The organism is Corynebacterium macginleyi (genome assembly GCF_003688935.1).
GTDB lineage: Bacteria > Actinomycetota > Actinomycetes > Mycobacteriales > Mycobacteriaceae > Corynebacterium > Corynebacterium macginleyi.
On record NZ_REGE01000002.1, the window covers coordinates 173,015 to 230,685 of the forward strand.

54 protein-coding genes (2 of these 54 running past the window's edge) are annotated in these 57,671 nt (G+C 57.5%); 16 read left to right on the top strand and 38 right to left on the bottom strand.

Annotated elements, in window-relative coordinates:
* Positions 1-2,259, top strand: the 3' portion of a protein-coding gene (hrpA, locus tag D9V82_RS02565; protein WP_121910827.1) for an ATP-dependent RNA helicase HrpA. It extends 1,644 nt beyond the left edge of the window; 2,259 of the gene's 3,903 nt are visible here — the last part of the coding sequence; the start codon falls outside the window, past its left edge; its stop codon occupies positions 2,257-2,259.
* A 216-nt stretch (positions 2,260-2,475) separates the two neighbouring features.
* On the opposite strand, the gene nrdR is transcribed toward hrpA, so the two are convergent.
* Both nrdR and D9V82_RS02575 read right to left on the bottom strand, forming a co-directional pair.
* Entirely contained in the window at positions 2,476-2,934 is a 459-nt protein-coding gene (gene nrdR, locus D9V82_RS02570) for a transcriptional regulator NrdR (protein WP_121910828.1), read from the bottom strand.
* A gap of 208 nt (positions 2,935-3,142) precedes the next feature.
* Complete coding sequence (locus D9V82_RS02575; RefSeq protein WP_121910829.1) at positions 3,143-3,547, bottom strand: hypothetical protein; 405 nt, start codon at positions 3,545-3,547, stop codon at positions 3,143-3,145.
* Between the two features lie 249 nt (positions 3,548-3,796).
* Between D9V82_RS02575 and lexA the strand changes: the two genes are divergently transcribed.
* Positions 3,797-4,507 carry a transcriptional repressor LexA gene (gene lexA, locus D9V82_RS02580; RefSeq protein ID WP_121910830.1) on the top strand — a complete coding sequence of 237 codons (711 nt, stop codon included), beginning with the start codon at positions 3,797-3,799 and terminating at the stop codon, positions 4,505-4,507.
* Between the two features lie 486 nt (positions 4,508-4,993).
* The gene (locus D9V82_RS02585; protein WP_121910831.1) at positions 4,994-5,776 is read left to right on the top strand and encodes a DeoR/GlpR family DNA-binding transcription regulator; all 783 of its coding nucleotides are present in this window, start codon (positions 4,994-4,996) and stop codon (positions 5,774-5,776) included.
* 79 nt (positions 5,777-5,855) lie between these two features.
* On the opposite strand, the gene ptsP is transcribed toward D9V82_RS02585, so the two are convergent.
* On the bottom strand, positions 5,856-7,544 hold the full coding sequence (ptsP, locus tag D9V82_RS02590; protein ID WP_121910832.1) for a phosphoenolpyruvate--protein phosphotransferase: 1,689 nt from the start codon (positions 7,542-7,544) through the stop codon (positions 5,856-5,858).
* Positions 7,545-7,754: 210 nt separating this feature from the next.
* On the opposite strand from ptsP, the gene D9V82_RS02595 reads away from it, so the two are divergent.
* Genes D9V82_RS02595 through D9V82_RS02605 form a run of 3 tightly spaced genes read left to right on the top strand, consistent with a single transcriptional unit; the run spans position 7,755 to position 11,163 of the window.
* The gene (locus tag D9V82_RS02595; protein WP_121910833.1) at positions 7,755-8,717 is read left to right on the top strand and encodes a 1-phosphofructokinase family hexose kinase; all 963 of its coding nucleotides are present in this window, start codon (positions 7,755-7,757) and stop codon (positions 8,715-8,717) included.
* Positions 8,718-8,735: 18 nt separating this feature from the next.
* Complete coding sequence (locus tag D9V82_RS02600; RefSeq protein WP_121910834.1) at positions 8,736-10,838, top strand: PTS fructose transporter subunit IIABC; 2,103 nt, start codon at positions 8,736-8,738, stop codon at positions 10,836-10,838.
* Between the two features lie 55 nt (positions 10,839-10,893).
* The gene (locus D9V82_RS02605) at positions 10,894-11,163 is read left to right on the top strand and encodes an HPr family phosphocarrier protein (RefSeq protein ID WP_121910835.1); all 270 of its coding nucleotides are present in this window, start codon (positions 10,894-10,896) and stop codon (positions 11,161-11,163) included.
* Between the two features lie 312 nt (positions 11,164-11,475).
* Here D9V82_RS02605 and D9V82_RS02610 read toward each other — a convergent pair whose 3' ends face one another.
* The 3 genes from D9V82_RS02610 to hflX form a co-directional block, all read right to left on the bottom strand.
* Positions 11,476-12,492: an HNH endonuclease signature motif containing protein gene (locus D9V82_RS02610; RefSeq protein ID WP_167449714.1), complete on the bottom strand. Its 1,017-nt coding sequence runs from the start codon at positions 12,490-12,492 to the stop codon at positions 11,476-11,478.
* A gap of 126 nt (positions 12,493-12,618) precedes the next feature.
* The gene (locus D9V82_RS02615; RefSeq protein ID WP_121910836.1) at positions 12,619-13,899 is read right to left on the bottom strand and encodes a uracil-xanthine permease family protein; all 1,281 of its coding nucleotides are present in this window, start codon (positions 13,897-13,899) and stop codon (positions 12,619-12,621) included.
* 32 nt (positions 13,900-13,931) lie between these two features.
* Positions 13,932-15,440: a GTPase HflX gene (gene hflX, locus D9V82_RS02620; protein ID WP_121910837.1), complete on the bottom strand. Its 1,509-nt coding sequence runs from the start codon at positions 15,438-15,440 to the stop codon at positions 13,932-13,934.
* Positions 15,441-15,515: 75 nt separating this feature from the next.
* On the opposite strand from hflX, the gene D9V82_RS02625 reads away from it, so the two are divergent.
* Together D9V82_RS02625 and D9V82_RS02630 are read left to right on the top strand one after the other, a co-directional pair.
* Positions 15,516-16,325 carry a hypothetical protein gene (locus D9V82_RS02625; protein ID WP_121910838.1) on the top strand — a complete coding sequence of 270 codons (810 nt, stop codon included), beginning with the start codon at positions 15,516-15,518 and terminating at the stop codon, positions 16,323-16,325.
* Between the two features lie 11 nt (positions 16,326-16,336).
* On the top strand, positions 16,337-16,885 hold the full coding sequence (locus tag D9V82_RS02630) for a hypothetical protein (protein WP_121910839.1): 549 nt from the start codon (positions 16,337-16,339) through the stop codon (positions 16,883-16,885).
* Between the two features lie 6 nt (positions 16,886-16,891).
* Here D9V82_RS02630 and dapF read toward each other — a convergent pair whose 3' ends face one another.
* From dapF to D9V82_RS02645, 3 genes are read right to left on the bottom strand one after another with little or no spacing between them, the layout of a single operon-like run.
* On the bottom strand, positions 16,892-17,737 hold the full coding sequence (gene dapF, locus D9V82_RS02635) for a diaminopimelate epimerase (protein WP_121910840.1): 846 nt from the start codon (positions 17,735-17,737) through the stop codon (positions 16,892-16,894).
* A gap of 21 nt (positions 17,738-17,758) precedes the next feature.
* The gene (gene miaA / locus D9V82_RS02640; protein ID WP_121910841.1) at positions 17,759-18,655 is read right to left on the bottom strand and encodes a tRNA (adenosine(37)-N6)-dimethylallyltransferase MiaA; all 897 of its coding nucleotides are present in this window, start codon (positions 18,653-18,655) and stop codon (positions 17,759-17,761) included.
* A complete protein-coding gene (locus D9V82_RS02645; RefSeq protein ID WP_121910842.1) occupies positions 18,637-19,257 on the bottom strand; it encodes a hypothetical protein in 621 nt (206 codons plus the stop codon). The genes miaA and D9V82_RS02645 overlap by 19 nt, the downstream gene beginning before the upstream one ends.
* A 135-nt stretch (positions 19,258-19,392) precedes the next feature.
* Between D9V82_RS02645 and D9V82_RS02650 the strand changes: the two genes are divergently transcribed.
* Both D9V82_RS02650 and D9V82_RS02655 read left to right on the top strand, forming a co-directional pair.
* Positions 19,393-20,697, top strand: coding sequence for a DUF349 domain-containing protein (locus D9V82_RS02650; protein WP_121910843.1), 1,305 nt, complete (start codon positions 19,393-19,395; stop codon positions 20,695-20,697).
* Positions 20,697-21,797, top strand: a complete 1,101-nt coding sequence (locus tag D9V82_RS02655) for a GNAT family N-acetyltransferase (RefSeq protein WP_121910844.1) — start codon at positions 20,697-20,699, stop codon at positions 21,795-21,797. The genes D9V82_RS02650 and D9V82_RS02655 overlap by 1 nt, the downstream gene beginning before the upstream one ends.
* On the opposite strand, the gene D9V82_RS02660 is transcribed toward D9V82_RS02655, so the two are convergent.
* From D9V82_RS02660 to D9V82_RS02680, 5 genes are all read right to left on the bottom strand, one after another.
* On the bottom strand, positions 21,794-22,420 hold the full coding sequence (locus D9V82_RS02660; RefSeq protein WP_121910845.1) for an Rv2732c family membrane protein: 627 nt from the start codon (positions 22,418-22,420) through the stop codon (positions 21,794-21,796). The two genes, D9V82_RS02655 and D9V82_RS02660, sit on opposite strands and share 4 nt — an antisense overlap.
* 6 nt (positions 22,421-22,426) lie before the next feature.
* Positions 22,427-23,971, bottom strand: coding sequence for a tRNA (N6-isopentenyl adenosine(37)-C2)-methylthiotransferase MiaB (gene miaB, locus D9V82_RS02665; protein ID WP_121910846.1), 1,545 nt, complete (start codon positions 23,969-23,971; stop codon positions 22,427-22,429).
* A 161-nt stretch (positions 23,972-24,132) separates the two neighbouring features.
* On the bottom strand, positions 24,133-24,732 hold the full coding sequence (gene recX / locus D9V82_RS02670) for a recombination regulator RecX (protein WP_121910847.1): 600 nt from the start codon (positions 24,730-24,732) through the stop codon (positions 24,133-24,135).
* A 39-nt stretch (positions 24,733-24,771) separates the two neighbouring features.
* Entirely contained in the window at positions 24,772-25,908 is a 1,137-nt protein-coding gene (recA, locus tag D9V82_RS02675) for a recombinase RecA (protein ID WP_121910848.1), read from the bottom strand.
* A gap of 181 nt (positions 25,909-26,089) precedes the next feature.
* The gene (locus D9V82_RS02680) at positions 26,090-26,305 is read right to left on the bottom strand and encodes a DUF3046 domain-containing protein (RefSeq protein WP_121910965.1); all 216 of its coding nucleotides are present in this window, start codon (positions 26,303-26,305) and stop codon (positions 26,090-26,092) included.
* A gap of 130 nt (positions 26,306-26,435) precedes the next feature.
* On the opposite strand from D9V82_RS02680, the gene D9V82_RS02685 reads away from it, so the two are divergent.
* The 3 genes from D9V82_RS02685 to D9V82_RS02695 all read left to right on the top strand — a co-directional run bounded on the left by D9V82_RS02685 (position 26,436) and on the right by D9V82_RS02695 (position 28,330).
* Entirely contained in the window at positions 26,436-26,999 is a 564-nt protein-coding gene (locus D9V82_RS02685) for a biotin transporter BioY (protein WP_121910849.1), read from the top strand.
* A complete protein-coding gene (locus D9V82_RS02690; protein WP_121910850.1) occupies positions 26,999-27,691 on the top strand; it encodes an energy-coupling factor ABC transporter ATP-binding protein in 693 nt (230 codons plus the stop codon). Before D9V82_RS02685 ends, D9V82_RS02690 begins: the two co-directional genes overlap by 1 nt.
* Positions 27,692-27,772: 81 nt before the next feature.
* Positions 27,773-28,330, top strand: a complete 558-nt coding sequence (locus D9V82_RS02695) for an energy-coupling factor transporter transmembrane component T family protein (protein WP_121910966.1) — start codon at positions 27,773-27,775, stop codon at positions 28,328-28,330.
* A 112-nt stretch (positions 28,331-28,442) separates the two neighbouring features.
* Here the strand turns inward: D9V82_RS02695 and D9V82_RS02700 are convergent, their stop codons facing one another.
* The 4 genes from D9V82_RS02700 to pgsA form a co-directional block, all read right to left on the bottom strand.
* A complete protein-coding gene (locus D9V82_RS02700) occupies positions 28,443-29,300 on the bottom strand; it encodes a PspA/IM30 family protein (RefSeq protein ID WP_121910851.1) in 858 nt (285 codons plus the stop codon).
* Positions 29,301-29,434: 134 nt separating this feature from the next.
* Positions 29,435-29,812 (bottom strand): helix-turn-helix domain-containing protein, encoded by a 378-nt coding sequence (locus D9V82_RS02705; protein WP_121910852.1) that lies wholly within the window; start codon positions 29,810-29,812, stop codon positions 29,435-29,437.
* 8 nt (positions 29,813-29,820) lie between these two features.
* Positions 29,821-30,336 (bottom strand): CinA family protein, encoded by a 516-nt coding sequence (locus D9V82_RS02710; RefSeq protein ID WP_121910853.1) that lies wholly within the window; start codon positions 30,334-30,336, stop codon positions 29,821-29,823.
* A gap of 5 nt (positions 30,337-30,341) precedes the next feature.
* A complete protein-coding gene (gene pgsA, locus D9V82_RS02715; protein WP_121910967.1) occupies positions 30,342-30,926 on the bottom strand; it encodes a CDP-diacylglycerol--glycerol-3-phosphate 3-phosphatidyltransferase in 585 nt (194 codons plus the stop codon).
* 58 nt (positions 30,927-30,984) lie between these two features.
* On the opposite strand from pgsA, the gene D9V82_RS02720 reads away from it, so the two are divergent.
* Positions 30,985-31,275, top strand: coding sequence for a YciI family protein (locus tag D9V82_RS02720; protein WP_121910854.1), 291 nt, complete (start codon positions 30,985-30,987; stop codon positions 31,273-31,275).
* Between the two features lie 6 nt (positions 31,276-31,281).
* Here D9V82_RS02720 and D9V82_RS02725 read toward each other — a convergent pair whose 3' ends face one another.
* The 7 genes from D9V82_RS02725 to dapB all read right to left on the bottom strand — a co-directional run bounded on the left by D9V82_RS02725 (position 31,282) and on the right by dapB (position 41,350).
* The gene (locus tag D9V82_RS02725; protein ID WP_121910855.1) at positions 31,282-32,403 is read right to left on the bottom strand and encodes a TerC family protein; all 1,122 of its coding nucleotides are present in this window, start codon (positions 32,401-32,403) and stop codon (positions 31,282-31,284) included.
* Positions 32,404-32,571: 168 nt separating this feature from the next.
* Entirely contained in the window at positions 32,572-35,775 is a 3,204-nt protein-coding gene (locus D9V82_RS02730; protein ID WP_121910856.1) for an FtsK/SpoIIIE family DNA translocase, read from the bottom strand.
* A gap of 272 nt (positions 35,776-36,047) precedes the next feature.
* Positions 36,048-36,686 (bottom strand): TIGR03085 family metal-binding protein, encoded by a 639-nt coding sequence (locus D9V82_RS02735; protein WP_121910857.1) that lies wholly within the window; start codon positions 36,684-36,686, stop codon positions 36,048-36,050.
* Between the two features lie 62 nt (positions 36,687-36,748).
* Positions 36,749-38,887 (bottom strand): ribonuclease J, encoded by a 2,139-nt coding sequence (locus tag D9V82_RS02740; RefSeq protein ID WP_167449716.1) that lies wholly within the window; start codon positions 38,885-38,887, stop codon positions 36,749-36,751.
* 2 nt (positions 38,888-38,889) lie between these two features.
* Entirely contained in the window at positions 38,890-39,798 is a 909-nt protein-coding gene (dapA, locus tag D9V82_RS02745; protein WP_121910858.1) for a 4-hydroxy-tetrahydrodipicolinate synthase, read from the bottom strand.
* Between the two features lie 54 nt (positions 39,799-39,852).
* Positions 39,853-40,599 carry an FAD-dependent thymidylate synthase gene (gene thyX / locus D9V82_RS02750; RefSeq protein ID WP_121910859.1) on the bottom strand — a complete coding sequence of 249 codons (747 nt, stop codon included), beginning with the start codon at positions 40,597-40,599 and terminating at the stop codon, positions 39,853-39,855.
* Positions 40,600-40,603: 4 nt separating this feature from the next.
* Positions 40,604-41,350, bottom strand: a complete 747-nt coding sequence (dapB, locus tag D9V82_RS02755; RefSeq protein ID WP_121910860.1) for a 4-hydroxy-tetrahydrodipicolinate reductase — start codon at positions 41,348-41,350, stop codon at positions 40,604-40,606.
* A 439-nt stretch (positions 41,351-41,789) separates the two neighbouring features.
* Between dapB and D9V82_RS02760 the strand changes: the two genes are divergently transcribed.
* On the top strand, positions 41,790-42,521 hold the full coding sequence (locus tag D9V82_RS02760; protein ID WP_121910861.1) for an AMIN-like domain-containing (lipo)protein: 732 nt from the start codon (positions 41,790-41,792) through the stop codon (positions 42,519-42,521).
* Between the two features lie 86 nt (positions 42,522-42,607).
* Here the strand turns inward: D9V82_RS02760 and D9V82_RS02765 are convergent, their stop codons facing one another.
* The 4 genes from D9V82_RS02765 to D9V82_RS02780 form a co-directional block, all read right to left on the bottom strand.
* Positions 42,608-44,854: a polyribonucleotide nucleotidyltransferase gene (locus tag D9V82_RS02765; protein ID WP_121910862.1), complete on the bottom strand. Its 2,247-nt coding sequence runs from the start codon at positions 44,852-44,854 to the stop codon at positions 42,608-42,610.
* 212 nt (positions 44,855-45,066) lie between these two features.
* A complete protein-coding gene (gene rpsO, locus D9V82_RS02770; RefSeq protein ID WP_121910863.1) occupies positions 45,067-45,336 on the bottom strand; it encodes a 30S ribosomal protein S15 in 270 nt (89 codons plus the stop codon).
* A 149-nt stretch (positions 45,337-45,485) separates the two neighbouring features.
* Entirely contained in the window at positions 45,486-46,427 is a 942-nt protein-coding gene (locus D9V82_RS02775) for a nucleoside hydrolase (RefSeq protein WP_121910864.1), read from the bottom strand.
* A complete protein-coding gene (locus tag D9V82_RS02780) occupies positions 46,428-47,450 on the bottom strand; it encodes a bifunctional riboflavin kinase/FAD synthetase (protein WP_121910865.1) in 1,023 nt (340 codons plus the stop codon). It lies immediately after the preceding gene.
* A 23-nt stretch (positions 47,451-47,473) separates the two neighbouring features.
* On the opposite strand from D9V82_RS02780, the gene truB reads away from it, so the two are divergent.
* Complete coding sequence (gene truB, locus D9V82_RS02785) at positions 47,474-48,367, top strand: tRNA pseudouridine(55) synthase TruB (protein ID WP_121910866.1); 894 nt, start codon at positions 47,474-47,476, stop codon at positions 48,365-48,367.
* 45 nt (positions 48,368-48,412) lie between these two features.
* On the opposite strand, the gene D9V82_RS02790 is transcribed toward truB, so the two are convergent.
* The 9 genes from D9V82_RS02790 to rimP form a co-directional block, all read right to left on the bottom strand.
* Positions 48,413-49,087: a 4'-phosphopantetheinyl transferase family protein gene (locus D9V82_RS02790; protein ID WP_121910867.1), complete on the bottom strand. Its 675-nt coding sequence runs from the start codon at positions 49,085-49,087 to the stop codon at positions 48,413-48,415.
* The gene (locus tag D9V82_RS02795; protein ID WP_121910868.1) at positions 49,087-49,893 is read right to left on the bottom strand and encodes a metallophosphoesterase family protein; all 807 of its coding nucleotides are present in this window, start codon (positions 49,891-49,893) and stop codon (positions 49,087-49,089) included. Before D9V82_RS02795 ends, D9V82_RS02790 begins: the two co-directional genes overlap by 1 nt.
* 98 nt (positions 49,894-49,991) lie before the next feature.
* Complete coding sequence (locus D9V82_RS02800) at positions 49,992-51,302, bottom strand: MATE family efflux transporter (RefSeq protein ID WP_121910869.1); 1,311 nt, start codon at positions 51,300-51,302, stop codon at positions 49,992-49,994.
* Entirely contained in the window at positions 51,292-52,260 is a 969-nt protein-coding gene (locus D9V82_RS02805) for a DHH family phosphoesterase (RefSeq protein WP_121910870.1), read from the bottom strand. The genes D9V82_RS02800 and D9V82_RS02805 overlap by 11 nt, the downstream gene beginning before the upstream one ends.
* Positions 52,261-52,704: a 30S ribosome-binding factor RbfA gene (gene rbfA / locus D9V82_RS02810; RefSeq protein ID WP_121910871.1), complete on the bottom strand. Its 444-nt coding sequence runs from the start codon at positions 52,702-52,704 to the stop codon at positions 52,261-52,263.
* 218 nt (positions 52,705-52,922) lie between these two features.
* Positions 52,923-55,817, bottom strand: a complete 2,895-nt coding sequence (infB, locus tag D9V82_RS02815; protein WP_121910872.1) for a translation initiation factor IF-2 — start codon at positions 55,815-55,817, stop codon at positions 52,923-52,925.
* Between the two features lie 108 nt (positions 55,818-55,925).
* A complete protein-coding gene (locus D9V82_RS02820) occupies positions 55,926-56,273 on the bottom strand; it encodes a YlxR family protein (protein ID WP_121910873.1) in 348 nt (115 codons plus the stop codon).
* Between the two features lie 84 nt (positions 56,274-56,357).
* Positions 56,358-57,374, bottom strand: coding sequence for a transcription termination factor NusA (gene nusA, locus D9V82_RS02825; protein ID WP_121910874.1), 1,017 nt, complete (start codon positions 57,372-57,374; stop codon positions 56,358-56,360).
* A 23-nt stretch (positions 57,375-57,397) separates the two neighbouring features.
* Positions 57,398-57,671 carry the 3' portion of a ribosome maturation factor RimP gene (rimP, locus tag D9V82_RS02830; protein WP_121910875.1) on the bottom strand. It continues 266 nt past the right edge of the window, so the window shows 274 of its 540 coding nt (coding positions 267-540); its start codon lies beyond the right edge, outside the window; it ends in the stop codon at positions 57,398-57,400.

The following is a 57,671-nucleotide window of genomic DNA, read 5'->3' on the forward strand; positions in this document are numbered from 1 at the left end:
GCGCGCTTTAAGGACAAGACCTCGGACTTTTTGTCCATACTCAAGTTGTGGGATTACATCCAACAGACCCGCACTGAGCAATCGGGCAACAAGTTCCGCAAGCGCATGAAACAAGAGTTTCTCCACTATATGCGCATCCGCGAGTGGTTCGACTTGGTCCGCCAACTCAAAGACGTTTCTCAGCAGCTGGGTTGGCACTACCAACAAGGCACCGAGCGCCGGTCCGACGATATTCACATTGCGTTGCTGTCCGGCCTGCTTTCTAATATTGGTTCCCGCGACGGCAATTCCAAGGAATTCCACGGCGCACGCAATACCCACTTCCTCGTCTTTCCGGGTTCCGCCCTCGCCCGAAAACCGCCGGAATTCCTCATGGCGGCAGAGCTTGTTGAAACCTCTCGGCTCTGGGCCCGAGACGTTGCTGCCATCGATCCGGCGTGGGTAGAAAAGCTCGGCGCCGAACTGCTCAAACACAACTATTCCGATCCCACGTGGTCCCGCAAGCGTGCGGCCGCCACCGCGCGCCAAAAGTCCACGCTCTACGGCGTGCCCATCGTTGCAGATCGCATCGTGCCATATCACCGCGTAGATCCTGTCGCTGCGCGGAATATGTTCATCCGCAATGCGCTCATCGCTGGCGAGTGGAATGCACACCACGATTTCCTCAAAGCAAACGCCAAGGCCCTTGATGAGGCAGCCGAATATGAAGAAAAGGCTCGCCGCCGCGGGCTCATAGTGGATGAGGAGACACTTTTTGATTTCTATGACCAGCGCATTCCGAACAAGGTCACAACTGGCCGCCATTTTGATTCCTGGTGGAAGAAAAAGCGCCGGCAAGAACCCGACCTCCTGAACTTCGATCCGGCCACGCTTATCGATGACTCCCACGATGTCACCGAAGTCTCTTTCCCAAATCATTGGCGCAAGGGATCCATCAATTACGATCTGAGCTATAAATTCGAACCCGGTGATCCCCTCGACGGCGTCACAGTTATGGTTCCAGTTCCCATGCTTGCCGGACTCGATACCGAAGGGTTCGATTGGCTTGTTCCCGGGCTGCGATTCGAGCTCGTCAACGAGCTTATTCGCTCCCTTCCCAAGGCCCTGCGGCGCACCGTCGTCCCTGCCCCGGAATTTGCCGAACGTGCGATGGAATACCTCATTCCCTTCGAAGGAGCTCTCACTCAACAGCTTGCCGAAGTCTTGCGCGAACTCGGCGGCCATGGCATCAATGCGTCTGACTTCCAACCAGAAAAGTTGCCGGATCATTTGCGGATGAACTACGCGGCCATCGACAAGCGTGGCACCATCATCGATTCCGATAGGGACCTTACCGCCCTGCGCGAGCGCCAGGCAGGCCACATTACCTCGTCCGTATCCCAGGCAGGCCGCACCGCTGAATCCACCGCAGTCAGCGAATGGACCGATGATACCCTCGGCATCGTTGACGAGACCGTTACCACCACCGTCGACGGACACGAAGTGACCGCCTACCCAGCGCTGGTGGCCACCAAAGCCGGCGTTGAGCTTAAGGTGCACCCAACCAGGGCGGCTGCCGATGCCGCCATGGTCACCACCACCCTCACGCTTTTGATGCGCGAAATTCCCGTCTCGACCGCGCACATGGTAAAGGGCTTGCCTTTGCGGCAGCGCGTCGCTGTTGATAGATATCCCCATGGCGGTGCCGATGGTCTGGTCAATGACGCACGCGTCGCGGCAATCCGTGACCTCATGCTCGAAGCTGGCGGCCCAGTACGCTCCCCAGCGGCTTTTACTGAACTTAAGGATTCCGTGAAACCACAGGTCCCCGGCCGCGTACGCCAATCAATTGTCTCTATCGCACCCGGCTTGGCTGAGTACTCCAGCCTCCGCGCCGAGATTTCTCATTGGGACGGGCCTGCCATCGACGATATGGAAAAACAACTTGCATTCCTTCTTCCACCTAATGCCGTCACGGTTCACGGATCCGCGCACCTGCGGCACCTTCCCCGCTATATCCAGGCAATGCGCATCCGCCTGGAAAACCTGTCGCTCGACGCAGACCGCGATGCAGACCGCCAAGCCGAAATCGATAATGCCAAGGCCTATCTAGCAAACCGCCTGCGCAACCTCCCCGCGGGCCGCGAGAAAACGCGCGGGGTCAAAGAAATTCACTGGATGATCGAGGAATTGCGGGTCTCCCTATTTGCCCAACGCCTCGGCACGGCGCACGCAGTATCCCTGCGACGCATCCAAAAAGCAGTGGATAAGCTGCGCTGAACAGCGCAGTACCGGGATTCCCGCCACCGGCGGGGACTTCCACTTTCCCCACGGGCCAGCGAGCCGCAGATAAGAAATCTGTTCTCTCGGCCTTCGACGGCGCGGAAATTGGGCAACCCAAGGAAATCATACGTCTAAAATTCCAATTAAAACTGGTCCGAAATTCTGCTAACTCGGGAGCGAGACGGCTTGGAAACCGCGCTCAAATCCCGCAGCTTAAAGACCGCTGCGATCGCGCCGACGCATTAAACGAATCTCGGATTCAAAGTCATCCGCGCTTTCGAAGGATTTATACACCGAGGCAAAGCGCAGATATGCGACCTCGTCCAGGTCACGCAGTGGCTCAAGGATCGCTAGCCCAATTTCATTGGCGTTAACCTGGGAAGACCCATGCCCCCGGACGGTTTCCTCTACCTCTTGCGCCAACTTCTTAAGAGCATCATCACTAACATCACGGCCCTGGCAGGCGCGCCTGACACCCCGAATGAGCTTATCCCTGCTAAATGGTTCTGCGAGGCCGTTTCTTTTGACGACCAAAAGTACGGCCTTTTCTACCGTGGTAAAGCGGCCCTTACAGGAAGCACACTCGCGGCGACGCCGTATGGATGCGCCTGCATCAACCACGCGCGAGTCTATAACGCGGGATTGTTGATTATGGCAAAACGGGCAGTACACACTAGTCCTTTCGCTAATTTAGCTCCTCGGCTTAGTTTACCTACCGTGGCTGAGCAGAAAACCTGACGCCAATACTGCAGACCCCACCCTTCTTATACCCACCCCGTTGGGCAAACGGGCTTGATTGATGCCTGGGAGCATAAGGCGGTGACAGACACAGCATCGAGCTCGGAGTCTCCACCGAACCCAGATTTAGCGCAAGACGACACTACTGCACGATTGCTGCCTCTACTTGCTGTATCGAACCGCCAGGTCCGGTCGGTACCTCAGCGTCCGTGTCCATCAATCCACCAGCGATCGTGCCCACAAATACCGCGGCGCCGAAAACACCACCAAGGAAGTAATTGCTACGTGAACTATGTAAGTCCTCCTGTCTTATCATTTTCTTCGCTTCATCAGGCATAAGCTCAAAATTAGTCTCCACATTCGAATACTCTTTGAAGTTTGTTCGATAGCCGGATTCTAAGGTCCTAATTCCCCTCTTCTCATAGGCGGAATACTGCTTAACCCCATTCTGGTCATCAACATCCCAAATGGCGGCTGAAGGTACAATCTGCGGGCGTACCGAGTCCTGTTTAACCATGTTATTACGAGAGTTAAGTAGTTGAAACATTGCTTTCCTTTCGACGACCAGCGTAAGCCTAAAGCGACCCTTCGACATGACAGGAACATACTATCGCCCCTGTGTTCGATCTAGTTATTATGTTCGATATATAACACACCTTCGAAAATCTGTCCAATTTTCCGCGTCTGCCTCGAACGCCTGTACTTTTCGTGCTACAAATGGTTTAAGGCATGCAGATGCCACCCACCCTTTCCCGCTACGAACGCAGAACCTCAGACCCCTAGGTAGGAGCCACACATGGGCCGCAAGAAAGCAAGCACTGCAAAAAACGATTACGCCTCCCTTTCCGAAAGGCAACGCCGCATCCTTAACGTCATTAGCGATGCAGTGATGCTCCGCGGTTACCCGCCCAGCATTCGCGAAATTGGCGACGCCGCAGGCCTGCAGTCCACCTCGTCCGTGGCCTATCAGCTCAAACAGTTGGAAGAAAAGGGCTTTTTGCGCCGCGATCCCAATAAGCCGCGCGCTGTCGACGTACGCCACCTCAATACTAACGATGCCGAAAAGAAGCCGGGCCGCAAGTCTAAGGAAGGGCCCGATACTTCTGTGCATGGCAGTGAAGAGTCTGCAGCCGTAGCTTATATTCCCGTCGTTGGGCGCATCGCCGCCGGAGCGCCTATCACGGCGGAAGAGAATATCGACAGGTATTTCCCCATGCCGGGCGAGGTTGTCGGCGGAGGCGAACTTTATATGCTGCAGGTCGTGGGGGATTCAATGCAGGATGCCGGCATCCTCAACGGCGATTGGGTCATCATTCGATCGCAATCGGTAGCTGAGGAAGGAGAATTTGTCGCGGCACTTCTTGATGGCTCGGAGGCCACCGTCAAGGAATTCCACCGCGACTCCTCGGGCGTATGGCTCCTTCCACACAATGACGCCTATCCACCCATCAACGGCGACGATGCAGAGATTATGGGCAAGGTAGTATCAGTCTTCCGTAAACTCTAGGTTACGGCAAGCACATTTGAACACCCCGTACGCCAATGTGCGGCTGCGGCAGTCACCGCTGACTGTATTCTGCAGCCGTTTTCTTTTCACCCGGGCTCTGCCTCACGCACGCCGCTGCCCGCTCACCTGCTCGGCGCACGGGGCTTTATAGTTTTACTGAGTTCCGGGCCTGTCCTAACATACGACCGCAACCCATAAAACCAACTTGAATTCGGTCGTTGTATTGCGAAAGCACCCCCGAAATAACGGATCCGTAAGTTAGGTATAAATACGGTTGGCTTTTATCTAAGAGACATATAGCCAACTGACCTGGGACTTTTACCGCGAACCGGAAAACATCACAAAACCGAACTTTTATTTACGTCCGATTACCGCCGAATTTTGACACAATGGAAAGAGGAATCCCACATCACATAGCTTTCACCGTGCGCCTTTATTCGCAGATGGAGTAACCGCCCGGCCGAAGGCGAGAAGCTAGGAGGGCCTGTGTACGCCGAGGAGCGACGCCGCCAGATTGCGTCCCAAACTGCCGTCGAGGGTCGCGTCAACGTCACCGACCTATCAGAGCGTTTCGAGGTGACAGCTGAAACCATCCGCCGCGATTTAGCCGTACTGGATAGAGAGGGCGTTATCCACCGCGTTCACGGCGGCGCCGTTGCTTCGCAAGCTTTTCAGACCGCGGAACTAACACTCGATATCCGCCAGCGTTCCGCATCAGGGGCCAAGGCTGCCATTGCCCAAGCCGCGCTCGATTTTCTTCCTCCTGGGGGCGGCAGCATCTTTTTAGATGCCGGCACCACCATCAATACCTTTGCTGAGCTCATCAGCCAGCAGTATCCTCAGACGCAGTTTAATATCGTCTCTAATAGTCTGCCCATTGCACTGTCCCTCGCTAATAGCGGCGTTCCCGATGTGCAGCTCCTCGGCGGGACCGTACGCGCGATCACCCAAGCCGTCGTCGGTGATACTGCCTTGCGCACTATGGCGCTCATGCGTGCCGATGTCGCGTTCATCGGCACCAATGCCCTCACCCTCGATCACGGCTTGTCGACGGCCGATTCCCAAGAAGCCGCCATCAAGTCCGCATTCGTCACAAACGCCCACAAGGTCGTCGTCATGTGCGATTCCAGCAAATTGGGCAACGACTACTTAGTAAGCTTCGCCTCTATTGCCGATATCGACGTCGTCATTACCGATTCCGGCGCACCGGAATCCGTCGTCGACGCTCTCCGCGAGCGCGAGATTGACGTTGTGCTGGCCAGCGAATAGTTCTAAGCCGCGCACAACTGCGCCCTTCCTAAAACAGCATCATCTTTAGCCGAGGCAGGAAGGGCGAAACTTTAAGCCGTTAGTTGAATTTTTCCATCTGCTCCATCGCTGCGGCACGGGCGGCGGAAGGTCCTTCGGAATTGAGGGCGGCATCGGCAAGCCGCTGGCACTGATCAAAGGTCAGCTCGGCCAATTGCGCACCAACACCGGCGATTGCGGTCGACGCGGCCGACAAGGAATTGACGCCGAGGCCGGTCAATACGCAAGCCAATAGAGGATCAGCGGCGGCTTCACCGCACACGCCTACCGGGATATTGTGTTCGTGGCCAGCAATGCACGTGTGCTGGATGAGACGAAGCACGGCCGGCTGCCACGGATCGGTGAGGTAAGCAAGCTGGGACGATAAGCGGTCAGCGGCCATCGTGTACTGGGTCAGATCGTTGGTACCGATGGATACGAAGTCCAAGTGCGGCATGATCTTATCCGCCATCAGCGCGGCTGCGGGTACCTCAATCATTGCGCCTGCGGTAAGGCCCCGCTCCCGGCACAGCTTCGCAAACCACTGGGCCTCCTTCGACGTCGCCACCATCGGTGCCATCACCCAAGTGTCGGCATCCTTCCCGCGGGATTCGGCAGCCTGTGCGATAGCATCCAACTGGCGTGTCAACAGGGACTCATTATCGCGGGCGATGCGCAAACCGCGAACGCCCAACGCTGGATTCTCCTCAGAGGACAGCGTCGCGTAAGAAATTGGTTTATCGGACCCCGCATCCAGGGTGCGCACCACGACCTTGGAATCGGGGTAAGCATTAAAGACCTTGCTGTAGATCTTCGCCTGCTCGTCAACGGAAGGTTCCTCACTCGCAGAAAGGAACGACAACTCCGTTCGGTAGAGGCCAATGCCTTCTGCTTGTGAGTCAGAAGCGATGCGAGCGGCGTTGCCATCGGCCACGTTGGCCAACAGCTGCACGCGGTGGCCGTCTTTGGTTTGCGCCGGCCCAGTCCATTCGGCAACACGGGCAGCGCGTTGGCGGTATTCTTCAACCGCCTTGGTGGATTCTTCCTCGTCCGCGCCCAGGGTCACGGTTCCTAGGGCACCGTCAACGAATACAAGCGTGCCGCTTTCAATCTCCCGCAGCTTATTTCCCGCAGCAACGATGCATGGAATATCAAGCTGGCGAGCGATGATCGCCGTGTGGCTGGTTGGCCCGCCTAGCTGGGTGACAAGCGCACGAATGTGCGCGGTATCCAGGGTGGCGGTATCGGCGGGTGCTAGGTCATCGGCAAAAAGCACTGCTTGGCCTTCCACCATGGGCAACCCTGGCTCCTGCTCCCCGCGCAGCTGGGCGATGACGCGGTCGCGCACGTCCTTGAGATCGGTGGTGCGCTCAGCCATAACGCCGCCGGCTGCCTCAAACAAGGTGACGAACTTGTCCGTAGCGCCCACCGTGGCAAACTCAGCGTTCTTACCGGAGCGAATGTTCTTGCGCACGGCCTTATGCCATCCGCGATCCTTGACCATGCCGGCCGTCGCCGTCAAAACTTCAGAGGCTTGCCCTTCGGCAGCTGCGGCACGGTTTTCCAAGCGGCTGGCGACTACATCGACTGCCTCGAGGAAGCGATCATACTCGGCTTCACTGCTGGCCCCTTGGTCAATACTTCCTTCAGTAGGCAGGTCCGGGCGGGGGCGGACCCATACGGCTTCTGCATAGGCGACTCCAGCGACAACGCCGGTTCCTTTAACAGTGGACTGAAGCGTATTTTCCATGGTGATAATTCCTTCGAAGATAGCGGCTTATTTAGTTTCTAGATCATCACAATTCCTACAGAAATGCAATGGATGCCACACGGTTTCTATTGACTTTCCAACACAATCGGGCAAGAATAAACATAAAGGGTGGGCTTATGGGCGAGTTCCAACCGGACCGACTGCACGTGGCCCCCAATATACTCACTTCGCTAAAAGGATAGGCTCTCGATGATCCTCACGCTCACCCCGAACCCCAGCATTGACGCCACTCTAGCGCTCAGTCACCCTTTAGCGTCGGGCGATGTCCACCGCGCCGTCAGCGTCACCCAGGTTGCCGGCGGTAAAGGGGTCAACGTCGCCCACGCGGTTCATCTCGCTGGGAAAGAATCGCTAGCGCTTTTTCCGGCGCGTGAGACCGATCCGTTCATGAACCTCATCCACGACGTCGACCTCCCTTACGCCCACGTGGACATGGACGGCGGCGTCCGCGTTAATACCACCATCACCGAACCAGATGGCACAACCACCAAGGTAAACGGCCCTGGTCCGCTGCTTTCTGATGTCCCCCAGAACCACCTCATCACTTCCCTTACCCACCACGCCCTATCGGCCGATTGGGTGGTCCTCGCCGGATCGCTGCCCCAGGGCGTTCCCGCAGGCTGGTACACCGATCTCATTAAGGAAATTCGGAATGTCGCCCCGCAGGCGCGCATCGCCGTCGATACCTCCGATGCCCCGATGCAGGCCATTGCTGAGCAGCTCGATTCCGCTGCCCCGGATCTCATCAAGCCCAACGGTTTCGAACTGGGGCAGCTGACCAACCAGGACGGGCTCGCCCTCGAGCGTGCTGCTGCGACCGGGGATTATAGCGCGGTCGTTAGGGCTGCGCGGGATGTCGTGGGGCGCGGCATTGCGGAAGTACTTGTCACCCTCGGCGGCTCCGGCGCCGTGTTGGTAACCGCAGACGGCGCATGGGCTGCCACACCGCCTCCCGCCACGGTGAAATCCACGGTGGGCGCAGGTGATGCCGCATTGGCCGGATACCTGCTGGGATGCATGCAGGGACAAGGGTCGGCGGAATCCCTCGCGCTCTCGGTGGCTTATGGCACCGCTGCGGCCGCAAAGCCCGGCACCCAATTCCCCCACCCCGCAGAACTCGATACCGCCCACACCTCTATCTCAGCCCTCTAGCTTAAGGAGCCTTAGATCATGGCATCCGATCTCATTACCACCGAATTAGTAGCACTTGACGCCGACTTCGGCGACAGCGTCGATAAAGTAATCACCAACCTCGCCACTTTGGTGCACGATACTGGGCGTGCAACCGAGGTCAGTGACCTCGCCCAGTCCGCTATCGAGCGCGAAGCCAAGGCCGGTACTGGTGTACCGGGGGGCGTAGCTATCCCCCATTGCCGCTCCGAGACCGTCACCGAGCCCACGCTGGCGTTCGCCCGCCTTTCGCGGGGCGTGGATTTTTCCGGCCCGGACGGCGATGCGCAGTTGGTCTTTCTCATCGCCGCACCCGCCGAAGGTGGCAAGGCCCACCTGCAGATTCTTTCCAAACTCGCCCGTGCCCTTGTGCGCAAGGAGTTTTTAGAAGCTCTTCGCACCACCTCGACAAAGGAAGAGGTCGTCAAGGAAATCCTCACCGTCGTCAACGCTGAAAAGCCGAGGAAGACGCAACAGGAAAGCGCTGGCGCTGCAGGCGGCGCGTCAGCGGGGGCATCGGAAAGCGCTGGTGCGTCCTCCCCGGCACAGGCCACTCGCCTCGTTGCCATCACGGCCTGCCCCACCGGCATCGCGCACACCTACATGGCTGCCGATGCCCTGATCCAAACCGCCGGCGAGCGCGACGACGTCGATCTCACTGTCGAAACCCAGGGCTCGTCCAATAATGAATCAGTCTCCCAGTCGACCATTGATGCCGCCGATGCCGTCATCTTTGCCACGGACGTCGGCGTACGCGACCGCGAGCGCTTCGCAGGCAAACCCGTCATCGAATCCGGCGTAAAGCGCGCCATCAACGAGCCAGGCACGATGCTCGATGAGGCCATTGCCGCAGCAAAAAACCCGAACGCCCGCAAGGTTTCTGGCACGGCTTCTTCTTCCTCTACTGAGGAAGAAGGCTCGTCGTTGGGATGGGGCAAACGCATCCAGCAGGCGGTCATGACTGGCGTGTCCTACATGGTGCCGTTCGTCGCCGCCGGTGGCCTATTGCTTGCCCTCGGATTCCTCTTCGGCGGTGCCGATATGGCCAATGGCTGGCAAACACTTTCTACCAATTACTCCCTATCCAACCTGCCAGGCCATGACATTACCGTCGACGGCGAGACGATGTCGTTCGAAAACTCCGGCTACTCGCTGTATATAGGCGCGGTACTCTTTGCCATCGGCCAGGCCGCAATGGGCTTTATCGTTGCCGCACTCTCGGGCTATATCGCCTACGCTCTGGCCGGACGCCCGGGTATTGCACCAGGCTTTGTCGGCGGTGCCATCGCCGTGACGCTAGACGCGGGCTTTATAGGTGGCCTCGTCACCGGTTTATTGGCGGGCTTTATCGCCCTGTGGATCGGAAATTGGAAAGTCCCGCGCTGGCTCGGCTCTCTAATGCCGGTAGTCATCATTCCGTTGCTGACCGCCCTGGTCGTTGGCCTATTAATGTACCTGCTGCTGGGAGCCCCTCTTGCCGCGCTGATGGAAGGCCTACAAGATTGGCTGTCTTCCATGTCTGGGTCTTCTGCCGTAGTGCTCGGCATCATCTTGGGCCTGATGATGTGCGTAGACTTGGGCGGCCCGGTCAACAAGGCCGCTTACCTCTTTGCCACCGCCGGCTTGTCCACTTGCGACGCAGCCTCCATGCAAATCATGGCCGCTGTTATGGCCGCCGGCATGGTTCCGCCCATCGCGCTGTCCCTGGCCACCTTCATCCGCAAGTCGCTGTTTACCCCTGCCGAGCGGGAAAACGGTAAGTCAGCCTGGTTGCTCGGCCTGTCCTTCGTCTCCGAAGGAGCCATCCCCTTCGCCGCAGCCGATCCGTTCCGCGTAATCCCTTCCATGATGGTCGGCGGCGCCGTGACGGGTGCTGTGTCCATGGCACTGTCGGTCGAGTCGCGCGCCCCGCACGGTGGTATCTTCGTCGCCTTCGCCATCGACCCGTTCTGGGCCTATCTGGTTGCAATCCTTGCCGGGGTGGCAGTATCTACTGCGTCGGTCTTGGCCATGAAGCAATTTTGGCCCAATGAGACCATCCAACAAGCTGCCGACAGGGACGCTAGAAAATCCAAATCCCCTTCCCAAAACGTGGCGGCATAAACTAAACGCTCGTACACTAGAACACGATAAATTAACTACAGAAAGGATAATTTCCATGGCTTCCAAGACTGTAAAGGTTGGCTCTTCCGTAGGACTGCACGCACGTCCTGCCTCCATCATTGCTGACGCCGCCGGTGAATTCGACGAGGATATCTTCCTAAACCTCGTGGGCGAAGATGATGGTGACGAAACGGACGCCGCTTCTTCTCTGATGGTTATGGCCCTCGGTGCCGAGCAGGGCGACGAGGTAACCGTCACCTCTGATAACGAAGAAGCCGTTGAAAAGATTGCCAGCCTCATCGAGCAGGACCTCGACGCTTCCTAAAACTGCTGCTCATCACTCGCGTCAGAGCACGCCTAGTACGCTCCTCGCCTTGGCGGCGGGGAGCTTTTTCGATCCACCAGTAGTTCTCCGCTGCCCTGTGAGCTGGTTCAACTCGTCAGTGCTGCGCTTAATTGCGGCCGGCGGCCATCAGTTTTCATGGCCCTTTGCTTACGGATCCTCTTAGCGGGGCAGATGCTTGTGGGCGCTGATCATGATGGTGCGAATCCTGCAGGCGGTGATCGTGTTGGTGGCGTTCATGTGGACATGGTGGTACGGATCCCCGTGGGGTCGGACACTCAAGATGACGGCCTGTCATTTCCGTTTTGGCTCCCCAGGGGTAGTGGCCCACGGAGGAAGCCAACGAACCTTTCCTTGTATTCGGGCCAAGCGCCCCCGCCGCGGCGGCGCTTGCGGGTCATCATCATTGATGCCGTTATGGTAAGGACAACACGTAGCGAGATTAGAAGCATTGGTATTGCCACCGTGCTGCCAGCTTTCTAGGTGGTGGATCTGGCACTCATCCGCAGGGTAATTGCATTTTTCCCAAGGGCACACAGGGTTTACGGCTGCTGCCATCAATCGCTGCTTCGCGTTGGCAAACCGAGACGTGCGGTACAAATTAACCGGACCCTCCACAGGATGCACCAGCGTGATGTACCCGTGTGTAGTTAGGGCCCGGGTCACGAGGTCAGCGCCGCTGATTCGCGAGCCGTTAGTAAGCTGGAGAATTATTTCCTCGCCATCGCCATCAACGATGCGGTCGAGCTCATCCAAGGTAATGACCACCTGAGTAGTAGCGGTCGTGCGCGCTCCAGACTTCCCACCAAAGAAGATGGATTTGACTGATTCCAGTGGGTGCTTGCTATCAAGAGCAGCGTGCATATCGGCGACATCGGAGGATTCCCCGGTGATGGTCAACGACCACGGTCCGCGGGGCCGGCGGGTGATACGCACTCCTTTCTTTGGACTTCGAGGCGGTTTTAGCTCCCGCAATAAAGCGCACGCCCGCCTGCGCAAGGCCGTGGCGCTGCCACGAAACTTACATAGCTCGGAGCGTAGGGCCCAGGCATCGCGCTGAGTGGAAGCGCGTACTGCGGATTTTTCGATCAGTGCCAGTACGTCTAACGGGTGCGTTGTCGAGCGGGCCGCGCGTTGCTTGGCGCTAAAGACACAGCGCCCAAAATAGACATCACACAGGTGCACCAGCTCGCGCGCGGCCACGTCGCTGGCGCCGCGTTGTACGATATCGCGCTCGCTTAAGCCCTGGGCCGCGGCAATAATGTCCATCCCTGAGCCCAGCGCGGATAAATAACGGTCTAGTGCATTCATGCCGCCTACTACAGCGCAGAAACGCATGCAGCTGCGACTGATCGCATCGAAGCTTGTGAATTACACGGAACCTCTTGTCCTCACCGCCCGATTTCGCGGCGCAGTCAACAAGGTTATCCACAGATTTTAGTACTTAGCGCCTTGGCCTTCGCCCACGCTTTCGTATAGCCGTCGCATGATGGGATAAGCAATAATGATGCCGACAGAGCCCCAGGCGATACCCTCCAAGCTCACCCCACCAACGGTCAGGGTCAGGTTCCCAATGCCCGCGATCAAGGCCACTGCGGCCGCCGTAAGGTTTACCGGGTTATTGAAGTTGACCTTATTTTCCATCCAGATGCGCACGCCCAACATGCCAATAAGGCCGTAAAGCACGAGAGTGGCCCCACCGAGCACGCCGGTGGGAATGGTAAAAATTAATGCACCGAATTTAGGGACGAACGCCAGCAGGATAGCGGTCAGGGCAGCGACCCAATACGCGGCCGTGGAATAGACGCGCGTGGCGGCCATGACGCCGATATTCTCTGCATAGGTCGTGGTACCGGAACCGCCAAATCCTCCGGCGAGGGAAGAAGCGAGGCCATCAGCAATCAGCGCATCGCCGGCGAGGTCATCCATATCGCGGTTGGTCATCTCGGAGACGGCCTTGACGTGTCCGACGTTTTCGGCAATCAGTACCACGAGAACCGGCAAGGCCACGGCAATGGCCGAAAAATGGAACTCTGGAGCGTGAAACTCGGGCAGCCCTACCCACGGGGCGGCATCGATGGCGGCGTTGGCATGTTCATCCACATTGCCGGTCACCGCGGCGAAAATCCAGCCGACGACCACACCGATAAGGATAGACAGGCGCGCGACCATCCCGCGCCCAGCGACCGTAGCAAAGAGGATAACCAACAGCGTAATCCCAGCAACCAAGGGCTGGGTCTCGAAATTTTCGGCCGCATTCGGCGCCAAGTTCAACCCGATGAGCGCGACAATGGCGCCGGTGACCGCCGGTGGCATCACGGCATCGAGCACCCGCCGTCCGGCAGCCTTAACCACGATTCCCACCGCCACCAGCACCGCACCGGTTACCAGAATAGAACCGGCCTGAGCCGCGATGCCGTGTTGCTGGGAGGCGGTCAGTGGGGCAATGAAGGCAAACGACGAGCCGAGATAGGACGGCAGGCGATTGCGCGTAATCAAGAGGAACAGTATGGTGCCGATGCCGGAAAATAGCAACGTAGTATTGACCGGAAATCCGGTAAGGGTGGGAACCAATAGCGTCGCACCGAACATCGCCACCACATGCTGCATGCCGACGCCAATGGTCCGGCCCCAACTCAGTCGTTCCTCTGGCGCGACGACGGCGCCCGGGGCAATCTTCTTACCGTCGCCGTGGACGGTCCAACCTAATATACTCACGAAGCACCATTATGGGCCATGGGGCACGTATTTTAGGAATCGTCGTCCACGATGAATTCGGCGAGCTCGCGGGCGGTGGTGGCGGGCAGGTGGACATCAACAAGCGTGCCGTTTGCGGTGTATTCTTCGCTGCGCACGGTGCCTTCGGCGTGCACGCGGGAGACGACATCGCCGCGGGTGAAAGGAACCTGCAGTTTAACGTGGCTATCGCGGGAATTGAGGAAGAGCTCCACGCGCGCGCTCAGCTCGTCGATACCCTCGCCCGTGCGCGCCGACACGTAGACGACGTCCTCGTGATCCAGGACGTGCCGCAGCTCCGCGAGCACCAGCGGATCGGCCTGGTCAATCTTATTAATCACGATGATCTCCGGCGGAGCCTGTTGCTCAACCTCGCTCACGATATCGTAGATGACCTTATTGACCGCCTCGATTTGCTTGAGTGGGAATGGGTCTGAGCCGTCCACGACGTGCAGCATAAGATCAGCAGCCATCACCTCTTCCAAGGTGGACTTGAATGCCTCCACCAGTTGGGTAGGCAGGTGACGGACGAAGCCGACGGTGTCGGTGAAGACGACCTGGCGGCCATCGGCAAGCAAGGCGCGCCGGGTGGTGGGATCCAAGGTGGCAAATAGTGCGTCTTCCACAAGGACGCCAGCGTTCGTCATGGCGTTAATGAGCGAGGATTTGCCGGCGTTGGTGTAGCCAGCGATGGCGATCTGGGAGATCGTGGAAGCCTGGCGCCTGGAGCGCTTGACCTCGCGGGCGGTTTTCATCCCACGCAATTCCTTGCGCAGGCGCGCCATCTCGGTGCGGATGCGTCGGCGGTCGGTCTCGATCTTGGTTTCACCCGGACCACGCAGGCCCACGCCGCCATTGGAACCAGCACGGCCACCGGCCTGGCGCGAGAGGTTGCCACCCCAACCGCGGGTGTGGGTATAGAGGTACTCGAGCTGCGCCAGCGAGACCTGGGCCTTTCCTTCCTTGGACTTCGCGTGCTGAGCAAAGATGTCCAAGATGAGCATGGTGCGGTCAATGACCTTGGTATTCAGTGCGCGCTCGAGCGCCGTAAGCTGGCCGGGGTTGAGCTCACCATCGCATACGACAGTATCGGCCCCAGTGGCCTCGACGATGTCGTGGAGCTCTTTGACCTTGCCGGAGCCGATGAAGGTTCCCGGGTCGGGTTTATCGCGCTTTTGGTAGATCATTTCTACTACCTCAGCGCCGGCGGTTTCCGTCAAAGCGGCCAACTCATCCATCGTGGCCTCGACCTCCGCTACGGTGCCTTCGGTCCACACGCCTACAAGGATAACCCGCTCGAGGCGCAGTTTTCGGTATTCCACCTCGTAGCCATCGGTGGTGTCCTCGGCGCGAATTGAGGTTGCGCGAGTAACACGGCGGAAGGCGTTGCGCTCAGCCAAATCTAGATCGCCGCTGGTCGGCGTCGTTTCCTGCGGAGTGTCCGCGGGATCGCGGAAAGCTTGGGCGAGAAGTTTATCCTTGCTCGCGGAGCCATCAGAATTCTGCGGGGAAAATTTGTTCATATTGCTTTTCATTTTGGCACGTTAGGCCGCAAAACGGGAATCATGGTTTCCGGGCTTGTTGGACGAAGCGATACAATGACGCCCATGGAAACGACGCAGTCTAGGCCAACTACTACTACACAGAAGAACAATACCGAAATGCAGGCCATAGGCCTGGATTTCGGGCGCTGGCAGGACGCGGTCGAGGCAGCCATCGCTACGGACCGCCTTGCTGTTACCGGTGAGGTCAGGGGTGGCCAGCTCATTCAATACAGCGACCCATCGGGGGCGCAGATTAATATCTTGGCGGTGGAGCCTTACGCCACCTTTATCGGTTTTGATGCGGTAACGCAGGGTTTTGCTCACGTAGAGATGTTTAACGATGTACTAGCAATCATGGATATCATCGATCCGTTTGGTACGCCGCTGGCCCAGGTCACGGCGAACCTCGCGCAGGGACCGTTACTGGCAGAAGAACCGCGACAGGATTGGCAGCAGGTATCGCTTACCGCAATGGGCCTTGATATCAACGTCTACGAGTCCCCGTCTGCTTTCGAGGCCGAAACCGGCAAGTACCCAGCTCTCTTTGAATCCGCAGGCGCCCACATCATAGCCTCCGGCTCCGGCGCACAGGCCCCCACACCTGCGGCCACCTTTGCTGCCCGCGTGATGGAGGCTGATTGGCGCACCAATGACCTTAGCGGCAAAAAATTTGCGCACCTCGTCATGGACGGACTGTTCCCCTTCGATCTTTGCTTGCCCGCCGACCGTGGCGATCTGCTAGCCAAGGATACGGTGATCTCCGGTACGGCTTTGCTCACTGCCTCCATTGATATGCCGTCCGGCGGTTGCGGGGGTGGCGGATGCGGTTGTGGTTCCGGCGGTTGTGGCTGCGGCGGGCACTAGGTTTTTAAACCATGCCTTTCTTTAGCGATCCGCGAAACCAGAGGACACTTGTCTCGTTCCTCCTCATCCTGTGCACGATCGCAATGGTTGTCACGCTGAAGCTGCCCGGCCTCATCATCGCCACCATGCTGGTCGGCGCGGGGTGGTTCATGCTGTGCACGCGCCCCGATAGCGCAGAAAGACAGGCCCTGCGCAGCTCCATTTCCCTCTCAGCGGACGATATTCAGGATGTCATCACCGAATTCGAGGAATTCGAAACCTCCACGGAGGCGGAGCCGCTAGCAGACCGCACGCTGTATCGGCCAGCACTCTTAGACCTCGACTGCTCCCACCCCGCCATCGACGCGTTTCACTATGAATTAGCTGGGGCGCGCCGCTTCCTCCGCCGCCTCAACTTCCGAATCCACGCCCACGGCATGCGCACGCAAGATTTAGAAACTCTCCTCCGCGTCACCGATGAGCGCGCGTGCGAGCTGAAAGAATCGTGGCTGGCAGCCCGCCGCGCGGCCTTCCGGCTCGGCCCAGATTACCGCTCAAAGCATGTAGACGATGAAAACTAGGGCCTTTTACAGGCTCGTTTCGCCCGTAGCGACGATGGCGGACGGACCCGTCAAGCGCGTGCCATCGTCATAGACCTCGACGGTGACTTCGCCACCGGGAACATGGACGTGGACGGTGCCGAGGGCTTGGGCGGCATCGGCAAGCGCGGCGGTAGCTGCCGCAACCGTGCCCGTGCCACACGACCGCGTCTCCCCCACCCCGCGCTCGAAGACGCGCATGTGCACATGCCCTTCCCGCAGCGGGGTCACCAGTTCGAAGTTAACCCCAGCCGGGAAGAAGGACTCATCGTAGACCGGCGCCGTTAATTCCTTGGCGGCCAATTCTTCTGGTTCCAGGCCAGGAATGACCGCCGCAAGGTGCGGATTGCCCATATCCACCCCGAGGCCGGCGTAAGACTCACCCCCCACGGACGCGGTGGACACCCCAACCACGCGCGCAGGCCCCATTTCGACGGTGACGCTAGCGGCATTAGCATCGCAGGAATGCACCTTTACCTGCTTAGTGCCCGCCCGGGTGCCAATGGCGAAGGTGTCTTCACTGACCAGGTCATGCGAGCGCAACCAATGGGCAAAAACCCGGGTGCCGTTGCCACACATTTCCGCCACGGACCCATCGGCATTGCGGTAATCCATGAACCAATCGGCACAATCCACCCCGTCCGGCAATGCCGCGAGCTCGCCTACTTCCACTAGCGCGCCGGCGCGGACCACGCGCAGCAGGCCGTCGCCGCCGATGCCCGCCCGCCGATCACACAGCGCCGCTACGCGTTCCGGTGACAGCGGCGTGCTGGCGTCAAAATCCTCTACGATAACGAAGTCATTTTCAGTTCCATGGCCTTTGGCAAATTTCATACCTCCTACCCTAGCGCTGTATTACCGCAGCGCGCGCAGGGCCTGCGCGGTGGTATCGCCCGCAGCATCAAGCCAGGTAATGCGCTTATCGCGGTTAAACCAGGAACGCTGGCGGCGCACGTACCGGCGGGTTCCAGTAATCGTGCGCTCTACAGCTTCGTCCCACGTCAACTCGCCGCGTTGGGCCTGCAGCACCTGCGCATAGCCAATTGCACGGCCTGCAGTGGAATCGGTCACAAGCCCCTTGTCCTGTAGATGTTCCACTTCTGCGATGAGCCCTTTCTCGAACATAAGGTGCGTGCGCTTTTCGATGCGCGGATTCAACCACTCACTGTCGGTGCGCAGCCCCAGCAACTTCGTCCCCCACCGAGTCGGGCCATTCTTCGGCGGTTGGCTGGCCTTAAAGGGTTTTCCGGTCAGCTCAATAACCTCGAGCGCCCGGACAGTGCGGCGAGGATCTTTGTCCTCGATGATGGCGGCAGCAGCAGGATCGACGCCCGCCAGCTCGGCATGCAGTGCATCCGTTCCAATGTCTGCGCGGCGGGCCTCGTATTTGGCCCGCACCTGCGGATCCGTGGGAGGGAATTGCCAATCATCCACCAATGCCTGAGCATAGAGCATCGATCCGCCGACGAGGATGGGGGTTTTGCCGCGGGACATAATGTCCTCAATATCGCGCAGGGCGGCCTGCTGATAACGCGCCACGGAAGCAGTATCCGTCACGTCCCAAACGTCGAGCTGGTGGTGAGGTATGCCGTCGCGCTCCGCGGGAGAAAGCTTCGCGGTCCCAATATCCATGCCACGGTATAGCTGCATGGAATCAACATTGACCACTTCTCCATTGAATTCATGGGCTAGAGCCACTCCGAGTGCGGATTTTCCGGAGGCTGTGGGGCCGACTACTGCGATGGGGCGCACTTGACCTCCCAACCTGCCACGTAGCGGCCTACTCCAAGGGTCGCATCCACTGCCCGCACCTGTGCACGTTTAGGCGAGTAGCCAGCAAGCTCCAGCCAAAGCTCGGGCTCTTCCACACCGCGTTGCGAAAGCCACTCAGCATCGCCGCTTGCCGATGCCCCCCTCAACACCTCCTCGCACCACCGATGTGCCTCCTGCGCGCCGGGGACAAGAGCCAGCGGTGCCCTCTCGGTAAGACCTGCGGAGCCGTCTAGGACTACGATGCTCAAGACCTTAGGGTCTAGTGTGCCCAGACAATCACGGCTATCGCGGACCGTTATCTGGGCGACCGCGGATAGGACGTAGTGGGCCATGATTTCTGGCAAGTACTCTCCGGCGCCCACGTGTACCTGGTGGGCTCCCCAGGCGCGCAAACTTCCGGTATGGCGAGTGTGCCAGCGTGGCGAGCGAGATCCGATAATTTCTGCCTGGTCAATGCCGGCGGCAGCGGCGTCGACCGCCAGCGTGCGGGCTGCCGACAGCAGTGCCCGCGAGGCGGCATCGTTGGGTGCTAACTCGACTGCCAACGCCGGTGAGGCGGGAATAACCATGAGATTTAACATTATTCCTCCATACTATCTACCTAACAGGAGGTATTTAAGTAGATTCTAGGCACACAGCGTTTTTCCCGGTAAAGTAACTAGTGATCTCATCCGGCAGCCGTGACGCGCGGCGATATATCTCTAGGAGGGCTTTCCATGTCTCCCACCCCTACCCCAGGTTCCATGCCCAAGAAGGGCCCCCGTCCCGCAGCCCAGCCCATGCCCGTGCAATCACCGGGCAAGAACGATCCTGCCACGTGGGGGCGCATCGATGACGATGGTAGCGTGTTCGTTTCCGCTCCCGAGGGCGAGCGCAAGATTGGGGAATGGCAGGCAGGCTCTGTACAAGAGGGCCTTGAGCACTTTGGTGCCCGCTATGACGACTTAGCTACCGAGATCGAACTCTTGGAAGCCCGCCTGCGCGCCAATCCTGGCGAGGCCGCAGGAATTAAGCAGACCGCCGCCGAATTGCGCGCGACCCTACCTACCGCTGCGGTCATTGGCGATATCGCGGCACTGGATCGCCGCTTGGAATCGGTCATTGATCACTCCATTGTGGCCGGAGAGCAGGCACAAGCAGATAAAGAAAAGCGCCGACAGGATGCGATTGCGGCAAAGGAAAAACTTGCCGCCGAGGCGGAAGAGATTGCTGAAAATTCCACAGAGTGGAAGGTCGGCGGGGACCGTATTCGTGCCATTTTAGAAGAATGGAAGCAGATTAAGGGCATCGATAAGAAGACCGATGATGCGCTGTGGAAGCGCTACTCTCGTGCCCGCGATTCCTTTAATAGGCGGCGGGGTTCACACTTTGCGGAGCTCGATCGCGCTCGCGCGGCGGCGCGAAAAAAGAAAGAAGAGCTCGTCGCACGTGCCGAGGCCATCCAGGATTCCACCGATTGGGGCCCCACAGCCCGCGCCTTCCGCGATTTGATGACGGAATGGAAAGCCGCCGGTCGCGCACCGCGCGAGGTCGATGACCAGCTGTGGGCAAAGTTTCGCGCAGCCCAAGATCGCTTCTTCGATGCGCGCAATGCCGTCAACGACGAGCGAGATCGCGAGTTCGCCGAAAACGCTAAGGCAAAGGACGCACTGCTGGCGGAATATGACGGCCTAATCGACCCGTCCCAGAGCATGGACAAGGCCAAGGCTAAGCTGCGCGAACTGCAGGAAAAGTGGGAGGACATCGGATTTGTTCCCCGGAACCAGGTGCGCAAGTACGAGGCCAAGATTGAAGAGCTAGAAAAGCGCGTTACCTTAGCGGAGGAATCCGCATGGCGGCGTACCGACCCTGCAGCGCAAGCTCGCGTGGCGCAATTCCAAGCTAAGGTGGAAGATTTTAAGGCCCAGTCTGCAGCCGCGGAGGCTAAGGGTAAGGAAAAGAAAGCCGCGGAGCTGCGCGCGCAAGCGGAGCAGTGGCAGAAGTTCGCCGACGCCGCTGCCAATGCCGTCAAAGATAAATAGTGCACCTCGTACAGGTTGCGCGCCCGACCCAGATAGCCGACGCTGAACCGGCCGATTGCATTCGCTCTTTTGTCTTCTGGGCAAACCTGGCGGCGCAGGAGGCCAGCGGGGACGCTGCGGCCTCGACCTCTGCCAGCCGCGTGGTGCACCGCCTGCAGGGGTCGAGCGAATCGCAGACCTACCTTTTGACTGTGGTCGATGGGCCGTCGACTCTCGGGCCTGTATCCGAGCTTGGTCTGCCACAAATTTCTGCCACTGCCCCGAGTCCTGAGCTGGACTATGTAGGTTTTATACACATCAGCCTGCCGCTCTTAGAAGAGCGCAATACCGCGGAAATAGAATGCGTCCTGTGCGATCTGCCGCTACCCGGTGAACATCTTGATGCCAAGGGGCTGAAAGTGGCTACCTGGATGGGAAACGCAGCTTTAAAAATTACCCAACAGTTGGGGCGCACCATAGCCCATGTAGGCCTACTTCACCCGCCAGATACGGCACCGGAATATGATCCAATGGCGGAGGTCTACCAATCCCTAGGCTTTACGCAGCGTCATAGTGAGCGGCAACTAGCCATCGATATTCCAGAACAGCCCGTCGCCGCCTTTTTTCCGCCCGGCCTTTCGGCCGCAGTTTGGCAGGACTATGCCATTCCGGGAGAACATATCGACGATGTCATGCGCCTTTTAACCGTTGCCTCCGCGGATGCCGATACCGGCACTCTATCCACAGAGCCCATCGTGTGGTCCCGGCAGCGATTGGAGGAGGCGCACCAACGCCTGCAGTCGCGGCGCGGGCATACGCTGCTCGTGGCGCTCATTGATGAGGCCGACGACATCGTGGCGCTCACGGAACTGGCGCGCCACGAGGCTGCGGATCCGGAGGTCTGCGAATGGACCCTTACCGTCACCGACCGCGACCACCGCCGGCAAGGCCTGGCACAACTGGCAAAACTTACCGCCCTGCATGAGGTCAACCGCGCGTGGCCACAGGTGCGCCGATGCTATTGTTCCGTCGCCGCCAGTGCTGCCGCTATGAACGCGCTATATGCGCGGCTCGGGGCGCGGGAAATCTCCCAGTCCTCCGCCTGGGAGCTGCGTCTTTAGCCCTGTTGCTGGTGGCGGTGACGCTCGGCGGCCTTTTTGCGGCGGTCATCAACAAGCATCTCCTGCGGCAGCGGGGAAGCAATATCGGACTGGATTTTGCCCACCTTATCCAACTGGCCAGCCGAGGCGCGGGCCTTTTCCGCAGCCGCGCGTTGCTCCGGGGTGCGGCGCAGCGCGACACGGCTAAAGCCCCAAAAAGCCAGGAAGGTGGCAAGCATGCCCACCCACATACCAATGGCCGGGGCGTCCGCGGTAGAGCCGCGGTACCAAAAGCCCCATAGGTTGACGACCAGGGACACCGTCACCATCATCCACGCAACCAATCCGCAGGTCGCCCGGCGGGTCAGGAGAGTTGCCGTCGTCAACACACCCACGCCGAGTAGCGCGAGCCATGCGGAGACGGTTTCCATCAGCGAGATCTTCACCCCATCATCGGTGGTGCCAAAGCTTAGAACCTGCCACCCGTGGGCAGAGCCGGCATAAGGAACGATGAGATAGACAATATAGGCCGCCACAGAGATCCACAGCGTCAGCTTCTGCTCCCCCAGATCCATGGTCTGTGCTGCTCGGCGCTCCGCTTGTGCCGCCTCCTGAGCGGCAGCGGTGGTATTTCGCTCTGTCATGGCACCCTAGCCTACTTGCCCCGATGAACGGCCGCAGGAACCCGCTGCCGCGGCGCCGGCGGGCTTGCCCACGGTAGGCAGGCCAAGACCTACGCCGATGGGAGCAGTAGTGGGGGTTTGGCCCGCCGCCGACATATCGCCAGCCTTGGTGCGGGTATGGGTGATAAGCGTGGCATCGGCAAGCAAGAAGAATGAGCCTGCACCGGTGACCTTGGTGCGCACGACGTCGCCGGGGCGAATTTCGGCCGAGATATCCGCGCCGTTTTCATCAATAGGACTAAAGTGCACGAGGCGCCCATCCATGGAACGACCCGACATGCGGTGGGTCTCATCGTTCTTGCGCCCGCCCTCTGCTTGGACGAGGAGCTCCACCTCGGTGCCCACGAGCTTCTCATTCTCTTCTGCCTGAATGCTATCCTGCAGCTTGACGAGCCGCTCGAAGCGATCCTGGACGACGTCCTTGGGGATCTGGTTTTCCATCTCAGCCGCAGGAGTGCCAGGCCGCGGAGAATACTGGAAAGTAAAAGCCGAGGCGAAGCGAGCACGCCGGACCAAGTCCATGGTGTCCTGGAAATCTTCTTCGGTTTCGCCCGGAAAACCAACGATGATGTCGGTGGTAATCGCCGCATGTGGAATCTTTTCTCGTACCTCATCAAGGATGCGCAGGAACTTTTTCCTGCGGTAGGAGCGACGCATATCCTTCAGAACCTTGTCCGAGCCGGATTGCAGCGGCATGTGTAGCTGCGGGCACACCGCCGGGGTTTCAGCCATTGCATCGATGACATCCGAGGTAAATTCTGCCGGATGCGGAGAGGTAAATCGCAGGCGCTCGAGGCCATCGATCTTGCCCACTTCGCGCAGCAGCTTCGAAAAAGCAAAGCGATCGCGCGGCATTTCCGGATCGGCGAAATTCACGCCATAGGCATTGACGTTTTGGCCCAAGAGGGTAACCTCAGACACCCCCTGATCCACCAGCGCTTGTACCTCGGCCAGGATATCGCCCGGCCTGCGGTCTTCTTCCTTACCGCGCAGAGAAGGAACGATACAAAACGTGCAGGTGTTATTGCAGCCCACGGAAACCGACACCCAACCCGCATAAGCTGATTCGCGCTTAGCAGGCAATACTGAAGGAAAGGCCTCAAGCGAATCGACGATTTCTACCTGGGCTTCCTCGTTATGGCGGGCGCGCTCGAGCAGGGTTGGCAACGCGGCCATATTGTGGGTTCCGAAGACAGCATCCACCCACGGCGCATTGTCAAGGACGGTGTCCTTATCCTTCTGCGCAAGGCAACCCCCCACGGCAATTTGCATGCCGGGGTGATTCTCCTTCGTCTTCTTCAATGCGCCCAGCGTTCCGTAAAGACGCTTGTCGGCGTTTTCTCGCACTGCGCAGGTGTTAAACACGATGAGATCCGGCTCCGTGGCCTCGTCTGCGGCGGTGTAGCCAGCTTCCTCCAACAAGCCAGAAATACGCTCGGAATCGTGCACATTCATCTGACAGCCGAAGGTCCGGACTTCGTAGGTACGGGTTTCAGGAATTGTCTGCTCCACGTCGGCATAGTCTAGCCATCACTTAGAACAACTCATAACCATCGCTGCAAGGCGCCCGTGGAGACAGGGCAGGGTGGAATCAGACGCGTCGTGGGGCGCGTTGAAGTGCGGGCGCAAGAGCCCGGGAGGATTCTACTGAGCAAAAATCTCACCCGCAGGTTTTATGGTGAAGAAAGCTCCTCGCACCGCTCATCAAGGGCTGCAATAGCAATGCTTAAAGACATCCCTTCGCTAAATCCACGGCGCGCCAATACCCCTACGATCCTGCGCAGCGCCTTATCCCGTTCCTTCCTATCCGCAGGAACAGCTTTCAGGTTACCCGCCTTCTTTTCCGCCAAAGCTCGGGCCATAGCTTCTTCATCGGCCGCGTCTATTTGATCGAGGGCGTCGTCTCTATCTTCCTGACGTACTCCCTTATCCCGGAGTTCGCGCGCGAGGACGTTGCGTGATTTGCCTCTCCGCTTATACCGCTGCCTCACCCATTCGGCGGCAAAGGCGGCATCATTGATTAAGCCCACACGGGCTAAGTCATCAAGGACATCTTTTACCACTTCAGGGTCGAATTCGGCTTGGACTAAGCGAACATACAGTTCATGGCGGGAACGCGAACGCTGGTCGAGCAAACCTAACGCACGTGCCCTCACCTTGGATTTTGCTTCTTCGGCCTCCCGATCAAAAAGCCCGGCCCCGACTTGCCCATTTTCATAGGCGTCAATGGCATGGCGGAGTTGTTCTAATTTTTCAGGGGCGGGTCGATTCATAACGCGGTTTATAGACGGTGAGAGTGGAGGTGGGCAGGTTTAGTCATCATCGAAGTCAACGTTGGGGACCAAATCTACGGATTCATCCGTTAATGGGTCATCGGAGCCAGGAACATCCATGGCGCCCGCTTCTTCACCATTTGCCGCCTCTTGCCCAATGCCGAGCTTCTGGAAGATCTTCTTTTCGATCTCATTGGCAAGGTCAGGGTTGTCTTTTAGGAAGGACCGAGCTTTCTCCTTACCTTGACCGAGCTGGTCGCCTTCATAGGTAAACCAGGAGCCGGACTTGCGGATGAAACCGTTTTCCACGCCGAGGTCGATGATGGAGGATTCCCGAGAAATGCCTTCCCCGTACATAATGTCGAACTCGGCGATCTTGAATGGTGGGGAAACTTTATTTTTTACCACCTTGAGCTTCGTGCGGTTGCCAATAGCATCTTGGCCATCCTTCAGGGTCTGAATACGACGAATATCGCAGCGCACGGAGGAATAGAACTTCAGCGCCTTACCGCCAGTCGTGGTCTCCGGGGAACCGAACATCACGCCGATCTTTTCGCGTAACTGGTTAATAAAGATGGCAGTGGTACCGGAGTTATAAAGCGCCCCAGTCATCTTGCGCAAGGCCTGGGACATGAGGCGGGCTTGCAGGCCCACGTGACTATCACCCATCTCGCCTTCAATTTCCGCCTTTGGGGTCAATGCCGCAACAGAGTCCACAACGATAATGTCGATGGCGCCGGAGCGAACCAGCATGTCGGCGATTTCTAAGGCCTGCTCACCCGTATCAGGCTGGGACACAAGGAGGTTATCGGTATCGACGCCAAGCAGGCGTGCATACTGGGGGTCTAGGGCATGCTCGGCATCGATAAACGCTGCGATACCCCCGTCTCTTTGCGCCGATGCGATTGCGTGCAAGGCTACCGTCGTCTTACCAGAGGACTCCGGGCCATAAATTTCCACAATTCGACCGCGCGGAAAGCCGCCAATACCCAGTGCCACGTCGATTGCGGTGTTACCAGAGGAAATAGCCTTAATTGGCGGACGGTTGTCATCACCTAGGCGCATAACGGCGCCTTTTCCATAATCCTTTTCGATCATGGCCATAGCGGCATCTAGCGCTTTCTGGCGGTCGCCTCCCTTGGTAGCCACAGAGGATGATTTCTTTTTCGTTGCCATTGTTACAAATCCTTATCTCTAACGACGCTGCGTGAACACTTAATTAGACTGCCGTGAAACCCTGGATGGTTCCACCTCCATTGCGATCCCACTCTAGTCGCCCACACCGACTCCCCAACTAGAATACATACATCTGTTCGAATATCGAAAAAGGCACGCTCTCCTAATTTTCGTTCGAACCCTATAAGGTGGGGTAATCCACGCCAAGACGCCGCTCTAGGGGAACATCAAAATCATCACACAGCCCCATCCATATACGCCGCGGGTCGACTCCACGTTCGATAAGCTCCTCTGGTGTTCCATTGAGCTCAGATAAAACATGCGAATGGCTAATCCACGCCCCTTTTGATTCCCCGAATTCATCCACAACGAGTTGGTGGTACTCCGTCAAACGCATGCCCGCAATCCTACCTACCACCATGGAGATATATCCAAAACCGTTACCACAATTCCAGAATCAAGCTACTTGAACTGCGTTCAAATTGCCGTGTCTTCTGCGTTTTTGTCCTGGATGCTAATCTTTGTCCATGCAGAAGAACTCCGTGGCAACCACCATTGCCTATGTAGCGGTATTTACCGCGCTCGTTATCGTTTTAGCTTTCGTTTCTATCCCCGTAGGCACCGCCGGCGTCCCCATCGTGCTACAAAATGCCGCGCTCATATTATCCGGTCTCATCTTAGGCGGAAAACGGGGCGGCTACGTGGGCTTGCTTTTCCTCTTTATCGGTTTAGCATTGCCAGTGTTGGCAGGCGGTGGCACCACTCTTCGTGCGCTTGCGGGACCCACCGTAGGATACATCGTGGGATACGTGCTGTCCCCTATCGCCGCCGGAACCATTGCTTACCGTGCCCCACGCGGAAAAGGCGGAATGACTGTGGTTTTCGCTATCGCAGCCATCGTTGGCCTATTAGTGCAGTACACCTGTGGCGCAATCGGCCTCGTCCTTCGCTCCGGAATGGATGTCGGCCCCGCCATCGCGGCGCAAGGCCCGTTCGTCCTCCTTGACACCGCGAAGCTCATCGTGGCCGTCATCATCGCCGTCGGTGTTCACTCCGCATTCCCAGATCTGGCAGGCAGGAAGGCCTCCTAGTGCCCACCATCGACTTTTCTTCGGTCACGGTAGCTTTTGATGAGACGGTGGTCCTCGATGACATCAACCTTACTTTAACCGAACAGAGGATCGGCATCATCGGCCACAATGGCGGAGGAAAGTCCACCCTGACCCGACTCATCAATGGCCTGAGCGAGCCCACCGCGGGCACCGTGACCGTTGACGGCATCAATCCCGCCGAGCAGGGGACAAAAGTGCGCGAGAGGGTGGGTTTTGTCTTTTCTGATGCCGAAAATCAAATCGTCATGCCCAACGTGCGCGATGACATTGCTTTCTCCCTCCGCCGCTTCAAACTATCTAAGGCCGAGCGCACTGCCAAAGTTGATGCTGCTCTGGCACGATTCGGGCTTTTAGAATTCTCAGAGCGCTCCCCTCACACGCTATCTGGTGGACAGAAACAACTGCTCGCTTTAGCCGCTGTGCTGGTCATCGACCCGGTTCTCATTATCGCCGATGAGCCAACAACGCTGCTCGACCTCCGCAATCGCGATCGCATCATGCGCGAGTTCGCACAGCTCGACCAGCAGCTCATTGTCGTTACTCACGATCTGGAATTCCTCGCGGATTTCGACCGTGTCATTTGCATCGATAACCACAAGGTTGCCGCCGATGGCACTCCCCAGGAGGTCATCGATTTCTACAGAGATCTCATGGCGCAACGGCCACTCTAGAAAGCCCCCTCACCAATGACTCGACACCGGAAAAATATTCCGCTTTCCGTGTACGTTCCGGGCACGACGGTAATCCACCGGATGAAGCCCAGCTGGAAGATTGTCATTCTGCTGGTTTTTATCTTACTAAGCAGCATCTTTTTCAACTCTTTACCGTGGTCTGGCGGCGCGGTAATCGCCGCAGCTGCGACGTATTTCATCGCCCGCATCCCTCCACGAATTGCCTGGAGCCAACTCTGGCCACCCCTGATAATTCTCGTTCCCCTTGCTGGGTTCCAATGGTGGGCCAAGGACTTTAACTACGCCGCGGTGATGTTTTTTAATATCTTGGCCGCCATGATTTTAGCTTTCTTGCTCACGCTCACCTCGACGGTAGACGCGATCATGGAGTCTTTGGAAGAATCCCTCCGGCCTCTCAAACGTTTCGGCGTCCCCGTAGATAACATTAGCTTGGCAGTGTCTCTGACAGTCCGCCTCATCCCCCTCATGTTCGAGACGGTCTATGAGGTTCTCGATGCGCGCAAAGCACGCGGCGCAGGGTTTTCTCCCACGGCGTTTATAACGCCCGTTATCATCCGCTCCATTCGACGCGCTCGGGCCATTGGCGAAGCCCTCCAGGCTCGCGGAGTCGGTGACTAGTACACATGCCCAACGGACGCCAAAACCTCCGCTCTCCCCGCCACTGAAAATGAAAGAGGAAAGACCGGAGGCTGTAGTGCGCTCATCGCTATAACGAGCGCGGGATAGGCGTTTATTCTCCGCGCAGCTCGCGTAAACGAGCTTGGACGGCATCGTCATTCGAGGTAGGCTGCGCGGCGTCATCTGCGGCAGAGCCAGAGGCCTTATTACCCTCAATGGCCTGAGCGCGGTTACCTTCCACGGGCTTCGTTGAGTTCATCTCGCTGCGAATCTGCTCCAAACGGGAGTGTCCCGCCATCTGAATGCCCGCCTGCTGCACCTCAGCCATGCGGTTTTCGACAGAATTTTCCGCCAATTCCGCCTGCCCCAGGGCCTTGGAGTAACGGCGCTCAATTTTATCGCGCACAGCATCAAGCGAAGGAGCGTTACCACCGGCCGAAAGCTCGTTCATGGAGTTCAAAGACTCGGAAACTTTTTCCTGCATCTTTGCCTGCTCTAGCTGCGAAAGCAGCTTCGAACGCTCGTCTACCTTTTGGCGCAGGGCGGCATTATTGCGTTCGACAGCGCGCTTCGCTTGCTCAGCCTGCTGCAATGCCTGGTCATGAAGCTTCTTTGTATCTTCCACAGACTCTTCTGCGGTCACCAGCTGAGCGGCAAAAGCCTCAGCGGCGTTTTCGTATTCAACGGCCTTCTTTTCATCACCTTTGGCGCGTGCGCCATCGGCAAGCTCGAGCGCCTGGCGGGTATTGCCTTGCAACTTTTCAACCTCGGCTAGGCGACGGTTAAGTTGCATTTCAAGCTGACGCTGATTACCGATGACAGCCGCGGCTTGCTGCGATAGCTCTTGGTGCTGACGTTGAGCCTCTTCGATGGCTTGCTCAATCTGCACCTTCGGATCGGCATTCTCTTCGATTTTGTTATCGAACAGGGCCATGAGGTACTTCCAACCCTTAACAAATGGATTCGCCATTGTGCTCTAAACCTTCCTAAGGAATGTGGAGATGCGTCGCGTTGTGGTGTTTATAGTAACCTAGCGCCTAGGACTCTGCTGCTAACAATCGCAGTTATCCCACCGCGGCCACTCTTTTCACAATCGCACGAGCGTTAAAGCTCGGAAGCGGCAGGCGCGGTATGCGCGAGCTCTTCATCCATCGAGGGCAGCGCCATATAACCGGCGGCCTCGATGAGAACGTCTGACACAGACGCGTCGAGCGCATGACACACGGCAGCCAATAATTCTGAAGACACCTCTTTACGGCCGCGCTCCAGCTCCGACAAATAGCCGGGTGACACGCGAGCAACGCTAGCCAATTCGCGCAAGGTAACTGACTTGTCTGCGCGGAATGCCCGCAGGGTCAAGCCCAATGCTTCACGCAGAAGTGGTTCTGGGGCGCGAACAGGTTGTGGCGCCGATGGTGCCGCTGCCGCAAGTTCCGCGGCAGTCTCCGCCGAATGTTCAAGGACTGCTGTAGAAATGTTCATCGTAGATTTTAACGCTCCTTCGATGCAGTTTGTTCCCCACTAGTAGAAAAATTTTTGATGATCTCCCCAAGTTGGGAAATTGCAGCGTCTACCGTGGCCTTTCTGATTTGATTGCGTTCAGTGCCCAAGTCGCGCAGGCAATAAGACTGGGCTATACGGCCCAGGGAATAGATTCCTAAAAATACCGTGCCGGGCTCTTTTTCTTCTTGTTTCTCGGGCCCGGCAACACCGGTTAGTCCTATCCCCCAATCCGCCCCGGTTTCCGCAGCGGCGGCGCGAGCCATATCGACTGCGGTTTTGCCGGATACGACGCCTACGCGCTCAATCTCAGAAATTGGTTTACCTAAGAAATGGGATTTGACCTCGGTGGAATAGGTTATAAGACCGCCCCGCAAGACGGCAGACGCCCCCGGCACCGAAGCGATGGTAGCGCTGGCTAAGCCAGCTGTTAGAGACTCACACAAAGCGACAGTCTCGTGGCGGCTAGACAATAGGGCTACGAGGTCAGATTCTGAGAAGGTCATTGTGTTTAGCTATTTTGCTTCTGTCCATCGATCAGATACTGCACGCCGGTAACGACCGTCACCACGACGGCCACCAACATAATGAGGAAGGTAGGAATATCCATCCACGCAGGAAGCGGCCACAGATACAGGCCCACGGCAAAAGATTGCAGGACGGTTTTTAGCTTGCCACCTTTAGAAGCCGGGACAACTTTCCCGCGACGCAACAGCGCCATGCGCCAGATGGTGATGCCAAATTCTCGGATCAAGATAATGACGGTCACCCAGACACCTAACTGATCGACGATGTTTAGGCAGACAAGCGCTGTGGTCATCAGCGCTTTATCCGCAATGGGATCGGCCAGTTTGCCAAAATCAGTAATCAACCCGCGGGCGCGGGCGATATCGCCATCGAGCTTATCTGTGAGCATCAAAGCTGCGAAGACCCCGAAAGACCACCACTGGTGACCGCCGATAACTAGCCATGCAAAAACCGGAATGAAGACAATACGCAGGCAGGTTAGGACGTTCGGCAGATTCCAATTAGAGACCTGCGGATTCACATCCGAGGACTGCGCTGACTGTGCTCCGGGTTGATTCACCCTATTTATACTACCCGCTTGGGTTACGTGCTCGCGGCACCCTCCCCGAGAATTTATACTGTCGAGCATGAAATATTTTGCAGTGAATTATGACTACAACCCAGCCAGCCCAGAAATAGCGAAGGTACGCCCCGCCCACCGCGAGTTCACCGGGCAACTATTTGATGAGGGCACCATCGTAGCCTCTGGGCCACTGACGGATTCGCAGGGAGGCGCACTTATCATCGTGTGCTTTGACAATGATGACACCCAGGTCTCCGATGTTATCGCGTTGATGGACAAAGACCCCTTCTATCAAGAAGGCTGCCTCCAAAGCAGGAGCTTCCGCGAATGGAACCCAGTTAAAGCCCGCTTCTAATCCGCTTTATGTGGGTAGGTCTTCAGTGGGCAATTCTTCGGCTCTGCCGAGGTAATCGCCCCGCGTATTACGCACGATTTTATTTCCTTCCTCATCCCAGTCGTAGTGGTTGTGCGATACAGCCACTACGCCTTGGGTTTTGTCACGCATGTTTTTGATAACCGATGCGAGAACCGTAATGGCTAACACTCCGACAATGACCACCAACGAACCGATGGTGGAGATTTCCATGACTGATTCGACATTGTCGCCGCCATTGATGAACGGCAGGTTGTTCTCATGCAGCGCGTGGAAGAGCAGCTTGACGCCGATAAAACCAAGGATGATTCCCAGGCCATAGGGTAGGTACACGAGGCGGTCCAAGAGGCCATCGATAAGGAAGTACATTTGGCGCAGGCCCATCAGCGCAAATGCGTTGGTGGTAAAGACCAAAAACGCTTCCGAGGTGATGCCGTAAATTGCCGGAATGGAATCGAAGGCAAACATAAGATCGATAAGCCCGATGGACACCAGCGCCACGAAAAGCGGCGTGAAGGCAAATCTCCCCTTTTTTGAGCCATCGTCCACGCGGTGGGTGAGCTTATCACCGTGGTACTGCGGGGTCACATCTACCGCCTTGCGCACAAGCTTAATGATGGCCATATCGTTGGGGTTGGTCTCCGGCGTGTCCCGGATCTCATCGATGACCAACTTGATGGCGGTGTAGAGCAAGAATATGGCAAAAAAGTAGAAAATGTCGGACCAAGCCGCAATAACCGCTGCACCCAACAGGATGAATATTAAGCGAAAGGCGAGGGCAAGGATGATGCCGATTAACAGCACTTTTTGCTGGTATTTGCGCGGGATTTTGAAAGACCCCATGATGAGTGCAAATACGAAAAGGTTATCTACAGAAAGTGCCTGTTCGGTGACATAACCGGTAAAGAATTGGATGCCGTGCTCGTGGCCCCACACCGCCCACACGCCACCGCCAAAAACTACAGCGACAGCAATATAGAATAGGGTCCACAGGCCCGACTCCTTCAGGGTGGGCTCATGCGGACTACGCACGTGCGAATAAAAATCGAATACAAAGAAGGCTAGAATTACCGCACCAGTAACAAGCCATACCCACAATGGGACGTTCAACGCGAGTTCCCTCCGGTCGAAATTACTCAATAAAGTGACCGGAGGTCTCCCCCGCCCAGCGACTATCCCTCGCCAGGCCGACACGACCGGGAGCACAACGCTACCGTGTTGACGATCTATGCCGAATTTGGGGTACTCCCCTCCAAGACCGTGACCATCTTACACTACTTAGAATGCCCCGGACGATGGGTTATAAGTTGCTTGCACCGTCCGCGTATCGGTTTTGGGCGCATCGGAGGAATCGGAAGTAGCGGAATCTTCGGAACCGTCCGGATCCTCATCTGTTTGTGCTTGGTTCATCTCATCCTGGATTTCCTTAGGAGCATCAGCAGGATCGGCGCCCTTAATCATCCACAGGATGGTATCAAGTTCTTCCGGCTTGACCAGCACCTCCCGCGCCTTCGAGCCTTCCGATGGTCCAACGACGCCGCGAGATTCCATCAAGTCCATCAGGCGCCCCGCCTTAGCAAAGCCAATGCGCAGCTTGCGCTGCAACATTGAGGTAGAGCCCAGTTGGGCAGTCACCACAAGCTCCACGGCCTCTAGGAGGTCATCCATGTCCTTGCCGATGTCATCGTCGATTTCTTTCTTTGACTCGGACTGCTTTTCCTCGGTCACGCCCTCGGTGTAGTTTGGGGCAGCCTGGGACTTCGCGGCTTCGACGACATCCATAACCTCATCGTCGGAGACGAATGCGCCCTGCATACGCACCGGCCGTTTGCCCTGCGGGATAAATAGACCATCACCCATGCCGATGAGCTTTTCCGCACCGCCTTGGTCCAAGATCACGCGGGAGTCGGTCAAAGATGAGGTAGCGAAAGCCAAGCGGGAAGGCACGTTGGTCTTGATGAGGCCAGTCACCACATCGACAGACGGGCGCTGGGTGGCAAGCACCAAGTGGATGCCGGCGGCACGGGCCTTTTGGGTAATACGGACGATAGAGTCCTCAATCTCCTTCGGGGCAGTCATCATCAAGTCCGCCAGCTCGTCCACGACGCAAACGATATAGGGATATGGACGGACCTCGCGCTCAGAGCCGACCGGTGCCTGGTACTCGCCGGAGACCACCTTGCGGTTATAGTCCTCGATCTTGCGCACGCGTGCGGCCTTCATATCCATGTACCGCTGCTCCATCTCCTCCACTAACCATTGGAGGGCTGCAGCAGCCTTCTTCGGCTGGGTAATGATAGGTGTGATCAGATGAGGGATGCCTTCATAGGGGGTAAGCTCCACCATCTTAGGATCAACGAGGATCAGGCGCACCTGCTCCGGGGTGGCGCGGGTGAGTAGCGAAACCAGCATGGAATTCACGAACGCGGACTTACCCGAGCCAGTGGCACCGGCAACAAGCAGGTGCGGCATTTTTTGTACAGAAAAGGACGTATATTCACCTTCGATGTCTTTACCCAAGCCAATCAACATTGGGTCCGGAGAAGAGACCATGCTGGGCGCGTCCAATACCTCGCGTAGGTGGACCATTTCGCGGTCCGGGTTAGGAACCTCGATTCCCACCGCGGACTTACCTGGAATCGGTGTAAGCAAACGCAGATTATCGGTAGCCACAGCGTACGCCAGGTTGGACTGCAGGTTCGTAATCTTGGAAACTTTCACACCTGGTCCGAGCTCAATCTCGTAGCGAGTAACCGTAGGGCCACGGCTGAAGCCCGTTACTTGGGCATTGACGTTAAACTCTTCAAAGACGTCCGTGATGGCTTCAATGATGCGGTCATTGATTTCGGTTCGTTCTTTCGCCGGCGTACCTGGGGTCAGGAGGTCGGTGGATGGCACCGCATAGCTGTCATTACCGGGTTTCGCTGGGGCGGATAGTTGGGGCTGTGGGGCAGACTGCTCCGCCGCGGCGGATTCCACCCGAGCGCCGGTGATCGCATCACGTCCGGAGCGCTGCCGGAACAGACGGCGGGCTTCCTCATGTGCTGCTGACACCGCGTCAGATCCAGCCTTCACAGCGCCTGCCGCAGCTGCAACACCCGCGGCATCCGCAACACCCGCGGCATCCGCAACACCCGCGGCATCCGCAATACCCTCGGCAGCTGCAACACCCTCGGCAGCTGCAGCTGCCGAGGTGTGGGCGCGGGAACCCGCGTTGTTGACGGTGCCTTTGTGACGGCCGGACGAAGAACTGCCAATGGCAGCGCCCAAAACGCGGGTGGGATCACTATCTGGCAGCGCCGGTTGAGTGGATTCCGCGTCGTCTGCGTACTCAGCGTCATCTACTGCTGGGAAGGCATCGGTGTCCCCCATGCGGGAATTCGCGCCGTAGCCCAATTCTTCATCGCTGCGATCTACCAACTCGTGACCCGCGCGCACCGGGGTATCGAAGGCAACGGTGTGGTCGCTTGCAGGGACATCGGCAAGCGGCCGCACAGGATAAGAGGTGCCAGACCGACGCGGAGTAAACGTGCCGCCGCGTTTCGTAGCTGGAGGCTGCGAGCGCTCGCGGCCGTGGGCAATATTATCGATATCGTCAGATACGTGACCGTAAAGATCGTCCTCGTCGGTGTCTTCACGGTCCGCATCGCTACCAGCAAAAAGGGAAAAAGCCGAACGCAGCGAATCCGCCACGAGCTCGTAGGTCTCGCGGATGGTAATACCGGTAACCAACAGCGCACCATAAATTATGACGAGAAAAAGCAGCGGGGCCGCGACATACGCGGTAAATGCAGCGTCCAAAACCCCGCCCATGGCAAAACCGACGACACCGCCGGCCCCGCCTGCGGTATCGGTGGTAAATCCAAGCGGTGGGTTACCAGCAAAGATGTGGATCACGCTCAGCATCCCCAGCACAATAATCGTCGTGCCGCCTGCAATGCGCGGCTTAATGCGCCCTGGCGAACCATCCATTTCCATCATGAGCGAAATGGCTAGCACGACAAGCGCGACGGGAAGTACCCAGGCACCGGCGCCGATGACGTAGCGCACCAGGTTGCCCACCCAGGCGCCCACCTGGCCGGTAACACCAAACCATACGGTGGCAGCGAGGACAATGGCTATGCCAATGAGCACCAAGGCGACCGCGTCTGGGTTGTTAACTCGCCACCCGTTCTGTGACGAGGACACTGCTTCCTCTTCATCTGCGATATCGCGCACGCGAGTTACCTTGCTTTTCTTTTTGTTCCCGGCCCTATCAGAAATTTCCTGTGGCTCCCTCGTTTTCTCGAAATCCTCCATACCTTCTGGAGGTGATCCCTGGCTCGGCTTTAGGCCCGCGAGGCCCTTGCTGACGCCACGGGCAACATTGCCCATTCCGCGCGCGGTGGCTCCAAAAGCAGCACCAAGCCCCTTGCCGACAGCCCGAAATGCGCTCCCCGTACGCTCCTGCGTCGTCCCTGCCGCCCTCCCGGACGACGGCATCGCTAGGGTCTCCGACACGCCGCCGCTGGACTGACTGCGGCCGGATGGCCGTGACCAGTTAGCTTTCCGGCCAGGCGCACTTTTGGATGCTCGCGTCGGGTTACGGCGCGATCCACGAGAGGAGGCATTTTTGACAGACATGTTATTCACATTAACCGGAAAACCCCACAAATCACATAAGCCACACGCGTGGCATGGATAGTTAATCGCGAATTACCCCGCGATCGCGCCGACTAGGCGGGGCACAAACCGTTAAAAAGTCTAAATCTAGCCTACAGAGTTGACATTCTGATAGCAGACTCATCACCTGTGATGGTGACTTGGACTACGTCGCGCCCGTACGTCCAGAGCAAGAGCTCGCCGACTTCTCCACTGACCCGGACCACCTGATCTCCGCGATCTGCCACTCTATTCTTATCTGCTACAACGATGCGCGAGAGCCCATCAGGTTGCAGAACAACCGGCTGGGTGGACTTGCGCAGGCTGAAAGTGGACCAGATCTTCAAAAAACGGTGCAGCTTTTTCTGCACCGCTGCAGAAAAATCACGTGGTTCGGTCTGACCATTGGCACGACGGATATCCTCGTGGTGAATAAAATGCTCGGCCAAGTTCTGCTGGGCATCAAGAAAGCGTACGGGATTGAGCTTTGCTGGCCCCCTCCCCCAGGCATCAACAAGCTCGTCAAAGTCTCGGCGGGCGATTTTGGCGGACACTTTCTCCAGACGAGGTTTAAAGGCAGCAAGGAACATCCCTACCGCGGCATCTGGTCGGTTTTCGCGTACCCATAGGTGAGTGACTAAGTCGCGCGTCGTCCATCCCTCACACAGCGTGGGGGCATCGGGACCTAACTGATGGAATAGCGCGACCATCTTGGCGCGTTCGGAAGATGAAAACGACATGCGCCCCAGCATACCGAGGACATCGACAGGCTGGGGCGCAAAACTATGCCGGGATCAAACCCTTTGAGGAAAACCTACAGCGACTCACGGCTGGCATCGACATCGGCGTCATCCGCAAGCAGGATACCCGAATTTGTCGGCACGATGGTAGGCAAGATGACCGGCTCGCGCTTGTACTTGGAATCCATGAGCTTGGAGACCTTGCGCCGTAGCTTTTGCACCATCCGGTAGGTGTCATTCTCGCCTTCCGCGGCGAGATCATTCATGGTATTTTCCACCATTTCCGCAACCTCAGGCACCACGCCGCGGTCATCATCGGAGAAGCCCGTGGTCGCCACGGTGGGGTGCTCCAGCAGGCGGGAGGTACGGTTATCGATCACGCAGGTGATGGATACCACGCCACCTGCGCCCAGGTTAGTGCGGTCCGCCAAAGTATCATCATCGACATCGCCCATGGACACGCCATCGACGTAGAGGTGGCCGACCTGCAGCTGACCGACGACCTCTGCGCGACCCTTGCGCAAATCGACCACGACTCCGTTTTGCGCCAAGACCGTCCGGTCGCGGGCCACGCCGGTGGAAATCGCCAATTCTTTATTGGCGCGCAGGTGGCGCCACTCGCCGTGGACCGGCATAGCATTGCGGGGTCGCGCCGCGTTGTAGAGGAAGAGCAGCTCGCCAGAGTAGCCGTGGCCAGAAGCGTGGACCTTGACGTCCTGGTTGGTGATTACATTCGCACCGATCTGGGACAGCATGTTGATCACGCCGAAGACGGCCTCCTCATTGCCTGGAATGAGCGAGGAGGAGAAGATAATGGTATCGCCATCGCGCACCGTAATCTGCCGGTGTTCGCGGCGTGCCATGCGAGACAACGCTGCCATCGGCTCACCCTGTGTACCGGTAGTAATGAGCATGGTCTTGTGCGGAGCCATCTTTGCAGCCTCATCGATGGGGATGATGGTACCGCGCGGGACCTTCAAAAAGCCCATCTTTTCCGCAATTTCCATATTTCGTATCATCGAACGGCCATTGAAGGCAACCTTGCGGCCGTTGGCCACGGCAGCATCGATGGCGGCCTGAACTCGGTAAACGTTCGAGGCGAAGGAAGCTAGGATGACGCGCTGCGGTGCGCTTGCCACCAGGCGCTTGAAGTTTGCCGGAATATCTCCCTCGGAAGCGGATACGCCCGGCACGGTGGCGTTGGTGGAATCGCACAGCATGAGGTCGACGCCCTCGTCGCCATATCGAGACAACGCCGGAAGGTCAGTCGGACGGTTATCTAACGGGGTTTGATCCAGCTTGATATCACCGGTGTGAATGATATTGCCGGCCGGGGTGCCCAGCATAATGCCAAGCGCATCAGGCACGGAATGGTTGACCGCCCAGAAGCGAACCCGGAAGCAGCCGTAAGTCACGTCGGACTTCTCGTTGACCTCAATGAACTTCGGCTTCTGACGGTGTTCCTTACACTTCGCCGCAATAAGCGCGATGGTGAAACGAGAGGCCACAATGGGAATATCTGGGCGCAGCTTCAACAGCCATGGGATAGCGCCGATGTGGTCTTCGTGGGCGTGGGTAACCACGAGGGCCTTGACCTTGTCGATCTTCTTCTCAATCGGTCCGAAGTCCGGCAGGATGAGATCCACGCCAGGCTCGCCGGAGGACGGGAAAAGCACGCCACAATCAATGATGAGCAGCTCGTTACCGTACTCGAATACCGTCATGTTGCGGCCGATCTCAGAAATACCACCCAGAGCGTAGATGCGCAGAGCATCTTTCGGCTGCTTCGGCGGTTCTGGCAAGCGCTTGGTCAAATCCGCCCCCTGCATCGACTTCGGCACATTGCGGCGGCCGCGGTTATTGCCGCTACGACCCTTGCCGTTGCCATTCTTTCCGTTGCCACCGTTGGTGTTCTTATTGTTGCCGCCCTGGTTAGCGCCACCCTGGCCATTGCCCTTATTGCCGTTTCCGCCACGGCCACGGCCACGGCCGCCGCGGGAACGCGAGCGGCGATCGTTGTGAGCACCTTCGTTGTTATTATCGGCAGAGTTGTTCTGTCCAGAGCTGCCCTGCTTCTCCTTACCGGCGTCACCGGAGTTATTGGCAGGGGCCTGAAATACGGGCGAAGCCGCCTCATTGGAGGCGGTCTCAGTTTCCGACGGTGGACCCGCCTTGCGGGTAACCTTACGGGAACGATTACGGGGTTCAGTCATTCTTAAAGGACTCCAGATTGTTCCAAATCACGGCGAAGTACCTCGCGTTCCTCCTCGCTCGCAGCGGTGACAGGAAGACGGGGATCGCCAACTTCAAAGCCCTGCAGGCGCAGAGCTTCCTTTGCAAATGTTGCTCCGCCCAACCGCGCCTGAGCACGGGTAAGTGGAAGAAGCGTTGAGTAATTTATTTCTTGCGCGCGGGCCACATCGCCCGCATCGAAGGATTCATAGAGTTCTACCAAAGCACGCGGAGCAGCGTGACCGATGACGGAGATGAAACCTGAGGCGCCGAGGGCCAGCCACGGCAGGTTAAGCGGATCGTCACCGGAGTACCACGCCAAGCCGGTTTCTTGGATGAGTTCTGCAGCCGCGGAAAGATCGCCTTTGGCGTCTTTCACGGCTTGGATAGTCGGCAATTCCGCGAGGCGGCGGAACGTATCCGACGCTACCGGGATGCCCGAGCGGCCAGGAATGTCATAGACACAAATCGGCAGGTCCGTTGAATTAGCAACTGCGGCAAAATGCTCGTAAACACCCTTTTGGGAGGGCTTGGAATAATACGGAGTCACCACGAGCAAACTATCAGCTCCGGCGTCAGCGCTAGCTTGAGCAATCTCGATCGAGGTCGCGGTATTGTTTGTGCCGGCGCCTGCACAGATCCGAACGCGGTCTCCTACTTCTTGTTTCACAGCCTTGAGCAACTCCACCTTTTCGCGCAAAGACGTGGTCGGAGACTCGCCCGTCGTTCCGCCCAAGATGAGTGAATCCACGCCGTTGTCTACGAGATGAGCCGCCAGGCGGCGACCCGCTTCTAGATCCAGCGCGCCGTCACTATCAAATGGAGTGACCATAGCAACGCCAATGCGACCGAAGGTGTCAACGCCAGTCTTTGCTGTCATACCTGTGCTCATAGCCGTCAAGGTTACCCGCTCGGGCACCTTTTGACCGCATCCGGGTGCCGCGTGTTAAGCGTAAGGGCTCGCGGCCATCCGCGTTCCATCGGCCAAAGTGGTGATATGGAAGTCATCGAAAAGCGCTGGTGCTTGCTCCTGCAAATACTCCAAGCACTCGACCGCTACGTGGCGCAATTCCGTATCAGCATGCTCGGCCGCCCGCGCCCCAATGAAGTGCCGCCAAGCGCGGTAATTACCGGTAACGACGAGTCTAGTTTCCGTCGCATTGGGCAATACCGCACGTGCGGCCTGGCGTGCTTGCTTCTTTCGCAACAGCGCATTCGGCTCATTAAGCTTTTCTTCCAAGGCTTCTAGCAGCTCATCATAGACAAAACGAGTTTCATCCACCGCCTGCATGACCAACCGGCGTAATTGATCATCTTCTTCCACCAGCTTGGGCAACGCTACGTGCATCTCTTTAGGATGCACAAAACGCTGGGATAGCTGCGAAAAGGAGAAATGCCGGTGCCGGACCCATTCATGACTGGCAGAACGCGATAGGCCCGTGATGTACATCGTTGCCGTTGCGTGTTCCAATAGCGCTAGATGGCCAACTTCCATGATGTGGTGCAGGTAGGCGGAATTGGTAGCAGTACGCGGGTTGGGCTTGTCAAAGGACTCATAACAGGCCCTCCCCGCGAATTCGACGAGGGCCTCGCCGTCCGTCGCCGTGTCATCAGCACTCCACTGCGTTCCCCGTGGCTCGTGAAACTCGGTAGCGGCAATGAGCTGAATTTTTAGCTCACTCGCAGTTGCCATACCGCTACAGCCCCAGGTACTTGTCTAGCCCAACGACCAAACCCGGGTGCTGCGCAATCTCACGAACACCGACCAATACACCGGGAATGAAAGAGGAACGATCATAAGAATCCTGACGAATGGTCAGTGACTGTCCCTGTGCGCCAAAAATGACCTCCTCGTGGGCCACCATGCCGCGGGTACGTACAGCATGCACCGGAATTCCGTCTACATTCGCACCACGGGCACCTGCCAGGGACTTTTCGGTCGCATCCGGCATCTCTCCCAATTTCGCGTCGCGGCGCGCCTGGGCAATCGCCTCTGCGGTGTGGATAGCGGTACCGGAAGGCGCATCCAACTTCGTGGGGTGGTGAAATTCAACAACTTCTACAGTCTCAAAGAACTTCGCCGCTTGCTTGGCAAGCACCATGGTCATTACTGCAGAGATCGCGAAATTCGGTGCGATCAGCACATTGCCAGCCCCTTCTTGGCGGGTCCACTGCTCAACCTGGTCCAAACGCTCTTGATCGAATCCAGTGGTACCCACCACGCAGTGAATGCCGTTCGCGATGCAAAACTCCAGATTGCCCATCACAGAATCAGGCTGGGTAAAATCCACGATGACCTCCGCATGCAGATCAACCAACTGCTGCAGGTCATCCCCGCGGTCAATTTCCGCCACCAGCTCCAGGTCATCTTCGGCATTTACCCCCTCAACGACCGCCTTGCCGACGCGACCTTGCGCTCCCAATACTCCTACTTTGATCGCCATTGTGCGCCTCGCTTTCATAACAACTCTGGGTTAAAGCTCTCCTTCTTTCCTATCCTATCGCGCTCGCCCATATGCGGCGGGCAGCCCTTCGTAAGCCAGAAATACCGCTGCCGAGCTGTCCAGCTATGCAGATGCGTGCTGACCCCGTTCCAGTTCATGACGTTGCTCGTGCTCAGTTTTCTGTGTGGATATTCTCAGCACCCCCGCGGAGAACAAGGTTATAACCTTTACTTTAGGAGCTTCTGGCAACGGGTTCGCTACTTTCGCGGTTTTCAGCTTTGCCGCGGGCAACCCCATCTAGCCCGCCGAGTTAAAGCTTCAGCCCCACACCCCCACCATTTTCCCTCGTACAACAATTGCATCACTTCCTCAGTTCGGCAACTTATGTACCGGTAGACTTAAAGAAACGACACAACAAACAACTTAGGAAGTGGTCAGAATGTCTCGATCTGCTCTCACCCGCGTCTTCGCTGCCGGTGCTGGTATGAGCTGCATACTCTCATTGAACGCTTGCTACAGCCCCAGCGATGACACTGCTGTCGATACCTCGTTCGCCGCACAGGAAGAATCAACCAGCTCGCGGGCGGAATCGATGACGTCATCGGCAAAAACATCGGAGCCCGCTAAAACTACCGCTGCCGGTCAGCCAACTAAGACGGTAGAAGACACCACCCCGTTAAGTCACAATCGCCACCAAGCCCAGGACAATGTTCCTCACAACGTGTTCGGTGGCATGGGCGCGCCATCTCTCGCCGATCATCGCCACCTACCTCCGGGTTTGGGCAACCTCGTGCCCACCGGAATTCGGGTAGCCGCCCATGACTCTTATACCCGTGTCGTGGTTGACCTCGAAGGCGAAGGAGAAGCGGGGTGGTTTACTACCTATACGGCTCAGCCCACACATCAGGCATCGGGACTTCCAGTCGAGGTACAAGGCGCTACTTTCCTCAACCTTGGTATCGAGGGCACCCCGTGGCCATCGACGCCGGAGTTAGAGCAAAAATTCATGGATACTGGCATCACCCCAGGTGCTGGTGTCGTGCAAGAGATCAATTACACCACTACCTTCGAGGCACAGACGCAGCTGGTCATCGGGTTAAAAAAGCAAACTCCCTATTCCGTGACCTTCTTACAGGAACCCAAACGGCTCGTACTTGATTTTCAGAACTAGGTAATCATGACTAGAGCATAGTCAGTGGCCCTGCTTCCCACGCATGATGGGAAGCAGGGCCACTACTGTGAATACAATGTAAGGGATTAATCCTCAACTGGCACTAGGGAAGTCTTACCGCGGTTATCGATATCCACGATTTCTACCTGTATCTTGTCGCCCACGTTGACAACATCTTCGACCTTCTCGATGCGCTCGTCGCCACCCAGGTTGGAGATGTGAATCAATCCATCGCGGCCCGGGGTCAAGGACACAAAGGCACCGAATGGAACGGTTTTAACTACCGTGCCGAGGAAGCGCTCACCCACCTTGGGCAGCTGCGGGTTGGCAATGGAATTAACCTTTTCAATCGCAGCGTCAGCAGCTTCGCCGGTTACCGCAGAGATGTAGACCGTGCCATCCTCTTCAATTGAAACGTCAGCACCGGTATCCTCGGTGATCTGGTTAATGGTCTTGCCTTTGGGCCCGATGAGCTCACCAATCTTATTGACAGGTATCTTCACCGAGGTGATCTTCGGGGCCAGGCCGGACATCTCATCCGGGCAATCAATGACCTCTGCCATGGTTTCCAGGATAGTAGTACGTGCATCGCGGGCCTGCTCGAGGGCCTGCACCAAAACCTTAGACGGAATGCCGTCAAGCTTCGTGTCTAGCTGCAGTGCAGTAATGAATTCGGAAGTACCCGCAACCTTGAAGTCCATGTCACCGAAGGCGTCTTCGGCGCCGAGAATATCCGTGAGCGCCACGAACTTTTCCTTGCCCTTGATCTCACCGGAGACCAAGCCCATGGCAATACCGGCTACTGGCGCCTTGAGCGGAACGCCAGCGTTGTAAAGCGACAGGGTGGACGCGCACACAGAGCCCATGGAAGTGGAACCGTTGGAACCAAGGGCCTCAGAGACCTGGCGAATGGCATACGGAAATTCCTCGCGCGAAGGGATAACCGGTAGCAGGGCCCGCTCAGCCAGTGCGCCGTGGCCGATTTCGCGGCGCTTGGGCGAGCCAACGCGGCCGGTTTCACCGGTAGAAAATGGTGGGAAATTGTAGTGGTGCATATAGCGCTTGGACTCGATGGGAGTAAGCGAGTCGATCTGCTGCTCCATCTTCAACATATCCAGGGTGGTTACGCCGAGTATCTGCGTCTCCCCCCGTTCGAACAAGGAAGAGCCATGTGCGCGTGGTATCAAATCAACTTCGACGGACAGGTCGCGGATATCGGTAAGTCCGCGACCATCGATGCGGAAGCCATCGGCCAAAATCTTGCGGCGCACAATCTTCTTCATAAATTCGTTATAAGCAGCGCGAATCTGCTTGGAAGCCACTGCCTCTTCCAGGTCAGCAAATTGCGGCAGAAGATCTTGCTCTACCTGCTCCATGTGCGCATTTGTAGCTTCCTCGCGCTCCTGCTTGCCCGGGATGGTCAGCAGGCTCTCTAACTTCTTAGCAGCGGTCTTTTCCACTGCGGCTAAGACATCATCCCCATAAGCTGGAAACAGCGGGAACTCTTGGGTCTCTTTGGCGGTGCGCTCTGCAAGACCTTTTTGGGCCTCGCACAGGGTCTTGATGAACGGCTTAGCTGCCTCAAGGCCCGCTGCAACAGCCGCTTCCTGCGGAGCCGGGGCACCATCGGCGATACGCTCGGCGACGTTGGCGCCAGCACCCGCTTCCACCATCATGATGGCGACGTCTTTTTTGCGACCTTTCGTGACGATGCGGCCGGCTACCACCATCTCGAAGAGCGCGCGCTCGTGCTGCTCGTGGTTCGGAAAAGCCACCCACTGTCCCTCCGGGTGCTTTTTATCAGCGATAAGCGCCATGCGCACGCCACCGACGGCGCCGGAAACCGGCAGGCCGGAGAGCTGGGTTGCCGCAGACGCGCCGTTAATTGCTACCACGTCGTAGTACTCTTCCGGGTCCTGCGACAGGACGGTGATCACTACCTGCACTTCATTGCGCAGACCTTTGACAAAAGTAGGGCGCAGCGGGCGGTCAATGAGGCGACAAGCCAGGATGGCCTCAGTGGAGGGACGGCCCTCGCGGCGGAAGAAGGAGCCGGGGATCTTGCCGGCTGCGTACATGCGCTCTTCCACATCAACAGTCAGTGGGAAAAAGTCAAAGTTTTCACGCGGCTGGTTAGAAGCAGTCGTAGTGGCCAGCAGCATCGTATCATCATCGAGGTACGTGGTGACAGAACCGTCAGCCTGACGTGCCAATTGGCCGGTTTCAAAACGTACCGTGCGGGTACCAAAATCCCCATTGTCGAGGACGGCGATAGCTTCGGTAATACCGAATTCTTCATCGATATTGAACTCTACGGAGTTCTGAACGCTCATCTAGTTAATCTCCTTGAGTGTTTAGGCGATCGTCGGTGCCGCCTTTTCCACATTGTTTTGACAACGGTGGAAATTCTAACAGAGATTGTCTACTTTTGAGCTACGGCAATCGCAATCGCCACTGTTCCCGTCCAAGCTTAAGTAGGGTATAAAACCACTAATTCCCCTTGCCACAGGGCAAGGGGAATAATTCGGCCGCAGTCGCGTCGCAATTAGCGGCGCAAGCCCAGGCGGGAAATCAGATCACGGTAACGATCCACGTTGTTTTCTGCCAAGTACTTCAGCAGGCCACGACGACGACCAACCATCAGCAGCAGACCACGACGGGAGTGGTGATCATGCTTGTGAAACTTCAGGTGCTCGGTCAAAGTGTTGATGCGAGAGGTTAGCAGGGCAACCTGCGCCTCAGGGGAACCAGTGTCGGTCTCGTGCAGGCCGTACTCCTTGAGGATTTCGGCCTTCTTCTCAGTGCTCAATGCCATGAGTATTTCTCCTATATTTCAGTCCACACTATTCTTCTACGCGCAGCACCGACCCGGCGAACTCCGCGTGCCGCAACTGTCGTGAACCACAGTCGCTAAGCCAACTGGTCATCTTACAGCCAGTTAGCATGCCAAATCAAAACGGTGCACTACTTGGTGCCTACCGTGCGGAAAAGTTCTTCGAGGCGGTCCACAAATTCACGGACAAAGCGTTCGTTGTCCACGCCCACGGCCACCTTCGCGGTTGGTTCCTGACTCAGCCGCGTTTCATCGGCGATGGTTCGCCCCCGGGTGGGGCCTTCCGTATCCGTTTTCATATTGGTTTCGATGACCTCTACCAACGACGGATCTGCGGCTACCGCCACGGCCAGCGGGTCGTGCAGACCACAACCGCCCAAGTGGGGAGCCATGGTGGCATAAGCGCGAATGTAATAATCCACCATATCGGCGAAAACCTTGCCCGCGGTCGTTCCGGTAGCGCGCCAGCGCGCGGTTTCTTTTTCCGTCAAGAGGGTGCGTAGCGTGACATCAAGGCCCACCATGGTGACATCGCTGCTATGGCGAAAAAGGTAATCGGTGGCATCCGGGTCTTGGGAGATATTGGCCTCCGCCCACGCGGACACGTTGCCGGGAACGGTCAGTGCCCCGCCCATCATGACAAGGTGGGCGTTGGTGGCAAAGGAGGCATCGGCAAGCATGGCCTGGGCGATGGTGGTAGACGGGCCGGTCGGAATAATGACTAGGTCATCACCATAATCACGTACGGCCTGCAAGAGGAAATCCGTGGCCGACTGCGTGTCCTCGGTCTTATCGGACGGGGTGAGCAAAACTTCGCCTACGCCATTTTGCCCGTGAATGAACGAGGAAATCTCGCTGGGCTGGAAACCGTTCGGGCTGGGGCCCGCAAAGACTGGAATATCAGGCGTATCCAGCAATTCCAGCAGCGCCAGGGTATTGCGCACCGCGAGCGGGACCGTGACGTTGCCATAGGTGCAGGTCACCCCAATGAGCTCAAGATCGGGGTGGGCCAGAGCATAAGCCAAGGCCAACGCATCATCAATGCCGGTGTCAAGATCGAGAATGGCCTTCATTTAGTTCTCCTTTAAGAAATAGTCTTGGCGGTTGCAGCCGTGTGCGCGAGCATCGGCAGCCAACACCTCGCGAGCGGCTGCGACGTCGTGAGCCATAGCTTCCAAAAGCTCCTCAACGGAACGAAACTTCACCATATTTCGCAGGTGGCCTACGAATTTCACGGTCGCCTCATAGCCATAAAGATCAGCATCGCGATCCAAAACAAAAGACTCGACGGATCGCTCTTCATCACCAAAGGTCGGATTCGTACCAACCGAAATTGCGGCAGCATAGGCTACGTCGGGCTGCATATTCCCATCGAGGGGCGAATCAGAATGGACTATGAACCAACCGGCATATACCCCGTCGGCGGGAATGGCTATGGTATCCGGGAAATACTGGTTAGCCGTAGGAAATCCTAGTTCCTTGCCGCCGCGTCCCGCACCACGAACCACGGGACCGGTGACCGTAAAGTGTCGACCAAGCGCCCAATTCGCTGATTCTATTGCTCCCTGGGACAGGCTGTGGCGAATGAAGGTGGAACAAATCTGCACTCCATCTTCGTTCAAAAGAGGGACGATATCGACGCTAAATCCGAACTCCTCCCCCAGGTGCTGCATGGCTTCTGCGGTGCCGCTAGCCCCAGCTCCGAAGGTAAAGTTCTCCCCCACCACCACGTGGTGCGCATCAAGCTTGCCCAGCAAGAGATCGCACACGTAGCCACGCGGCTCCACTCCCTCTAATTCTTTGGTGAAGTCAATGACAAGCACCATCTCGATACCCATCTCCTCCGCCAGCTGCAGCCTCCGCTCGAAGCTCACGACGGCCAGCGGGGCACGTTCCGGCAAGAAAACAGAGACCGGATGCGGGTCAAAAGTCACCATGACTGGAACCTGATTATTCGCCCGCGCATGCTCTACGCAGGCAGAAATAAGCTGTTGATGGCCGCGATGAAAGCCATCAAAGACACCGATGGTTACCGAGGTCGGCCCCACATCCGCGGGGATGTCATCGATTCCGTAACAAATATCCACGGAATCCATCGTAGAGCATAGACTTGTTACCTATGACTGATGCGCTCGCACATTCTGGACTTGTCATTGTTGATAAGCCAGCCGGCATGACCTCTCACGATGTTGTTAGCCGCCTACGCAGGTATTTTCGCACCAAAAAGGTCGGCCATGCCGGCACCCTGGATCCCATGGCAACTGGAGTGCTGGTTCTTGGCATCGAACGTGGCACCAAATTCCTCGCACATATGGTCGCCTCCACCAAGTCTTATTCAGCCACCATCCGCCTCGGCGCCTCTACCACCACCGATGATGCCGAGGGCGAATTTCGCTGGGGCAAGGCCGCAGCCGCGCTTAGTGCTTCCGCCATCGAGGCCGAAGTTGCCACATTGACCGGCCAGATTATGCAAAAGCCCGCCGCGGTATCCGCCATCAAAATCGCTGGCAAGAGGGCCCACGAATTAGTACGCGAGGGCAAGGAGGTAGATATCCCCGCCCGCCCGGTCACCATCCATAGCTTTGAGACTCATGACATGCGCACCGAGGGCGATTTTCTGGACCTCGATGTATCCGTGCAGTGTTCCTCCGGCACCTATATCCGCTCCTTGGCGCGCGATATGGGCGAGGCCCTTGGCGTCGGCGGGCATCTCACCGCCTTGCGCCGCACGACGGTCGGGCCCTTCGCGCTTGCCGATGCCTCTCTTCTAGACGATCTCGCAGAAACCCCCCGCCTGTCCTTGAGCCTCGACGAGGCGCTCACGCGCAGTTTTCCCGTCGCGCCCGTCACGGAGGAAGAAGCCGTCGCTTTAGCAATGGGCAAATGGCTCGAGCCGCGCGGGCTATCTGGGATTCATGCTGCAGTGGCCCCTAATGGCCAAGCCATCGCGCTCATCAAGGAAAAGGGAAAAAGGCTGGCCACGGTCTTTGTGGCGCGGCCGTCTACCCTCTAAGGCAAAGACTAAGGGGTAGCCAGTGGAGTTCTAAAAGGTATCCTTTCAGCCGGAAAAATCAAGGGCCGGAACCAGCGTGGATACCATGACATAACCACCCTCTAAAATCCACTTGCCGGTGATGAACGGCACTGGCGTAGGGCGGGCCAAAATATAGGAAATAAAGGTTCCGTCTTCGCGAATATGTATCTCTGCTTGATCGAAACCAAGCCACCGATGCGTCAGAGGAAACCACGCCTTATAAGTGGCCTCCTTGGCGCAAAACAGCAGGCGGTCTGGGCAATGCACCCCCGCTTTTTCCAGGCGCGACAACTGGGGCATTTCCCCGGCTCTGGCGATCATTGTCAACACGCGATCGGGCAGGGGCTGCGCCGGCTCCGCATCAAGGCCAATAGAGCGAAAATCCTCAGTTGAGGCCACCACTGCAGCCCGCAGGCCTTCCGTATGCGTCAGGGAACCAATAAAACCTTCGGGCCACAGGGGCATTCCCCGCTCCCCGCGCAGGATCGGGGTTGCCTCTGTAAATCCCAGTTCGCGCAGGGCCTGATGCGCACACCACCGAGCATCGCCAAATTCTGATTTCCGGATATCCACCGCGTGGGAAACTAGGGACTGTTCTTCGGGGTCAAGGTGTGCAAAGTTGAACAAGTCGGCCTCGCGGGCATCCGTACGCACGTAGCAATACCGAGTAGTTTCTGGGAATAGGTCGGAATAAAACATTAATTCAACTCCCCAAAAGTCGAGGTGACCGGGTATGGCCACGGAATATGGCACGGTTGGTTTCGCCATTCGCGGGGATAACCTAGAGAGACTTCGATATGATCTACCTCATCCACATTCATCTTTGAGGGCAAGTGCAAGTGCCCATAAATAACCGCTTCTGCATTGTAGCGCCGCGGCCACGAGCGCGTATGCCGCGTGCCGCTCCACAGAGCGATCTCCGGGAATCGCAGCACCATCGTGGGCTCTTGTACGAGCGGCCAGTGGTTAACCAAGATAGTTGGCCCCTGCACCCTGGATAAACGCTTAATGGAATACGCTAAGCGGTCCCAACACCACGCGCGCACGTCTACGAAGGGCGCGATAGCTACTTCATCAGTCATGACGAGCTGTTTTAAGTTAGCCTGCTGCAGCGCTTGTTCCACCGTAGTCCCGGAAGGGCGGAAACTATAGTCATACAAGGTAAAAAGCGGCACAATCGTAGCCCCATTAAAAACCGGATAGGGGTCCTCCGGCGTTATAACCCCGATTTCCCGGCAGGCATCTACCAGGTAGTCGTATTTTTCGCGCCCCTTGTACTGGTCCTGGGACCGAGAAAATAACTCGTGGTTGCCCGGCGTCCAAATCACGGTGTCATAGCGCGCGGCTAACCCCCGCAAGATGCGCAGGATCAGCTCGCAGCGCTCTGCGACATCGCCTGCCACAATAAGCCAATCGTTGGGATCCGGCGGTGTTAGTTTTGCAATGCGCGCCAAATTTTCACTAATCGCACCGTGCAAGTCTGCTACCGCCCACAACGTTGGCATTACCGATCCCACCCACCTTACTCGTCACCGTACGAAGTTCGTTGTAGTTCCATCCTGCAGTGCTGGCGTGACTCGTTAGAATCACTGTAGCGTAGGTACTACTTTGCTACTACAGCCCATTTCATGGAATAAAAGCGCCAGACCACGCCTAAGAGGCGGAAAGTAATGAATGCGGCCAAACCGCACCATACCCCGGTCAGCCCCGTGCTCATGGCATGCGCAAGGAGCACCCCGGGCAAAAATCCCAAAAGCACCGCGGCAATGGTTAGACTACGCAGAAATGCCGCATCCCCTGCCCCTAGCAAGACACCGTCGAGTGCAAAGACCACGCCACCGGCTATCACCATGCCCACGAGAATCCACCACGGTTGGCCCATGGCATCGATGACTTCTTGCGAGGAGGTAAACACTCGCGGAATGAACCCGGCCCCGGCAGCGAAAATCAAGGCGAGGAAGGCCGAAAAAATGGTGGAATACATCACTACCTTGCTTCCCACACTGCGCGCGTGACGAGCCGAACCGGCACCCAAGGCCGCCCCGGTCAGGGCTTGGGCGGCTATGGCCAAGGAATCCAAGATCAGCGCCAGGAAGTTCCACAACTGCATCATGATTTGGTGGCCACCCAAAGCCGCGGTGCCGACGCGGGAAACCACGGCCGTTGCGGTGAGAAAGGCCACCTGAAAACTGGCCGAGCGCAAAATAAGATCGCGGCCCAAGATCAGCTGTTCGCGCACGATGCGCCAACGAAACTCCCACGAACCGTTATGCTGTTTGTACAGCTCGCGCACGAAGAGACTCGCGATAATGCTCATCCCCAATACCGTGGCAATGGCAGAACCGGCAAGTCCCCACCAGTACACGAATGCAGGTACGGCAATAGCACCGGGAATCATACCAGCGAGAGTAAAATAGAGCGGCTTCTTGGTATTTTGTATACCGCGCATCCAGCCATTTCCGGCCATTTCCACGAGAGTCACGGGGATTGCACATGCGGCTATCCGCAGCCAGAGCGCGGTTCCTGCTGCAGTCGTGGGATCCCCGGTCAGCCACTGTGCAAAAACGCCAGCGAAGATCCACATGGTGAGGGCCAAAATCGCACCAACGCCCAGGGCCACGTAGGTTGCTTGCACGCCTTCTGCGACTGCCTCAGCCCGCTTTCCAGCGCCAAATAGGCGGGACGAGCGCGCTGTAGTGCCGTAGGACAAGAAGGTCAGCTGCGTGGTCACCACGGTGTGAATCGTGGCTGCCGCAGCAAGCGAGGCTAATTCTTGGGCGCCCAGGCGCCCCACCACTGCGGTATCGAGCAAGAGGTAGAGCGGCATCGCCGCCAGGACTCCGAGGGCAGGAAACGCGAGGCCAAATACCTCGCGTGCGCTTACTGTCGTGGGTGTTGACTGCTTAGTGCTCATTGATGGCACTCACCAGCTCCGCGATAATGCTTTCTTCGCTTCCCGATGTCATGTATCCGGCAGCGGGAACATGTCCGCCGCCGCCAAAAGTTGCCGCTAGAGCTCCGCAATTGATTGTCGTCGAACGCAAGGATACCGCCCAGATCCCGGGCGATTGCTCCTTAAAAACAACTCCCAATTCTGTGTCCTCTAAGGCACGAACAAAATCTACTAAGGACTCGACCGCGGAATCAGAATGACCGTCGATATCGGCCAAGCCTGCTACCAGGATACCCACGCCCAGTTCACCGGCATATTCGATGCGAAGTCCCGCGAGCACTCGGCCGATCATCTGCAAATCGTCAGGGGTCGTAGCATCGAGCAGGTCCGTGGCAATCTGCTTGGTGTCCAGGCCAAACTGCATCAAACGCGTGGCCACATCATGCATGGTGGGCCTACCCCAACGGAAACTGCCCGTATCGGTCACAAGCCCGGCGTACAGGCAGTGCGCGATGTTACTTTCGATCTGCACCGACAACATATCCAAAATGGTCAATATAACCACAGTGGTGGACTCGCATTCGGAATCGACCAAATTCACTGAGCCAAACCCGGCATTGGACGAGTGGTGGTCGATGCACAATACGCGCCCTGTCGCCGCCTTCGAGGCAATGTCCGCAGAAAAAAGGCCAGTACGATCGATCGCCCCACAATCCACGGTGACATAAAGGTCATAGCCTTGCGGTAACTCTCGCATCACCTTGACCTGTTCGGCTGCGGGAATAGAGTAAAGATTCGGCGCAAAATCCTTATCCTGACCGATGACTGCACATGCATTTTTCCCTCTTTGCTTAAGGGCTAAAAGCAAAGCTGTAGCCGAGCCGATGGCGTCGGCATCCGGGCGCAAGTGAGTGACGATACAGATGCTCTGCGCCCCGGAAATAGCATCGACTGCGTCCTGATATTCCTTGCAGGTCAATTAAGCCTCATCTTCGTCGGATTTCTTGTACGGGTTGGCTTCCCCTGCAGGCTGAGCATTTTCCTTCAGCTTCGCTAGCTCTTTATCTCGAGCCCGAGCCCGTGCTAAGAGCTCTTCCATGTGCGCGGAGGCTTCTGGCACGGTATCGAGCTCGAAGGTAAGCGTCGGCGTAAAGCGAACGGACAATTGATCGCCGACGATCTTGCGCAACTGGCCCTTCGCGCGCTTGAGTGCTTCCGCAGCTTGGTCATAATCGGGCTCTGCAGTGATATCGTGGCCGCGTACGGTGTAAAAAACGGTAGCATCGTGCAAATCACCAGTAACCCGGGCATCGGTTACGGTGACCATTTCCAGGCGGCGATCCTTAATCTGCAGCTCAATCGCGCTAGCCACGATTTCCTGAATCCGTTTTGCTAGCCGCGCTGCACGTGCGTGATCGACCATGGGAACCTCCAAGCTAAAGGGAATAACTTATTCCTAAATTACTGTGTCGCGGTATCAGAAACCACCAGTTTAGTTACTCACCGCAGCCAATGGAAACCGCTTCATAACCACATGCAAAAACGCGAAACGGCCCGCTCTACCTTTCACACCTAGCAGCCTAACTCCGCGAAGAAAGGGTTCTAAGGTGGGCACGTACAGCGGGCCGACGCTAGCGGCAACTAGTCGCGCGGTACCTCGACTTCTTCATAAGCTTGAATGATATCGCCTACCTGGATATCCGGGTAGGACAGCACCATACCGCACTCATAACCAGCCTTGATCTCGGTAGCGTCGTCCTTCTCGTGACGCAAGGACTCGATCTGGGCATCGGAAGTAATGACGTTGTTATCGCGAAGCAGGCGAACCTTGCCGTTGCGGACAACCTTGCCCTCGGTGACCATACAACCAGCAATGGTACCCACCGAGGAGGACTTGAACAGGGCGCGGATCTCCGCTGCACCGGTTTCGCGTTCCTCGTAAATCGGCTTGAGCATGCCCTTGAGAGCTGCTTCGACTTCCTCGATGGCCTTGTAGATAATCGTGTAGTAACGAATATCCACGCCCTCTTGGCTAGCAACCTCCGTTGCCTTGCCCTCAGCGCGAACATTAAAGGCAATGATGACGGCATCGGAAGCAGCGGCCAAGGAAATATTGGTCTCCGTGACGGCACCAACACCACGGTCAATGATGTTGAGCTCGACTTCATCCTCGGTCTTAATATCTAGCAAGGCATCTTCCAGCGCCTCGACAGAGCCGGCGTTGTCGCCCTTGAGGATGAGGTTGAGGGTGGAGGTTTCTTGCAATACCTTGTCCAGATCCTCCAGGGACACGCGCTTGCGCTGTTTTGCTTGCAAGGCGGAACGCTTACGGGCGTCGCGCTGGTTAGCAATCTGACGGGCTACGCGATCATCATCAACCACGAGCAGGTTGTCGCCAGCGCCCGGCACACCGGACAAACCTTGCACCTGCACGGGACGGGAAGGACCGGCCTCTGTGACGTCCTCACCAAACTCATCGAGCATGCGGCGCACGCGACCATGCGCATCGCCGACAACGATAGAATCACCGACGTGCAAGGTACCACGCTGGACAATGACCGTAGCAACCGGGCCGCGGCCACGGTCCAAGTGGGCCTCAATGGCCACACCCTGCGCATCCATCTCAGGGTTAGCCGTGAGCTCAAGAGCAGCATCGGCAGTCAAAATGACGGATTCTAGCAATTGATCGATGTTCTGGCCCTGCTTAGCAGAGATATCCACAAACATCGTGTCGCCGCCGTATTCCTCCGGCACCAGGCCGTACTCCGTGAGCTGTCCACGAATCTTGTCCGGCTGCGCCTCCGGCTTATCCACCTTGTTTACGGCCACAACAACCGGGATATCGGCTGCCTTGGCGTGGTTGATAGCCTCAACCGTTTGCGGCATGACGCCGTCATCGGCAGCAACAACCAAGATAGCCAAGTCGGTGGATTTGGCACCGCGGGCACGCATGGCGGTAAAGGCCTCGTGACCAGGGGTATCCAGGAAGGTAATAGTGCGCTCGCCGTCCACGTCAACCGTGGTCTGGTAAGCACCGATGCCCTGGGTAATACCACCGGCTTCACCAGCGGCCTCATTCGTCTTACGGATTGTATCCAACAGACGAGTCTTACCATGGTCTACGTGGCCCATAACAGAGACAACTGGAGGACGTGATTGGAGGGCCTCTTCGCCACCTTCATCCTCACCAAATTGCAGGTCGAAGGACTCGAGCAGCTCGCGGTCTTCGTCTTCCGGAGAAACGACTTCTACCGTGTAGTTGATCTCATCGCCTAATAGCTGAAGCGTATCTTCCGATACGGATGCAGTTGCGGTAACCATTTCCCCAAGATTGAACAGCGCCTGTACTAATGCTGCAGGATCGGCACCGATCTTTTCCGCGAAGTCAGACAGCGAAGCGCCGCGGCGTAGCCGGACGGTTTTACCCTTGCCATCTGGCAAACGGACGCCACCTACGACGTGTTTCTGCTGCTCTTCAAACTCATGGCGCTTTTGCCGCTTTGACTTCTTACCCTTGCGAGGTGCGCCACCTGGGCGGCCGAATGCACCGGCGGTGCCGCCGCGGCGTCCACCGCGTCCACCGCGGAAACCACCGGGGCGGCCGCCACTTGGGGCACCCGGGCCACCCGGACCACCCGGACCGCCTGGTCCACCATGGCCGCCGCGACCACGACCGCCGCGTCCGCCACCGGTCGGTGCCTTGGACGGCATCGAGGCCGGGTTCGGATGCGAAGGCATCATGGCAGGCGACGGACGACGTCCACCACCCTGGCCTTGGTTGTGTTCCTGGCTGCCCTGACGGTTATTGCCGCCTTCATTTCGGCCGCCGCGCTTACCACCGCGGTTATCGGCGGGACGGTTGCCGCCGCGCTGGCCCTTGGAGCCTCCGGGGCGTGGGCCGGGGCGATTGTCCCCGCCACCCGTGGAAAATGGGTTATTAGCCACGCGGCGTGATCCGCCAGGCTTAGGCATCGGGCGTGGCATGGCATTTCCAGGGGTCGGGCGCTCGCCCGATTTTTTCGCATCGCCTTGTCCCGCATTCTGACCGGGCTTCGGCGCACCTTGGCCGGGTTTCGGTACGGCCTTTCCACCGCCAGCACCTGGCTTTGGTGCTGCCTGAGCGGGTTTGGGGGCAGCCTTAGCGGACCCTGCACCTGGCTTCGGCGCAACGGCGGATGGCTTCGGGGCGCCTGGCTTTGGCGCAGCGGGCTTTGCGCCTCCTTGTGCGCCAGCACCTGGCTTTGGCGGAGTCGATGCTGGCTTCTTAGCACTGCCCTGTCCGGGCTTAGCCGGCTTCGCTGGCTGAGCAGGCTTAGCAGGCTTAGCAGCCTTCTCAGCCTTGTCTGCCTTATCTTCCGTGGCATCGCCGCCGGACTGTGCTTCATAGTGAGCGCGCATCTTCTTGACCACCGGTGGTTCGATGGTCGAGGATGCGGTTTTTACGAACTCGCCCTGTTCCTTGAGAGTAGCGAGTAGTTCCTTGCTGGTTATTCCGAGCTGTTTCGCCAACTCGTGAACACGTAGCTTTCCGGGCACTTGTCACCTCTTGATATCGCCTAGGAGCCAAGGCCGCGAAAAACTGGCCTGACCTCCTAGTTAAACTTTCTGGACTTTCATCGCTGATGCTTCATTGTTGTGCGCTCATCAGTGTTCGGTCTTCCTTTTTAACTCTGGTGTGTACGAATTCTGTGCAATCTCTTCCGCACACGATACTTTTTCGCACTGTGTTTCCAAGTATCTACGTACCTGACCTGTGTCCACGGATGTGGACGTGCGGAGCGCGCGCCTAAAAGAACGTTTGCGCTCAGCTAGCTCGAGTGCAGAAAGCGTGGGGGTTATCCATGCGCCGCGGCCGGGCAGCCGCCGAAATGGATCCGCCAGCGCACGGCTGCCGAGAGGATCACTGGCATCAATGACCACTCGCAGCAACTCCGTATCGGGCATGCGGCGACGCGTAGCGATGCAAGTACGAAGCCGTTGAGTTTGCGACATCGAACTCCTTAAATTTCGCTGCGTCTTCATGTCCCTTTCTGCATCTGGGCTGTTTACTAGCCTACGCTATATATCCGCAATTCCTTAATTCGCGTCCGCGTCTGAATGAATATCAATCTTCCATCCGGTTAAACGGGCGGCTAGGCGCGCGTTCTGGCCTTCCTTTCCAATTGCGAGGGATAGCTGGTAATCAGGGACGATGACTCGCGCCACCTGCTGTTCATGATCGAGTACGGTAACTTTAATCACCTTAGAGGGAGCCAAAGCATTGCCCACATACACGGCGGGATCCTCACTGTAATCAATGATGTCGATCTTCTCCCCACCCAGTTGGCGCATAATATTATTCACGCGCTGACCGCGCGGTCCAATGCAAGCACCCTTGGCATTCAGGCCCTTGGCGTGGCCAATAACCGCGACTTTCGAGCGGTGCCCAGCTTCGCGGGCGATGGCAACCATTTCCACGCTACCATCGGCGACTTCCGGGACTTCGAGTGCAAAAAGCCCGCGCACCAGCTCCGGGTGGGTTCTAGACAAGTTTATCTGCACATTGGCGCCATTGCGGTTGACGCCCACCACATAGGCCTTAATGCGATCACCATGCTGCAGTTTTTCCCCTGGAATTTGTTCTGCAGGAAGCAGGATTGCGTCCTGCGATTCCAACTCAGAACCGAGCTGGACCACAACGATGCCGCGGGCGTTGGCATGCGCATCGCGCTGGACGATGCCGCTGACCACGCTCCCGCTCAGCTCCGAATAGGAATCAAAGGTACGCGCTGCCTCGGCTTCGCGCAGCTGGCGCAAAATAGCTTCGCGCACGGCGCGTGCACCTACGCGGCCAAAGTTTTCCGGCGTGTCATCGTACTCACTGGTTACTTCCCCGCTTTCGGGGTCTCGTTCGGTAACGATGACGCTCACGGCGCCGGTGGTGGTATCGATGTCTACCCGAGACTTGGTGCCTTCGGCCTTGCCTTCCGCGGTGGATTCGCGATAATCCAGGTAGGAATACAACAAGGCACTCGCAATCGCCTCCAAAAGGTCATTGACGGGGACCTGTCGTTCAGATTCGATGGTACGAAGTGCCTCAAGATCAATATTCACTTGTCTATCCTTTCGATTGCCGTTTAGTTTTCGGCTTCTGCAAATGGCTGCTGCACAGCGTCTAACTCGAGCTGCGATGGCTGTGCAAACTCAATTTGTACCACTGCGTGGGCAATGTTTTCCAGTCGCTCCACTTCTGAATGCACTTCATTTTTCTGAGAAGTGATAAGAACAACGGCATCTTCAGCCGCATTCAGCGCACCGATACGGGCGGTATGAGTCTTGCCGTCACCCCGGTTAAAGGTCACCTTCCTCCCCTTATTGCGGCGCCAGTGACGCGGTGCGCTCAGGGGCAAA

Coding starts and splice junctions, on each gene's coding strand:
- D9V82_RS02575 (WP_121910829.1), bottom strand. CDS start 3,547: ATGTTTCAACTACTTAACTCTCGTAATAACATGGTTAAACAGGACTCG.
- lexA (WP_121910830.1), top strand. CDS start 3,797: ATGGGCCGCAAGAAAGCAAGCACTGCAAAAAACGATTACGCCTCCCTT.
- ptsP (WP_121910832.1), bottom strand. CDS start 7,544: ATGGAAAATACGCTTCAGTCCACTGTTAAAGGAACCGGCGTTGTCGCT.
- D9V82_RS02595 (WP_121910833.1), top strand. CDS start 7,755: ATGATCCTCACGCTCACCCCGAACCCCAGCATTGACGCCACTCTAGCG.
- D9V82_RS02600 (WP_121910834.1), top strand. CDS start 8,736: ATGGCATCCGATCTCATTACCACCGAATTAGTAGCACTTGACGCCGAC.
- D9V82_RS02605 (WP_121910835.1), top strand. CDS start 10,894: ATGGCTTCCAAGACTGTAAAGGTTGGCTCTTCCGTAGGACTGCACGCA.
- D9V82_RS02610 (WP_167449714.1), bottom strand. CDS start 12,492: ATGAATGCACTAGACCGTTATTTATCCGCGCTGGGCTCAGGGATGGAC.
- hflX (WP_121910837.1), bottom strand. CDS start 15,440: ATGAACAAATTTTCCCCGCAGAATTCTGATGGCTCCGCGAGCAAGGAT.
- D9V82_RS02625 (WP_121910838.1), top strand. CDS start 15,516: ATGACGCCCATGGAAACGACGCAGTCTAGGCCAACTACTACTACACAG.
- D9V82_RS02630 (WP_121910839.1), top strand. CDS start 16,337: ATGCCTTTCTTTAGCGATCCGCGAAACCAGAGGACACTTGTCTCGTTC.
- dapF (WP_121910840.1), bottom strand. CDS start 17,737: ATGAAATTTGCCAAAGGCCATGGAACTGAAAATGACTTCGTTATCGTA.
- D9V82_RS02645 (WP_121910842.1), bottom strand. CDS start 19,257: ATGTTAAATCTCATGGTTATTCCCGCCTCACCGGCGTTGGCAGTCGAG.
- D9V82_RS02650 (WP_121910843.1), top strand. CDS start 19,393: ATGTCTCCCACCCCTACCCCAGGTTCCATGCCCAAGAAGGGCCCCCGT.
- D9V82_RS02660 (WP_121910845.1), bottom strand. CDS start 22,420: ATGACAGAGCGAAATACCACCGCTGCCGCTCAGGAGGCGGCACAAGCG.
- recX (WP_121910847.1), bottom strand. CDS start 24,732: ATGAATCGACCCGCCCCTGAAAAATTAGAACAACTCCGCCATGCCATT.
- recA (WP_121910848.1), bottom strand. CDS start 25,908: ATGGCAACGAAAAAGAAATCATCCTCTGTGGCTACCAAGGGAGGCGAC.
- D9V82_RS02680 (WP_121910965.1), bottom strand. CDS start 26,305: ATGCGTTTGACGGAGTACCACCAACTCGTTGTGGATGAATTCGGGGAA.
- D9V82_RS02685 (WP_121910849.1), top strand. CDS start 26,436: ATGCAGAAGAACTCCGTGGCAACCACCATTGCCTATGTAGCGGTATTT.
- D9V82_RS02695 (WP_121910966.1), top strand. CDS start 27,773: ATGAAGCCCAGCTGGAAGATTGTCATTCTGCTGGTTTTTATCTTACTA.
- D9V82_RS02700 (WP_121910851.1), bottom strand. CDS start 29,300: ATGGCGAATCCATTTGTTAAGGGTTGGAAGTACCTCATGGCCCTGTTC.
- D9V82_RS02705 (WP_121910852.1), bottom strand. CDS start 29,812: ATGAACATTTCTACAGCAGTCCTTGAACATTCGGCGGAGACTGCCGCG.
- D9V82_RS02710 (WP_121910853.1), bottom strand. CDS start 30,336: ATGACCTTCTCAGAATCTGACCTCGTAGCCCTATTGTCTAGCCGCCAC.
- D9V82_RS02720 (WP_121910854.1), top strand. CDS start 30,985: ATGAAATATTTTGCAGTGAATTATGACTACAACCCAGCCAGCCCAGAA.
- D9V82_RS02730 (WP_121910856.1), bottom strand. CDS start 35,775: ATGCCGTCGTCCGGGAGGGCGGCAGGGACGACGCAGGAGCGTACGGGG.
- D9V82_RS02735 (WP_121910857.1), bottom strand. CDS start 36,686: ATGCTGGGGCGCATGTCGTTTTCATCTTCCGAACGCGCCAAGATGGTC.
- D9V82_RS02740 (WP_167449716.1), bottom strand. CDS start 38,887: ATGACTGAACCCCGTAATCGTTCCCGTAAGGTTACCCGCAAGGCGGGT.
- dapA (WP_121910858.1), bottom strand. CDS start 39,798: ATGAGCACAGGTATGACAGCAAAGACTGGCGTTGACACCTTCGGTCGC.
- thyX (WP_121910859.1), bottom strand. CDS start 40,599: ATGGCAACTGCGAGTGAGCTAAAAATTCAGCTCATTGCCGCTACCGAG.
- dapB (WP_121910860.1), bottom strand. CDS start 41,350: ATGGCGATCAAAGTAGGAGTATTGGGAGCGCAAGGTCGCGTCGGCAAG.
- D9V82_RS02760 (WP_121910861.1), top strand. CDS start 41,790: ATGTCTCGATCTGCTCTCACCCGCGTCTTCGCTGCCGGTGCTGGTATG.
- D9V82_RS02765 (WP_121910862.1), bottom strand. CDS start 44,854: ATGAGCGTTCAGAACTCCGTAGAGTTCAATATCGATGAAGAATTCGGT.
- rpsO (WP_121910863.1), bottom strand. CDS start 45,336: ATGGCATTGAGCACTGAGAAGAAGGCCGAAATCCTCAAGGAGTACGGC.
- D9V82_RS02775 (WP_121910864.1), bottom strand. CDS start 46,427: ATGAAGGCCATTCTCGATCTTGACACCGGCATTGATGATGCGTTGGCC.
- D9V82_RS02780 (WP_121910865.1), bottom strand. CDS start 47,450: ATGGATTCCGTGGATATTTGTTACGGAATCGATGACATCCCCGCGGAT.
- truB (WP_121910866.1), top strand. CDS start 47,474: ATGACTGATGCGCTCGCACATTCTGGACTTGTCATTGTTGATAAGCCA.
- D9V82_RS02790 (WP_121910867.1), bottom strand. CDS start 49,087: ATGTTTTATTCCGACCTATTCCCAGAAACTACTCGGTATTGCTACGTG.
- D9V82_RS02795 (WP_121910868.1), bottom strand. CDS start 49,893: ATGCCAACGTTGTGGGCGGTAGCAGACTTGCACGGTGCGATTAGTGAA.
- D9V82_RS02800 (WP_121910869.1), bottom strand. CDS start 51,302: ATGAGCACTAAGCAGTCAACACCCACGACAGTAAGCGCACGCGAGGTA.
- rbfA (WP_121910871.1), bottom strand. CDS start 52,704: ATGGTCGATCACGCACGTGCAGCGCGGCTAGCAAAACGGATTCAGGAA.
- D9V82_RS02820 (WP_121910873.1), bottom strand. CDS start 56,273: ATGTCGCAAACTCAACGGCTTCGTACTTGCATCGCTACGCGTCGCCGC.